Below are 56,512 nucleotides of genomic sequence, written 5' to 3'. Positions count from 1 at the left end.
GCCAGCGCCTGCGTGTGGCCCACTCGGTGCCCGCCATCCGGGACAACGTGCCGCGCACGGTGGTGGGGGTGGTGAAGGACGTGCGGGAGAACGGGCTCGCCGAGGACACCCCCGTGGTCCTCTACGTCAGCCTGGGGCAGGTGTCGCCGAACCTGAATGCCATGCTGGTGCGCATGCTGCCGCAGAACCTCCTGGTGCGCGCCGCCAGCCCGCACGCGTCGCTGGTCAGCTCCGTGCAGCGCGAGCTGTGGGCGGTGGACGCGCAGCAGCCGGTGATGGAGACGTTGAAGCTGGAGGACCACGTGGAGCGCTCGCTGGGCTCGGACCGCTTCAACATGGTGCTGCTGGGGCTGATGGCGGCGCTCGCCCTGGTGCTGGCGGCGGTGGGCATCTACGGCGTGCTGTCCTACCTGGTGAGCCAGCGCACGCGGGAGATGGGCGTGCGGCTGGCGCTGGGGGCCCCGCGCGGCGAGGTGGTGCGGTTGGTGCTGCTCCAGGGCCTGGGCTCGGTGGGGCTCGGCGTGGCGCTGGGCGTGATGGGGGCGTGGGGGCTGACGCGGGTGGTGGAGGGCATGGTGCACGGGGTGAGCGCGCTGGACCCGCTGGCCTTCTGTGCCGCGCCGCTGCTGCTGCTGGGCGTGGGCCTGGTGGCCACGTGGGTGCCGGCGCTGCGCGCCTCGCGCGTGGACCCCATCATCGCCCTCAAGTACGACTGAAGGCGCGGGCGGGGCGGGGGGCCGCCGCGCCTACGCCGCGCCGCCCGCCGCCAGGTCCTGCAGCTCCTGCCACCGGGCGTACAGCCGGTCCACCTCCGCGGCGGTGGCCTCCAGCTCCTTGTTGACCTCCGCCACCTTGGGGCCGTTGCTGTACACCGCCGGGTCGGCGAGCTGGGCCTCCAGCGCCGCCTTCTTCGTCTCGGCCGCTTCAATCGCGGCCTCCATGCCGTCCAGCTCGCGCTGCTCCTTGTAGGAGAGCTTCCCCGGCTTGCGTGCCGCCTTCGGGGCGGCAGGCGGCTCCTCCTTCTTCGGCGCGGGCTTCGCGGCCGGGGCCGCCGCGGCCGCCTGCGCCTCTGCCTGCTCCTTCAGCCGCCGGTACATCGCGTAGTTGCCCTCGTACCGGACGACACGGCCGTTGCCCTCGAAGGTGAGGATGCTGGTGGCCACCTTGTCCAGGAAGTACCGGTCGTGCGTGACGAGCAGCGTGCTGCCGCCGAAGTCCAGCAGCAGCCGCTCCAGGATGTTGAGCGTGACGATGTCCAGGTCGTTGGTGGGCTCGTCCAGCACCAGCACGTTGGCGCCCTCCAGGAACAGGCGCGCCAGCAGCAGCCGGTTGCGCTCTCCGCCCGACAGCGCCTTCACCTTCATGCGCTGCATGGGCACGGGGAAGAGCAGGTCGTCCAGGTAGTCGCGCAGGGCCACCTTCTGGTCGCCCAGGATGACCTGGTCCTCGCCCTGTGAGGCCGCGTCGTACACCGTGGACTCCAGGTCCAGCTGCGCGCGCTGCTGGTCGTAGTACGCCACCTTCGTGTTCTTCCCGATGACGAGCTTGCCGCCGTCCGGGGGCGTCTCGCCCAGCAGCACGCGCAGGAAGGTCGTCTTGCCCACGCCGTTGGGCCCCACCAGGCCCACGCGCTCGCCGCGCTGGAGCCGGAAGTCCACGCCGTCCAGTACCTTCCTGTCTCCGAAGGACTTCTGGAGCCCCTCCGCCTCGATGACGGTGTGCCCCAGCCGGGGCGCCGCCGCCACGCGCAGGTCCGCCACCTTGGGCCGCTGGAAGCCCTTCTCCGCCATCAGCTTCTGCGCCCGGTCGATTCGCGCCTTGCTCTTGGTGCGGCGTGCCTCGGGGCCCCTGCGCAGCCAGGCCACCTCCTGCGCAATCCAGCGCTCGCGCTTGTGCTGCGCCAGCGCCGCGTTCTCCTGGGCCACCAGCTTCTGCTCCAGGTAGGCCTGGTAGTTGCCGGGGTACGACGTCAGGCCCTCGCCGGGCTGGATTTCGACGATGCGGTCCACCAGCCCGTCCAGGAAGTACCGGTCGTGCGTGACGAGCAGCAGCGCCCCGGGCAGCTTGTCCAGCTCCTCCTCCAGCCAGTCCACCGTGTCCGCGTCCAGGTGGTTGGTGGGCTCGTCCAGGAGCAGCAGGTCCGGCCGCGTCAGCAGCGCCCGGGCAATGGCCACCCGCTTGCGGAGGCCGCCGGACAGCTGCGCCACCGGCCGGTCCCAGTCCTTCACGCCCAGCCTGTCCAGCAGCGTCTTGGCGTGGTGCTCGGTGTCCCAGCCGCCCATCTGTTCAATCCGGTCGCTCAGCGCGGCCATCTGCTCCAGCAGCTTGTCGTGCGCGTCCGGGGGGGCGGACTCCAGCCGCTTCGCCAGCTCGGCGTGCGCGGCCAGCGCCTCCTTCAGCGGGCCCTGGGACACGGACAGCTCCGAGGCCACGGTGGCGCCCTCGGGGAACTCCGGCTCCTGGGGCAGGTAGGTGACGCGGGCGCCACGGCGGAGCTGCAGCTCACCCGTGTCCGCCCTGGCGGCGCCGGCGAGAATCTTCATCAGCGACGACTTGCCGGAGCCGTTGACGCCCACCAGGCCCACGCGCTCGCCCTCTTCGATGGTGAAGGTGAGGCCCTGGAAGACAGTCCTGCTGCCGAAGCTGAGCTGGACGTTGGCGGCACGAAGCAGCGTCACGGTGTGGACTCCCGAAAAGGCGAAAGGCGCCCCTCACTGAAGAGGAGCGCCTTCCTTACCGCCAGAGTGCGGCGGATGCGTGGACTACTTGCGGGCCGCCTGCTCCGCGGCCTGCTTCTCCTTGTACGCGGCCATCAGGGCCTCGGACTCGTTGCGCGGCACCGGCGAGTACTTCGCGAACTCCATCGTGTACTCACCCTTGCCCTGGGTGGCGGAGCGCAGGTCCGTGGAGTAGCCGAACATGGTGTTCAGCGGCACCTCGGCCACCGCCGTCACGTAGCCCTCGGCGGTCTCCGTGGAGAGGATGGTGCCGCGGCGCTGGTTGAGCTGACCCACCACGGAGCCCTGGAACTCCTCGGGCGCCTGGACCTCCACCTTCATGATGGGCTCGAGGATGACCGGCTTGGCGGCGGCGTAGCCCTCGCGGAAGCCCATGATGGCGGCCGTCTTGAACGCCATTTCGGACGAGTCCACCGCGTGGAAGGCGCCGTCGTTGATGACCACGCGCACGCCCACGACGGGGAAGCCGATGAGGCTGCCCTTCTTGATGGCCTCCTGGAAGCCCTTGTCGCAGGCCGGGATGAACTCGCGGGGGATGGAGCCGCCGACGATGTCATCCACGAACTCGTACTGCTGCACCGCGTCCGACGGCAGCGGCTCGAGGTAGCCGCACACGCGCGCGAACTGACCGGAACCACCGGTCTGCTTCTTGTGCGTGTAGGCGAACTCGCCCTTCTGGCTGATGGTCTCGCGGTACGCCACCTGCGGCTTGCCCGCCACGACCTCGCAGTTGTACTCGCGCTTCATGCGCTCGATGTAGATCTCCAGGTGCAGCTCACCCATGCCGCGGATGATGGTCTGCCCGGACTCCTCGTCACGCTGCACGCGGAAGGTGGGGTCCTCCTTCGTGAAGCGGTTGAGGGCCTTGGAGAAGTTGGCCAGCGCGGAGCGGTCCTTCGGGGCCACGGCGAGCGCGATCACCGCGTCCGGCACGTGCATGGACGTCATCGTGTAGTTCACGGTGCCGTCGGTGAACGTGTCGCCGGAGGCGCACTCGATGCCGAACAGCGCGACGATGTCGCCGGCGGTGGCATCGTTGATGTCGTGCATCTCGCTGGCGTGCATGCGCACGATGCGAGGAACCTTGACCTTCTTCTGGTTCGACTGGTTGACGATGAAGTCACCCTTCGTCACGCGGCCCTGGTAGACGCGCATGTAGGTGAGCTGGCCGTAGCGGCCGTCCTCCAGCTTGAACGCCAGACCGACGAAGGGCTTGTTCGGGTCGGACTCGAGGACGACCTTCGCCTCGTTGTTCTTCTGGTCCAGCGCCTCGTTCACCGCCTCCTTGGGGTTGGGGAGGAAGTTGCAGACGGCGTTGAGGAGCAGCTGCACGCCCTTGTTCTTGTAGGCGGAGCCGCACATCACCGGCGTCATCTTCAGGGCGATGGTGGCCCGGCGGATGGCGGCGAGGATGACGTCGTTCGGGATGGGAGCGTCGGACAGGAACAGCTCGCCCAGCTCGTCGTCCACCTCGGCCACGAGCTCGATCATCTGCTGGCGGCGCGACTTGGCCTCATCGACCAGCTCCGCGGGAATCTCCTCCTCGCGGACGGTCTCTCCGCTCTCACCGTCGAAGTAGTACGCCTTCATGGTGATGAGGTCGACCAGGCCCTTGAAGCGGTCCTCGGCGCCAATGGGCAGCTGCATCTTCACCGGGTGGTGGTTCAGCTTCTCCTTCAGCTGGGCGGCCACGCGGTCATAGTTCGCGCCGGCGCGGTCCATCTTGTTGACGAACGCGATGCGCGGAACGCGGTAGCGCTTCATCTGCCGGTCCACGGTGATGGACTGGGACTGCACGCCGGACACGGAGCAGAGCACCAGGATGGCGCCGTCGAGGACGCGCAGGGAGCGCTCCACCTCGATGGTGAAGTCCACGTGTCCCGGGGTGTCGATGAGGTTGATGTTGTGGTCGCCCCACATCGCGTACGTGGCGGCGGACTGGATGGTGATGCCCTTCTCACGCTCCAGGTCCATCGAGTCCATCACCGCGCCCACGCCGTCCTTGCCGCGGACCTCGTGGATCTCGTGGATCTTGCCCGTATAGAAGAGGATGCGCTCAGAGAGCGTCGTCTTGCCCGAGTCGATATGGGCGGAGATACCAATGTTACGAATCTTCTCGATGGGTGCGTTGGCGGCCACGATCCGGTCCTTCTTGATTGAAAAGTGCCTGAGGGAACAGAGCAGGCGGGGCCCTTACTTCCCACGGGACTGAGTTTCCAGCCAAATCCACATGACGGTGGGCTGCCTGCTCCCACCTATGCCTACAAAAACGGCGTCCTACCCTTTCGGGGGTCTCCTAACCATGAGTGCGAGCGAAAACTTCTCCTTGGCCCGAGCCTGGCTGCACGCTTTCAACACCCACGACGTGGACGCCCTGGTGGCACTCTATGCCGAGGATTGCACCCACACCTCCCCGAAGATTCGGGTGCTCCACCCGGAGACGGGGGGGCGGCTGATCGGCCGGCCGGCGCTGGCGAAGTGGTGGCGGGAGGCCATCGCCCGGCTGCCGGGCCTGCGCTACGAGGAGACGGCCCTCACGGCGGACGACACCCGCGTCTTCATGGAGTACCTGCGCCACGCGCCCGGTGAGGCCCCCATGCCGGTGGCGGAGGTGCTGGAGGTGCGCGGCGGGCGGATTGTCGCCTCGCGCGTGTACCACGGCTGAAATGGGCTAGGGTGCCGCCGTCCCGCGGCGCCCCCATGAGGAGGACGGACATGGCGAAGAAACCTGGCTCCCCCGCCGACGCCGGCGCCTTCGAGAGGGACTTCGGCTACCTGCTGCCGTTCCTCGACAAGGTGGCGGCCGCCGCCTCCGGGCTGCAGGACGCCGCGGCCCGCGAGGAGCTGACGCGGCTGATGGCGGAGGAGAAGGTCCGCTGGCAGCGCATCCGGGAGCTCCTGGGGGGCGCCGGGGCCCGCGCGGCGGCTCCGGCCCCGGCGCAGCCCACGGATGGGGCACCGTCCCTGGCGCGGGCCTCGGCGGACAACATCCACCGCGTGGCGCCGACGGCGGCGGGCCTCACGGTGGGGAGCCTCAAAGGCGCGCGTTGAGCTGAGCCAGCGCGTCGAAGGTGGCCGTCTTGTAGGCCTCCGACAGCGTGGGGTAGTTGAAGCACGTCTCCACGAAGAGGTGCGCGGTGGCGCTGGTGAGCATCGCCGTGAGGCCCACGTGCACCAGCTCCGAGGCCTGCTCGCCCAGGACGTGGACGCCGAGCACCTTGAGGCTCTCCCGGTGGAAGAGCAGCTTCAGCAGGCCGTGCGTGTCACCGATGATTTGACCGCGCGGGTTGCTGGCGAAGGTGGCGCGGCCGGCGACGTAGGGCACCTGCTGCTTGCGCAGGGACTCCTCCGTCTCGCCGGCCATGGAGACCTCGGGGATGGTGTAGATGCCGTACGGCAGCACCGGCGCCAGGGTGCGCGTGGTGCCCAGGCCGAAGGCGTGCTCCACGGCGATGCGGGCCTGGTCCATGGAGGTGGAGGCCAGCGCGGGGAAGCCGATGACGTCTCCCACCGCGTAGAGGTGGGGCACCGCCGTCTGGAACGTGGGGCCCACCTCCACCTGGCCGCGCGAGCCCACCTTCACGCCGAGCGCCTCCAGCCCCAGGCCCTTCGTATTGGCCGAGCGGCCGGAGGCCACCAGCACCTGGTCCGTCTCCAGCACCTCGCCGGAGGAGAGCGTCATCCGCACGGGCGCATCCGGGGCCGGGGGCGCGTCCACCTTCTCCACCGTCTGGCCGAAGCGGAGCTGGACACCGAGCGCCTCCATGCGCCGGCCGAGCAGCGCGGACATCTCGTCGTCGAGGAAGGGCAGCAGCTCCGGCTTCACCTCCACCAGCGTCACGGGGATGCCCAGCGCGGCGAACATGCACGCGTACTCGCAGCCGATGACGCCGCCACCCACCACCACCAGCGAGCGCGGGAGCTGGCCGAGGTCCAGCACCTCGTCCGAGTCGTGCACGCGCGGGTCGCCGAAGGGGTACAGCGGCGGCCGGTAGGGGGACGAGCCGGTGGCCACCAGGATGACGGAGCCGGTGAGCCGCCGCTCCGGCGCGCCCTCCCGGCGCACCGCCACCGTGTGGGCGTCCACCAGCGAGCCGGTGCCCTGGACGATTTCCACGCCGTGGCGGGCGAGGTTGCGGAGGATGCGCTCGCGCTCGATGCCCTTCACGCGGCGCTCGCGGTAGAGGAAGTCGGACACGGTGGCCTCGTGGCGCAGCGTGGTCTCCACGCTGTAGAGGCCACGGGCCTTGAAGCCGGACAGGTGGAGCGCCGTCTCGCGCAGCGTCTTGGAGGGAATGGTGCCGGTGTTGGCCGCCGTGCCGCCGGGGACCGGCTCACGCTCCACCACCACCACGCGCTTGCCCGCCAGCGCCGCCCGCACCGCGCCCCACTCTCCGGCGGGGCCGGAGCCAATCACCACCAGGTCGAAGTCCGCCATGGGGGCGACGCTAGACGAGCCCGCGAGGGCTTTGAAGTCACTCCGGGTGGCCCGGTGTCGCGGCGCCGCGTCCCTCGTACCGCAGCCCCTCGCGGACCTCCTCGTCGCCGAGGAGCCGGAAGGTGCCCTCGGGGATGTCCAGCTCGATGCCGCCCACGGCCTCGCGGTGGAGCGCGCGCACGGGCAGGCCCACGGCGCCGAGCATCCGCTTCACCTGGTGGTGGCGGCCCTCGGTGAGCGTCACCTCCACGGTGTGCTCGTCGCGGACCACGACCTTCGCGGGGCGCGCCGGCCCGTCGTCCAGCGTCATGCCCCTGCGCAGGGGCTCCACGCGCGCGTCGTCCGCGGTGCTGAACACCCTGGCCACGTAGCGCTTGGGCAGGCGCGTGTCCGGGGACGTGGCGTGGGCCACCAGCTTGTCGTCATTGGTGAAGAGCAGCAGGCCGGTGGAGTCCACGTCCAGGCGGCCCACGGCATGCCATGAGTAGCCGGCCAGCTCCGGCGGGAGCTGGGGCAGCAGCACCTCGAAGACGGTGCCGGTGCGGTGCTGGCGCTCGGTGGAGGTCAGCACGCCCGCGGGCTTGTGGAAGGCCAGCACGCGCGTGGGCGGCGCGCCCACCGGCACGGGCTTTCCGTCCACCTTCACGACGGCGCCCGGGGGCACCGGGGCGAGCGGCATCTTCGCCACGCGGCCGTTGATGGTGACGCGGCCGGCGCGGATGGCCGTCTCCGCCTCTTCCTGGGGGAACACGCCCGCGCGGGCCAGCGCGCGCGACAGCCAGTCCGGCTTCTCCTTGCCCTCCCAGCGCTTGTGCTGCGGTGTCTTCGGCTTCTCGGGCTTGTGGGACATGGCGCGGCACTGTACCCGTCCGGGCCGGGCGGGACAGCGCTTGTGACAGGAGGGGGCTACTTGCGCGGAGGCCGGCTCGGGTCCTCGCCCTCGGCGGAGCCGGGCGTCTTCCCGGGCTCGCCCTGGGGCACCCGGCGCTCCTTGTCCAGCCCTCCGCCCTCGGCCGTCTTCGGCGTGCGCTTCGGCTCGTTCTCCGGAGGCGCCTCGCGCTTCGTGCCGCGGCCGGGCTCCTCGCCGCCAATCTCCATCGACTCGTAGGGCATGTGGTCCATGCGCGTCCTCCTCAAAGGGGGTGCCGGCCTCCGGCTACCCGGGGAAGGTAGGGACACTTCCGGCCCGTGACGCCCCGGGCCTTGCGGCCGCACGCCGGGTCGCTCACCCTCCAGGCCCCTCGCTGGGAGGTCTCATCCTCATGCTGCGTCTTGCCGCCTGCCTCGTCCTGCTCGCGCTCCCCGCCCTGGCCGCCGAGCCGGCTCCGGTTCCCCGCCGCCCCGTGCACACCTACTCCATCGTCGCCCGTGACCCGGCGACGGGGGAGATGGGCGTGGCCGTGCAGTCCCACTGGTTCTCCGTGGGCTCCACCGTCCCGTGGGCCGAGGCCGGCGTGGGCGCCGTCGCCACCCAGTCCTTCGTGGACCCGTCCTACGGGAAGCTGGGCCTCGAATTGATGCGCGCGGGCCGCGCCGCCCCGGACGCGCTGAAGGGGTTGCTCGCGGCGGACCACGCCAGCGGCGTGCGGCAGGTGGCGATGATTGATGCCCAGGGCCGCGCCGCCGCCCACACGGGGGAGAACTGCATCGCCGCCGCCGGCCACGCCGCCGGTGAGGGCTTCTCCGTCCAGGCCAACATGATGGAGCGCGACACCGTGTGGCCCGCCATGGCGAAGGCCTTCCGCGAGTCGAAGGGCGACCTGGCCGAGCGAATGCTCGCCGCGCTCGAGGCCGCCGAGGCGCAGGGGGGCGACATCCGCGGAAAGCAATCCGCCGCCCTCATCGTCGTGGCCGCGAAGCCCTCGGGCCGCCCGTGGCAGGACCGCCGGTTCGACCTGCGCGTGGACGATGCTCCGGAGCCCCTCAAGGAACTGCGCCGGCTCGTCACCCTCCAGCGCGCCTACAACTTCATGAACGAGGGTGACCTCGCCATCGAGCGCAAGGACACGGACGGCGCCCTCGAGGCGTACTCGGCGGCGGAGAAGCTCGCGCCCGGGAACGCGGAGATGGTGTTCTGGCACGCCATCTCCCTGGTGGGAGTGGGCCGCGTGGACGAGGCCCTGCCGCTCCTCCAGCGCACGTACAAGGCGGACCCTCGCTGGCGGGAGCTGGTCACCCGGCTGCCGAAGGCGGGCCTGCTCCCGGACGACCCGAAGCTCCTGTCCCGGTTGACGGGCGCGAAGCCCGCGAAGTAGCGCGGGGCGGGGCGCCGGGCGGGCGCACGCTCCATGCCCGGCCCAGAGGGTAGTGCGCTTGTGGACATCTCCCGGGATGACGACGTTCCCAGGGAGAGGTGACCATGCGCACGACACTGGCTCCGTTGCTCACGCCGGTACTGGCCTTCGCCCAGACGCCCATGCAGGGCCCCATCGAGCAGGAGCCCTCCCGCAGCCCGCTGTTCTGGTACTGGGTGGTGCTGCTCGTGGCGGCGGCGCTCGTCTTCGCATGGAGCGCGGTGCGGATTTCCCGCCGACGCCGCGGACCGCCTTCCGGCCCTGGCACGCCGGGGACGGGCGGTCAGGGGCCGCGGACTCCGCGCACTGTCTAGGGGCGCTGGTAGGTCGGCCGGGAGGAATCCACCAAGGGGCCATTCGTCAGCCCAGGGCCGCTCCCAGGGCGGGGAGGTGGACACTTGAAGGAGGGCTTGGTGGAGGTTTCACTTCCCCAGCCAGTAGAGGCTGCGGCGGGTGCGCAGCACCTGCTCCAGGAACTCCGAGAAGGAACTGGCGACCTGCTTGCAGTAGGCCGGGTCCGGCCACGCCTCGTGGTCACCATCGAACAGGGGGTAGCGACCATTCTCCTGTCGGGCCACGTCCACAAGCACGTAGTTGCCGTCCTGCACGTCGCAGAGCGCGTACACCGAAGCCGGACCCCACTTGTTGTCGTCCTCGCTGTAGATAGCTACCCGTGCCCGAACGATCTTCGATAGCGGGAGGATACGGTAGGGGGTATCCGGCAGCCGCTCAATCAGCTCCGCCCCATTGCAGTGCAGGTAGAACGCGCGCAGGTCCGGGTCCAGCTTCCAGCCCATCCGGTGCTCGAACGCATTGATTTCTTCGGGGGTGGCGGGCGGATGCGGAAAGTGCTCGCGGGAGACCTCTTCGAGCAGGCTGCTTACGGGCGTGGCCATCGTCAGTTGTCCGAGTAGGGCAGGTTGGGCCCTACTGTATTCCAGGGAGCCTGACCGCCGTAGCAGGCGGGGTACGCCTTGTTGAAGACGGTATGCACCCTCGGCTCAACGGGGATGATGTTGCTGGGGTCCACTGGATCGCCACCGTGATGAAGGTCCCGGATGTGGTGCCCGGGCCAGGCCACGCCCTCTTCTTCAGGCCAGTCGCCGAACCTCTTGCTCCAGTCCCTCCGGAAGGATGTCCGGAAGTTCTCCCATCTCCTACGCTCATCCTCCTTCTTGTCCGGCGACAGCTTGGGATAATCGCAGCAGCAGTGAAAGATGCCGTAGCGGCTACCGGCTTTAACGGGGAGCGGTGGGACGACGAGGCGCCCTTCCCAATCCAGCTTGATGTCGGCCAGCCACATGCAGCCCATGACCCGGGCGCACTCCCGCTGGCACGTTCGCATGAACTCCTACCTGCACTGCCAGGGGTCGTAGAAGAGGGTCGTCTTCATTCGTCCGCCGAGCACTGGAATCCAGGGCAGCTCTTTCTTCGTCGCGGGGTTGACCCCTGGTGATGGCTCGAAACCAGACCCGCCCGTCCCGTGAGTTGTAGAGCACCCAGCGAGAATCGCGACCAGCACAGTCGTCGAGCGCAGATTCAATGGAGATTCCTCCTGGCGTTGGCTTGCTTCAGCAGGGCCATCCCGAAGTTACTTGAAGGGCCTGACAGCTCATGAACTCGGGCTGATGGGAACGTCATGTTGCTGGGGCGGAACGAGGTGGCTCCCTTCGGAGGAGAGGTGCTCGGCGTCGAAGGTGGCCATCAACTTGCGCTTGCCGACCCTCTCGAAGGGGTTCTCCAGGCCGTTGTTGGTCCACCCAGGCTGGCTAACCCGAAGTCAGCTTCTTGCGGACGGTGTGGAGCGCGGCCAGCCACAGCCGCGCTTCCTTCCGGGTCAGCCGTGAGCGGCGCAGCGGCGCGAACAAGTCCCTCAGCGCTGTACGCCCCGGCTGCTCATCCACCAGGAACCCGCCGGCACCCAGCATGGTGTCGAGCGCGGACTCCACCTGCGCCAGCTCCGCGTCCGTGGCCGCGGCGGGCAGGGGACCCGGTGGCGGCGCGCTGGCCGCCAGCGTCGCCACGCGCACCTCGTAGGCGTACAGCAGCACGGCCTGGGCCAGGTTGATGGAGGGCTGCTCGGGCGCGGTGGGCACTGCGGACAGGTCATGGCAGCGCTCCACCTCCGCGTTGGTGAGCCCGCTGCGCTCGTCTCCGAACACCAGCGCCACGGGCCCCTGCGGCGCGCGGGCGACCAGCTCCTCGCCCACGGCGCGTGGGGAGAGCCGGCGCTTGCCCTCCACCTTCCGCGAGCTGGTGCCCACCACCCAGACGCAGTCGGCCACGGCCTCCTCGAGCGTGCTCGCGCGCCGGGCCGCGTCCAGCACATCCTCTGCGTGGACGGCCAGCCTTCGCGCCGGGCCCAGGTCCTCCACCTCCGGCGTCACCCAGACCCAGTCGGACAGGCCGCAGTTCTTCAGTGCCCGGGCCGCGGCACCGAGGTTCTCCGCGTTGCGCGGGCGCATGAGGACGAAACGGACGGGCAGCACCATGGGCCGCGCACATTAACGCCTTCCCGTCTCCCCGCGCCCCCTATAGCCTGCCGCCATCGACGTCTTCGCGGGGAGCCCGGTGCCACGAGGGGTGTGGCCTCCCGGACACCCTGTGGGCCCGGTGACGCATGGGGGGCGCGTCCAAGCCGCGGGCAGTCGACCACGGTCCTCCCTCACGCGGCATGCGCAGCCCCGGCACGCCGCATGAAATACAGCTGGCACCTTCCGGAGGAACCATGGGTTCGCAGTCCGTCGTCACGCACAGGGCACCTCGCGCCAGCCGCGCGCGCTGGCTCCTCGCGGCGCTGTGGGTGGGCGCCACGCTCGCGGGTTGCAAGCAGGAGCCAAAGCCCGCGACGCCCCCCGCTCCCTCGCAGCCGGTCGCCACGACGGCCCCCTCCGCCGTCACGGATGCGGGCACCACCACGGCCTCCGCACCGCCCACGCCCGAGGCGCTGACGCCCGTCATCCACGAGCTCGCCGCCGAGGGCACCGTCCCCGAGGGCATCGTCATCGAGTTCCCCCGCCCGGTGGTCCCCCCGGACGGCGAGGTGAAGAAGGGCACCGTCCTCACCATCACCCCGCACGTGCCCGGAAGCCTGTCCTGGCGCTCCCAGTCCACGCTCGCCTTCACCCCGTCGGCCCAGGGCTTCGACTTCGGCACGCAGTACACCGTCATCCTGGAGTCGCTGGAGACGGAGGCGGGCGTGGTGAGGCCGGCCTCCGCGGGGGCGTGGACGCACCGCTTCACCACCCCGGCCTTCCGCTTCGTCCGCCTCGCGCCCCGGCAGTTGGACCTGCTCAAGGGGCGCGTGGAGGTGGACGCCGTCTTCTCCGGCCCGGTGGACCTCAATGCCGTGCGCTCGCGGGGCACCTTCCAGGTGGAGGGCCAGCCCATCTCCGACGTGAAGTGGCGCACCGTCCCCAGCGCGCGCAACGTCCTCACCGCGCAGCTCGCCCACCCGCGCCTCAAGCCCGCCGCCACCGTGCGCTTCGCCCTCCAGGCGGGGCTGACCGCCGCGGGCCGCACGGAGGCCACGGCTCCCGCCGGAGAGGCTTCCTTCGAGCTGCGCGCCGGCAAGCGGCTGGACATCACCCATGTCTCCCTGCGGGAGGGCTCCACCGGCCACTACCTGGAGGTGAACTGCCGTGACGTGGAGGCCGGCGCTCCCGCCAGCCCGCACGACGCCGGGGAGTACGACGAGTACTACTGGGATGACCGCAACAAGGGCTGTGTGTTGGATGACAGCGTGGCGGCGGACGCCATCCACCTGACGCCGCCGGTGAAGTTCTCCATCGCGCCGTCCCGCCGGGGCTTCCGCATCTTCGGTGACTTCAAGCGCGGGCCCGCCTCGCTGCGCATCGACGCCGGCACGCCCTCGGTGGGTGGCGGCACGCTGCTGTCTCCCTACGTGCACGCCTTCTCCGTGCCCGCGCGCCAGCCGCAGGTCTCCTTCGCCACCTCCGGCCGCTACCTGCCGCGCAGCGCGTGGCGCAACCTGCCCTTGCAGCACCTCAACCTGGACTCGGTGGAGCTCACCGTCCGCCACGTGCCGCCGGAGAACCTCGTCTTCTGGATGAGTGACGACCGCACGGAGACCGCCGACGAGCGCACCTCCAACGTGATTGCGAAGCGCGTGCTGCCCCTGAAGTCCCCGCCGGACACCCTCACCACCACCTACGTGGACGTGGCCAGCCTCGTGCCCGCCACCACCAAGGGCCTGGTGGAGCTCTCCGCGCGGAAGGACCGCTGGCAGGCCGCCTCCCGCATCCTCCTCACCAACCTGAGCCTCGTGGCCAAGCGCGGCGGGCCGGAGCGCGGCTCCAACGACAGGGGTGAGGTGTGGGTCTGGGCGCTGGGCATGGAGAGCACCGAGCCGCTGTCCGGCGTGGAGGTGACGCTGGTGAAGAAGAGCGGCCAGGCGGTGGCCCGCTGCACCACGGTGGGGACGGACGGCTGCCGGCTGAAGGTGCCTCCGGCCGACGTGGACCCCAGCGAGCCCTTCGCCCTCATCGCCCGTGACGGCGAGGAATTGACGTACCTCAAGTACAGCGAGCTGAAGACGGAGATCGCCAACTCGGACGTGCAGGGCGAGCCGTACCGCGCGGAGAAGCCGTACCGCGCCTCCCTCTGGTCGGACCGTGGCGTGTACCGCCCCGGCGACACCGCGCACGTGGCCGCGGTGCTGCGCGGGCAGGACGACAAGGCACCGCCCGCGGGCATGCCGGTGGAGCTGGTGGTGATGGACCCGCGTGAGCGCGAGCTGCGCAAGGTGCCGCTGAAGACGAACGAGGCGGGCGCGGTGGCGCTGGACGTGCCCTTCGAGGCCTTCCAGGACACCGGCAGCTACCGCGTGACGCTGAAGGTGGCGGACCGCGACGTGGCCACCTACAGCCTCAGCGTGGAGGAGTTCGTCCCCGAGCGCATGAAGGTGACGGCGCGCGCGGAGAAGGAAGGCTACGTGCAGGGCGAGGAGGTGCCCGTCGCGGTGGAGGCGGCCTACCTCTTCGGCGGCTCGGCCGAGGGCAGCCCGGTGGAGCTGACGTGCCGGCTGGTGCCCTCCGAGTTCAAGCCGAAGGAGAACGCGCAGTACGCCTACGGCGTGTGGCGCCAGGACGGCAAGGAGCCCCGGCCCGTCACGCTGGGACAGGTGAAGGGCACGCTGGACGAGAAGGGCCAGGCGCTGCTGCGCTGCCCGGCGCAGGCGTCCACGGGCGGCTTCCGGGGCGCGGCGAAGCTGACGGCGCTGGCCAGCGTCTTCGAGTCCGGCAGCGGCCGCTCCACGGTGGGCGACGCCACCGCGCTGGTGCACCCCGAGCCGTACTACGTGGGCCTCCAGGCCACCACGCGCAAGGTGAAGGCCGGCAAGCCCTTCACGGTGAATGGCGTGGTGGTGGACTGGGACGGGAAGCTGCTCGCGGCCGGAGGCAAGGCTCCGAAGTCCGTGGACGTGGAGTACGTCCGCCTGGAGGAGGAGTACGGCTACTACTACGACGAGTCGGAGGGCTACGAGCGCTACCAGCGCTACCTGCGCCCGCTGCGCGAGGGGCGCACCACGGTGGCGGTGAAGGACGGCCGCTTCACGGTGGAGGTGACGCCGGGCGCGGACGCCGCGGGCTACCTGGTGCGGGTGAGGGCGGGCGCGACGCAGACCGACCTCGAGCTGGAGGGCGAGGGCCGCTACTACTGGTGGGGCGAGGACTCGCGCGTGGACCAGACGCCGCGCCCGCTCAAGCCGACGTCGCTGGACGTGGCGCTGCCGGCGAAGGCGCGCGTGGGCCAGGCCGTCGCGGTGAAGCTGAAGGCCCCGTACAAGGGCCGGATGCTGCTCACCGCGGAGACGGACCGCGTGCTCGCCGCCGAGTGGAAGGCCGTGGAGCCCGGTGAGGTGACGTGGAGCTTCACGCCGTCGGGCTTCGCGCCCAACGTCTACGTGAGCGCCTTCCTGGTGAAGGACCCGCACCTGGAGTCGGCCGAGGCCTTCATGCCGGACCGCGCCTTCGGCGTGGCCAGCGTGCCGCTGGAGCCGGTGGACTACACGCAGGCGGTGACGATGAACGTGCCCAAGGAGGTGCGCTCCAACGACACCCTCACGGTGGACCTGGAGCTGGGCGCGCTGGAGGGGCCCACCTTCGCCACGGTGGCGGTGGTGGACGAGGGCATCCTCTCCCTCACGCGCTTCCAGAGCCCTGACCCGCTGAAGCAGCTCTTCACCAAGCGCGCGCTGGGCGTGGACACGTATGAGACCATCGGCTGGACGCTGCTGGTGCCTCCGGGGGGCAACTCGCGCTCCACGGGTGGTGACGGCGAGGGGAGCGCCGCCGGCCGCGTGCAGCCCGTCAAGCCCGTGGCGCTGTGGAGCGGGCTGGTGCCGGTGCCGGCCAACGGCAAGCTGCGCGTGCCCTTCAAGCTGCCCCAGTACCGTGGCGCGGTGCGGGTGATGGCGGTGACGGTGGGGCCTCAGCGCGTGGGCCGCGCCAGCGCGCAGGTGCTGGTCCGCGACCCGCTGGTGCTCCAGGCCACGCTGCCGCGCTTCCTCACGCAGAACGATGAAATCCAGGTGCCCGTCTTCGTCACCAACCTGTCCGGCAAGGCGCAGGACGTGAAGGTGACGCTGGCCACCGAGTCGCTCCCGGTTCCCGGGCTGGCGCAGCCCGCGGCGGCCGGCTCGCCCGTGCAGTTGCTGGGGAAGAACGAGGGCCGCGTCCGGCTGGAGGACGGGAAGTCCTCCACCTTCGTCTTCCAGGCGAAGGCGGTGCAGGCGGTGGGGGCGGCGCGGATGACGGTGACGGTGGAGGGCGGCGGGTACACCTCGTTCGAGTCGCTGGACGTACCGCTGTCGCCCGCCGGCCCGCGCGAGCGGCGCGTGCAGCGCATCGAGCTGGCGCAGGGGACGACGGACGTCTCGAAGTACCTCCAGGGCTGGGTGCCCACCACGGAGCGCTCCACGTTCTGGGTGACGGCCAACCCGTATGCGCAGTCGCTCCAGCACCTCTCGTACCTCGTGCAGTACCCGTACGGGTGCGTGGAGCAGACGACGTCCTCCACCCGGCCGCTGCTGTTCGTGTCGGAGCTGCTGGACGACGTGGACCCCACCCTCACGAAGGGCAGGGACGTGGGGGACATGGTGCTGGCGGGCATCAACCGCGTCCTCTCCATGCAGACGCCGTCGGGCGGTTTCGCCTACTGGCCGGGCCAGACGACGCCGGTGGATTGGGGCACGGCCTACGCCACGCACCTGCTGCTGGACGCGCAGAAGCTGAAGTACCCCGTGCCGCAGGACCGGCTGGACGACGCCCTCACGTGGATGGGCAACGAGCTGAACAACGCCGAGGGCCGCACCCAGCGCCACGGCGGCTACAGCGAGAGCTCCGAGGCGTACATGCACTACGTGCTCGCGCTGGGCGGCAAGGGGCGCAAGGCACGCGTGCAGAAGATGGTGGACACCCTGGCCGAGCGCGCGAAGCGGGGCACGCTCTCGGGAGAGGAGCGCGAGCAGGACTACATGCTCAAGGCCGCGCTGTGGCTGGCTGGTGACCGCCGCTACGAGAAGGAGCTGCGCAGCCCGGACCTGTCGCCCGTCACCGACGAGCGGAAGAACAACTGGTCCTTCTACTCGGACCGGCGGCGCCGGGGCTTCATGCTGAGCACCTTCCAGGACCTGTTCGGCAATGACCCCGCGGGCGAGCCGCTGGCGCGCATGGTGGCCGAGGCGCTCCAGGCGCAGCCCAGCGGCTGGTACACGACGCAGGAGCTGGTGTGGGGCATCACCGGCCTGGGCAAGCGGCTCCAGGGCGCGTCCTCCAACTTCTCGCCGCCGGTGCTGACGGCGGACGGCAAGGTGGTGGCGCCCACGCAGGAGAAGGAGGCGCGCGCGTCGGACCGCACGTGGGCGCTGGCCCGCGCCAGTGAGCGCAAGGGGCTCCAACTGGAGGTGAAGTCCAAGGACGAGGGGAAGCTGTACCTCATCCTCAGCAGCGAGGGCGTGCGCTCGGACGGGCAGGCGAGGACGGGCGGCCAGGGCCTCACGGTGTCCCGCACATGGCGGAAGCTGGACGGCACGTCGCTGGACGTGCGTGGAGCGCCGCTGGCGCTCGCGGACCTGGTCTACGTGGAGCTGGAAATCACCAACACCACCTCCGAGCGCGTGCAGAACATCGCCCTGGTGGACCGGCTGCCGGCGGGCTGGGAAATCGAGAACGCGCGGCTGGGCCGGGGCGGCGGCGCATCCTGGGTGGAGGCCGACGCGCTGTGGGCGGCGGACTACGTGAACATCCGCGATGACCGCATGGAGGTCTTCGGCAGCCTGAACGCGCGCGAGTCGAAGAAGGTGGTCTACGCGGTGCGCGCGGTGACGGCGGGCTCCTTCACGCTGCCGACGGCGGAGGCGGAGGCCATGTACGACCCGCGCATGTGGGCTCGCGAGGCGGGCGGCACGGTGCAGGTGTCCGGCCCGTGGAAGGACAACCTGCTCTAGCCGGGCGCGCCCCAGGACCTGGAGCCACCAGCCCATGAGCCGTGTCCGCCGCATCGTCCGCAGGCTGGCCCTTGTCACCGTGGGACTCCTCGTCCTTGGGGCAGCGGGTGTGGCGGCGGCGTGGTGGTTGCCGCTGCCGGCCCGTCTCTCCGCACCGGCCTCGGTGGTGATGGAGTACCGGGACGGCACGCCCGCCCACGTCTTCCTCGCGCCGGACGAGCGGTGGCGCATCCCCACGGCGCCGGAGCGCGTGGACCCTGCCTATTTGCGGGCGCTGCTGGCGTTGGAGGACAAGCGCTTCTTCCTCCACCCGGGCGTGGACCCGCTCGCCGTGGCGCGGGCCGCCGTGCGCAACGTGGCGCGGGGGCGACGGGTGTCGGGCGCATCCACGCTCACCATGCAGTTGGTGCGCGTGCTGGAGCCCCGGCCGCGCACCTTCACGTCGAAGCTCATCGAGTCCTTCCGCGCGGTGCAGTTGGAGCTGCGGTTGACCAAACAGGAGGTGCTCTCGGCGTACCTCCAGTTCGTCCCCTATGGGCGCAACGTGGAGGGCGTGGAGGCGGCGGCACTGGCGTACTTCGGCCACACGGCGTCACACCTGAGCCCGGCGGAAATCTCCACGCTGCTGGCCGTGCCGCAGAACCCCAACCGTCGCTTTCCCTCGCCTGAGAATGCAGCGCGGCTGAAGGCGGCGCGGGATGGGGTGGCGCGGCGGTTGCTGGAGGACGACGCCCTGCCACGGGGCCCGGCGGAGGCCACGGTGTCGCCGGAGGCGGTGCTGGCCGAGGTGCGCGCCACGCCGGTGCCCGTGGGGCTGAGGTCCTTCCCCCGCGAAGCGCCACACGCCGCGGTGTGGCTGCGGACGCAGCACCCGGCACTGTCGAGGCTTCGCACCACGCTGGACGCGGGCACGCAGCGGATGGTGGAGCGGCTGATGCGCGACGCGGCGGGCGGGCTGGCCTCTCGCGGCATCCACAACGGGACGGCGGTGGTGGTGGAGCGTGACAGCGCGGCGGTGCTCGCGCTGGTGGGCAACTTCGACTTCTTCGACGCGGCGCACGGCGGGCAGATTGTCGGCTTCGCCACGCCGCGCTCGCCGGGCTCGGCGCTCAAGCCGCTGCTGTACGCCATGGGTATCGACCTGGGCATGGTGGGGCCGGAGCAGCTCGTGGCGGACGTACCCACGGCGTACGGCGGCTATGCGCCGCGCAACTTCGACGGCCGCTTCCAGGGGCTGGTGCGCTTGGAGTACGCGCTGTCACAGTCTCTCAACATGCCCTTCGTGCGGCTGCTGGAGCGCGTGGGCGTGGAGCGCTTCCTGGGCACGCTGCGCGCGGCGGGTGTCACCAGCCTGGTGAACGAGCCGGGCTACTACGGCCTGTCCGCGGCGGTGGGCGGCATCGAGCTGACGCCGCTGGAACTGGCGGGTGTGTACCTGGCGCTGGCGGAGGATGGCCGTGCGCCGTCGCTCCGGCTGCTGGAGGACGGCAAGCCGGCGGGGAAGCCGGCGGAGGTGCTGTCCCCGGGGGCGGCGTGGCTGACTCGCAAGGCGCTGGCGCTGAGAGACCGGCCGGACTTCCCGGAGCGCCGGCGGCTGACGGGGATGCCGGCGCGGGTGCACTGGAAGACGGGGACGAGCTTCGGGCACCGTGACGCGTGGGCCGCGGGCTCGGGGCCCCGGCACACGGCGGTGGTGTGGCTGGGGAACTTCGACCACTCGCCCAGCGTGCACCTGGTGGGGGCGGACGCGGCCGGGCCGCTGCTGTTCGACATCCTCGAAGGCGTGGGGCCGCGAGGACGCGCGCTTCCGGCGGAGGAGGATGCGCCGCCGGAGGACCTGATGCGCGTGGAGGTGTGCGCGTACTCGGGGCACCTGCCGACGGACGCGTGCGAGCAGCGCAAGTGGGTGTATGCGCGGCGCGCGGCGGTGCCCACGGGGCGCTGCCCGTATCACCAGCGTGTGGAGGTGGACGTGGCCTCGGGGCTGGCGGTGGGGCCCACGTGCCGGGCGGGGCGGAAGACGGAGTCGCGGGTGTACCTCTCGTGGCCCGCCACCATCCGCCGCTGGCTGGAGGAGCAGCACCGCCGCCTGCCGGAGCCGCCCTCGGCCGCGCCCGGCTGCGAGCCCGGTGGTGAGCGTGCGGCGCCGATGATTGTCTCTCCGGCGGACGGGCAGGTGTCCATGCTGATTCCGGGCGTACCCGCGGAGCAGCAGGAGATACCGCTGGAGGCGGAGGCGTCACACGAGCGGGCGCTGACGTGGTTCGTGGACGGGGCGCTGCTGGGCACGGCGCGCGCGGACGAGCGCGTGTGGTGGACGCCTTCGGTAGGGGCTCACGAAATCCTCGTCACCGACGACCGGGGCCTCACCGCGAAGCGGACGCTGGTGGTGCGCGAGCGGCGGTGAATCAGAGGAACCGCGCGCGCAGCTCCGGCGTGGGCATGCGGCACGCTTCCGCCTTGCCGAACCAGCGGTAGCGGTTGCGCGCGATGAAGCGGTAGACGGCGTCGCGGATGGGCGAGGGGATGACGACGAAGGCGTAGAGCAGCTTCCACGCGCCGGGCAGCTTCCGGGCCACGCGCAGGGCCGCGCTGGAGCGCTCATATACGCGCCCGTTCTCGACGAGGATGAAGCTCTGGGGCTCGGCTTCCGGCACGCGGCCCAGGGGGGCGAGCAGCGCCGCGGCCTGGGTGGACTGGAGCGCCGCGAAGCGGAAGCGCGCCGAGGGGTCCCGGTCGATGATGAAGTTCACGGCCCCATTGCAGAGGTTGCAGACGCCGTCGAAGAGCACCACCGCCGTATCCTGCTCCGCCTCACTCATCCTGGGTCTCCCCCTCGACAGTTAACATGCCACCCGCCGTGTCGCATGGTCCGCAGTCTACCCGGCCCCGCGCCGCGGGAGGCCCGGCTTCACTTCACCTCCCACCCCTTCGTCCCGCGCTCGTAGCGCTTGCCCGCGGGCAGCTCGCCGTAGAAGAGCAGGTCCTTCACGCCCACCACGGACTTGCCGTCGAACAGGCCAAGCTCCCCCCTGGCGGGGAGCTGGATGCCCAGCTCCGCGGCGCGCAGGCGCACCCGCTCGCCCGGGGCCACCGTCACGTCCGGCAGCACCGCGCCCACGGGGTTGCTCACCTGCGTTGGCGCATGGTCGCTGTGCGCCAGGCTCACCCGCAGGTTGGTGGTCAGCACCATGCCCTTCAGCGACACCGCCGCCGACGTCCGGTTGCCCACCTCCACCCAGCCCTCGCGCGGGTCGAACGCCTCGAACACGAGCGCCGGCTTCTTCGCCGCGTGACGCTCCAGCTCCGCCAGGATGAAGGCGCGGCGCTCCTTCACGAACCGCTTCATGTAGTCGCGGCCCGCCTTGAAGCGCTCGTAGCTCATGTACGGGTCAGCGCGCATGTGCGGGTCGATGAGCGCGTGCAATTTGTCGATGTACGCGTCCATCTCCGTGCTCTTGAAGAGCTCGTCCAGCGCCTTGTCCAGCCGCGCCTCCAGCCGCTCGCGCAGCACGGGGTTCATCAGCACGCGCGTGCCGAGGTTGGAGAACACCGGCAGGTAGCCCGGGTAGGCCGGCTCGCTCTTGCGCTGCAGGTACATCTTCTCCACCCACGCATCCGTCAGGGTGAAGTTGAACAGCGGGTGCCGCATGTTGCTGCTGCTCGTCCGCATGTCCTCCACGGCGATGGGGTACCACCAGCGTGCGTCCACGTTGTTCAGGTCCCACGCGACATAGGACCACTTCGCCGCCGCCCGGTCGTAGATGAAGTAGCTCTCCGAGTCCTCCACGAAGTTGTTGGACATCAGCACGTCCAGCACCATGGAGCGCAGGTAGTGCTCGAGCTGGAGGTTCTTCTCCAGCGCGGCGGCGAGCTGCGGCTCGGGCGTGTGGTTGATGATGCCCAGCATCTCCCAGAGCTTGTCGTCCGGCTGCGTCTCGTTGGTCTTCTTCAGCCACCGGCCCTGGTAGGGCACCTTCCACGTCTTGAACTCGCAGTCCTTCCAGCCGCAGCGGTAGATGGTCGCGTCGCCGTCCGCGAAGTCGTGCGCCTTGAGGAAGGACTTGTTCACCTGCTCGATGTCCAGGAACACGCCCTGGTAGGCGCCATTCACCTGGAGCCGCACGAACTTCGCCTTCGACGCCGGCACGCGCATGGCCTCCAGCAGGTCATAGGAGAGCTTCTCCGCCAGCATCGTGGCGTCCGCGTACTCGGCCACGAGGTTGAGCGAGGTGCGGCCCTCGAAGCGCACTCCGTCCTCGAAGCTCACGTTCCAGCTCTTCTTCGGGAAGGAGCGCGCGGAGGCGCCGCGCAGCCGGACCTTCACCCGGTAGGTCATCCCGTTCGCCTTGAAGAGCGCGTCCTGCTCGGGCGTCCACACGTCCGCCTCGAACCTCCTCATCGCCTCCTCGGGGATGACGAGCGCGTATTCCTGCACGGAGGTCTGCACGGGCGGCAGCTTGAAGGCCAGCAGCGGCTCCGGTACCGGCGGCGGAGGAGGTGGCGGAGGAGGAGGTGGCGGCGGTTCCTCCGTGCCCCCGTCGGGCCGGGAACCCGAGTCGGGCAGCGGGTTCGTTTCGTCCGGCGGCACCCCGCTATCGGGCGTCGTCTGCGGAGCCTCGTTGCCCGGGGGGCCCGGCACACCGGTGGGCGGGCCCTCCGTCCCGGCCCCACAGGCCGTCAGACACAGCAGGGAAAGGCAGAGCAGCAGTCGTGTGTGATTCATCCCGCCCGCGGTGAGCAAGGGGCATGCCCCACGGGTTGGAGGGCCCACGCGGGTGGAGAGTGGACACCCCGGGCCCCGGCGCGGCCGCCGCCGTACCCGCGAAGGGAAACGGATTACCCAGGGTGGGGCCGCCTGCTCGCCCCGGACGGCAGGGCAGGGTGCCCGTGCTCGCCTTGAATGGAGCAGGCGTCCGGGCGGGGCGGCCCTGGCTTCTTCCCCTCGCGCGGTGCACGGCCCGGAGCGTCAGTCCTAGCTTCACGGGGAAGCAGGGAGTGCCGTGTCAGGGGAGACAGCCGCATGGAGACCTGGAACCAGACGTCCTCGGATTCCGTTCGCAGCCATACGCCGCTGCTGGTGAACCGGCGCATCGACGAGCACGTGGAGGCCTGCGTGCGGTGCATGGCGGAGAGGGCCGACCGGGCGGAGATGAGCCGCTACCTCCAGCGTCTGGAGCGAGAGTGGGACATCAACCGGGCCCTCTCCGTGGGGGCCTCGGTGGCCTCGGCGCTCGGCCTGCTGCTGGGCCGGCGGGACGGCGGCGGCTGGCGCGTGCTCAGCGCGGTGGCCACCGGCCTGCTCCTCCAGCAGGGGCTGTTCGGCTATGGGCCCATGGCCGAGCTGCTGCGCGTGCTGGGCGTGCGCACGCGCCGGGAAATCGACCTGGAGAAGTTCGCCATCAAGGCGCTGCGCGGCGACTTTGAGCGCATCCCCAATGACGGGGGGCCGCTGGCCAGGGCCAACGCCGCCCTCGTCGCCGCGCAGTCCTGAAGGCGGGCGCACCTCGCGTCCCGCCTCCCGGTGTCTCCTCAGTGCCGCGGCCCGGTGTATCCGCCGCCGAGCGCCGGCATCAGCGCCGGTGACTGGGGCGTGGGCGCGGCGCCGCTCTTCTTCCCGGTGTTGGCCTGGTCGAAGAAGCCGTTGAGGCCGGCGATGCCCAGCGAGAAGTTCGTCACCCAGCCCGGGTCCGGCTTGCCGGCCTCCGCGCCGATGTCGATGGGCCTCGCGAAGTGCAGCCGCATCAGCAGGGGCCCCAGCGCCACGTTGACGCCGAAGGCGGCGTCCAGCACGCGGTGGTCCCAGAAGTCCTGACTGTTCTCTCCCACGGCGCCCAGGTCCAGGCCCGCCACCGCCTCCAGGTCGCTGAGGAAGGCCACCCGGACGATGTCGTTGAGCGGAAGCTGCAGCTCCAGCGTGGAGTAGGCGAAGTGGCGGCCCAGCAGCCACCGCTCGTCTCCGAAATTCACTCCGCGCAGCGTGTCGAACGAGGACAGGAAGTAGGAGCGCGCGTACCGGCCCCCCAGCGTGGTGCCCGTGCCGCCGCGCAGGAAGATGTGAGAGCGGCCGTAGATGGGGAAGTAGCGCTCGGCGTCCAGGCGGATGTTGCTGTACGTCTCGCCCTCGAACGGCTGCACGCCCACCGTCATCTCCAGCAGCGCGGAGCTGCCCGCCAGCGGGCCGGTGGCGTAGTGGTACTTCAGGCTGTCGTAGCCAACCTGCCCGCTGACCTCCGTCTGGAAGCGGATGTCCCCGTTCTGCGCGTTCCACACGGACAGGAGCTCCGCGCCGGCCTCGTTGCGCTCCGGGAAGAACAGGTAGAACTCGGTGGGGTCGTCCAGGAAGTACTTCGTCCCGCCGAGGCTGAGGTCACCTTGCAGGTAGAAGAAGGTGCTCAGCGGGTAGCGCACGCTGCCCAGCACGCCGAAGTACCGCTCGCCCGACGTGAAGAACGTGTTCGAGCCCACCTCCAGGTCCTCGAAGGTGCGGTCCACCCGGAAGCGCAGCGACTGGAAGGGACCGCCGCCCCACGTCACCCGGCTCTGGTCGTTGATGTACAGCAGGTAGCCGTCCGTCAGGTCGAAGCTGCCGTACACCGACAGGGTGAGCAGGAACTGGTGGTCCCTCATGCGGTCGCTGGCCGCCGCGAAGAGCTGGCCCACGAAGCCGCCGCCGCCCGCGCCCGCGAAGCCGAAGATGGGACCGAGCTCGATGTTCTGCTTCGTGAAGGGCTCGTAGACCTGCGCGTCCGTCAGCGGCCGCACCGCCAGCGGGCCCGGCGGCTCGGGCGCGGGCTCCGTCGGCACGTCCACCGCCAGCATGCGCGGCGGCCGCAGCACCGCGGGCCTCCGCTCGCCGGACGTGTGGAACAGCATCCACAGGCTGCCCTCGGGGCCGGGGCCCGGCTCGAAGACGCCCGTCGTCAGGTCCGTGCGCCGGACGATGCGGCCGTCCGTCAGCAGCTCGTGCAGGTCCGAGCTGCTGTTGTTGAAGGCCGTGAAGAACACCCGGCCGTCCGGCAGTGCCACCGGGTCCGCGTGGTCCCGGTCCTCGCTGGTGATGCGCTCCACCTGGCGGGGCGCGTCCAGCCGCACCCGGAAGAGGTTGTACTTGCGGTGCGACGTGGCGTCCGACGAGAAGACGATGCCGGCCGGCCCCCACGTCACGTGCCGCTCGGCGAACACGTCGTCGGTGAGCCGCAGGGGCTGGGTGTCCGGGCCCGCCTGCGTGTCGATGGCGTACACGTCCCGCAGGCCCGCGTCGTTGATGCCGATGAAGGCCACCCACCGTCCGTCCGGAGAGAAGGCCGGCGAGTACGCCGCCAGCAGGTCGTGCTTGTCGACGCGGTACGCCACGCGGCGGCCCAGGCCCAGCCTCACCGTGGTGCCCACCTCCCGGTCGATGCCGGTGCGGATGGGCGTGCGGCGCACCAGCACGTCCGTCGCGCGCTTCTCCACCACGTGCTCGTAGTCCTGGACGTAGATGACGTCGCGCCCGACCGTCTCCGCGATGAAGGCCAGCTTGTTCCCCGTCAACGCGAAGCTGCGCCCGGAGATGGGGTGCAGCGACTCCACGCCCGGCACGCCGTCACCCGCCACCCGCACCGTCTTTTCCGGCGCCCGCGGGTCCATCATGTACAGCCGGCTCTCGCCCGTCTCCGGGACAATCGTGCGCAGCGCCAGCACGTGCCCGTCCGGCGAGCTGGTCATGGCGGTGACGTAGCCGGGTCCCTTGTCCAGTAAATCCATCACCGGCTCCGCCTGCTCCGAGCCCAGGTACGTCTTGTAGGCCCGGCGCTTCAGCCAGTTCTCGAACCGCTCCGCCAGCCGCTTCGGGTCGTCCCCCGTCAGCCGCTCCAGCAGTTCCTCGAACTTCAGCGACGGCGAGTCGCGAGAGCCGCCCACCAGCCGGGGCGACTCCTCCAGCACGCGCTGGGTGAAGCCCTTGCCGTACTCCTCCTCCAGGAACGTCACGCGCACCTGGCCCACCTTGTAGATCCACAGGTAGCCGTATGGCCCGGGCGAGAAGAAGTCGAGGAACGCATAGCCCCGGTACAGGTCCGGGTTCACCAGCAGGTCCCTCACCAGCATCTCCGCCTCGGGGTCCATGCCGCGCTTGGCGTAGAACTCGGCCGCGCCTTCGATGAACCACAGGGGAATGGCCTGGAGCGGATCTCCGAACACCTTCGCCTGCTCGGCCACGGTGCGCACCTTCTGGATGGTGAACTGGTGCGCCAGTTCGTGGGTGCTGATCTCCTCGAAGAGCCGGTGGTCACCCAGGTACGGCAGCGTCAGCTTCAGGTCCTCTCCCGTGCTGGTGAGGCCCAGCGTGCCCTCGGACACCTGGAAGAGGTTGGTTTGCAGGAACTCCTGGTAGCTGCTGTAGAGGATGTACGGGAACGTCTGCGTGGGGACGTAGTGGAACTGGTCCACGAGGTAGCGGTACGCCTCTTCGATGAGGGGCGCGGCCCGCTCGGCCACCACGCGCTCACGCTCGTAGAAGTAGAAGCGCACGCCGCCCGTCTTCGCCCCCAGCGTCTTCGCGTAGGTGTAGTTGAAGCCGCCGTCGGGTCCGCCCGGGCCCGAAATCGCCAGCGCGCCGCCGTCGGCCAGGCCGCCGTCCGCCGCGCCCGTGGCGACCCCGGTGCCGCCGTCCTCGCCTCCCGGGGTGCCCGCCAGTCCGCTGGGAGGTACGCCGCCGTCCGCCGCCTCCACCACCAGCGGGGGCGGAGGGTTGCTGGTGGGCGGAATTCCCACCAGGGCTTCGGGGGCGGCAGGGCCTTCCGTCTCCTCGCTGGGGCCGGAGGGCTGCTGGTTCGTATCACCCGTCTCCGGGGACGTGGTGGGGGCATCCGGATTGGCGCCTCCCTGCGTCCCAGGCGGCTGGTCGTGCGCCGTCCTGTCCGGCGGCGGGGCCAGGCCCTCCGCGGCCGGGCCCACGAGGATGTCCACGTGCCGCCACTGGAACTCGTAGCTGTTCACCGGTGATTTTCCGGGACGTCTCGGCACGACGTAGAACTGGGCGAGCGCCAGCCCGGGCACGAGCAGGGCCAGGATGGCGGCTGCGATGGGGCGGAGGTTCACAGGGGGGCACCTCTTCGAGAGGGAAACAGGCGGGGTGGCGGCAACCTGAGAGGCTCCCTCTCAGGGGCTTGGGTATACAAGGGCCTGGATTATTTCTTTCCGTTTACTTGCCCGACGTCGGGAGTCTCACCCGCGCCGGCCCGGGCGGGAAATGGGGGGTTCATCGGGTGCTGGCGCCCAATGATATGGATGGGGGCATGAGACGCCTTCTTGCACTCTCCTCCACCCTGTTCCTCACCCTGGGCTGCGGCAAGGATGATACCTCCGGACCCAAGGCCGAGTGTCAGCTCGAAGCCATCGACCTGTCAGCCTGTCAGCGTTCCACCCTCGCCGCCGTGCAACCCGAGGGGGTGTGGCACCTCAACGTTCTGCTGAACGACAACAGCGGCTCCGCCAGCTCCATGAAGCTGTCGTCGAGCGAGGCCAGCGGGGCGACGTTGCTCGGCTTCAGCGTGACGGAGCGCCAGGTCTCGGCGGACACCTTCTTCATGGCCAGCGACCTGACGGACGCGGATGGATACCCCTTGCGCTTCGTCGTCGCGGGGTGCTCGGCCAAGAGCCCGACGGAGATGGCGGGGGTCTTCCGTCGCTGCCGTGACGGGGCCATGGACCTGCGGGGCACCTTCGAGGCGGTGCGGGTAACGCGCCGGGCCGGTGAGGAGGAGTCCTCCAAGGTGGAGCTCGCCGGAGAGGTGGCGCTGCCTCGCGGCTCCGCCACGGAGCTGGCGGTGGCGGGGGGCCGGGCCTATGTCACCGCCGGCAGCGAGGGCCTCTTCATCTTCGACGTGAGCAACCCCACCCAGCCGAAGAGAGCGGGAGAGGGAGTCAAGCCCTCCAACGACTTCTTCTCGGACGTGCTGGTCCACGGCCAGACGCTCTACGTGGCCACCCGAAACAGCGGCATCGCGGTGTTCGACCTGACGGACCCGCTGGTGCCCGCGCGCGTCCGCTCCATCCCGGAGCAGGCCGTGGAGGTCACCGGGCTGGCCATCGACGGCAACCTGCTGCTCGCGGCGTCGCCGTCCCCGAACGCGGAGGTGCTCATCTACGACATCACCCAGCCCACCGCGCCGAAGCTCGTCACTCGCTACACCATCAAGAGCAGCGCTCCCGCGCTGGGCGAGCGTCCCCTGGACGTGACGGCCCTGAACGGGCGGATGTACATCAGCCACTGGACCTTCGGGCTGGCGGTGGTGGACCTCGCCAAGCCGTCGGCGCCCGAGTTCCTGGGGCGGTTCGGGAGCGCCACCTCTCGCAGCACGGCGGTGGGCGTGGTGGGCAACCGGACGCTGGCCTTCGACGCGGGCGAGGACTGGGGCGCGCACCTGAGCGTGCTGAACGTGACGGCGCCCAACGTCGGCGTGGACCAGGTGGGCGAGTTCCGGATGCGGCCGGAGGTGTCCATCCGCTCGGTGGCGCTGTCGGGCACGAAGCTGTACGTGGCCTACTACCAGGACGGCCTGCGGGTGCTGGACGTCTCCGTGCCCGGCGCGCCCCAGCAGGTGGGCTACTTCAACACGTGGCGTGAGTTGGACCCGGGACGCGGCCTCACCTTCTTCGACGGGCTGAACAACGTCCGCGTGCCGGGCGACGGCTACATCTACGCGACGGACACGTATCGCGGGCTGATGGTCTTCCGCGAGACGGAGTAGACCGCCGGGCGACGCGGGGGCGACGCCGTTCTTCACGGGTTGAGGAGGACGTTGCCGGTGCCCTCGCGCGCCAGGTTGGCCTCGCGGGTGAGCCTCAGCTCCAGCCCCGCATCCTGGAGGGCGACACGGGCGCCGTAGATGTCGCGGTTGTTGGCGGCATCCCGGGCGTAGCCGATGAGGGCGCGGGCGCGCTCCGCGTGGACGACGACGCTGCCCTGGCCGTCCCGGGCGGCGCTGGCGCGCACGTTGGAGAAGGCGCGGTCCGCGAGGCTGAGCGCGTTGTCCACGTCCAGCTCGCCGGTTTCGAGGGCCGTGTCCGCCGCGAGCATCCACTGTCCGGCGGTCTGGATCTGGGTGAGGCGCTGCTGGCGGCCCCGCTCCACGTCGACGGCGCGCTGCCCGAAGGTGTCCACGTGCTGCTCCACGGCCCGGTCGTGCAGGGCGCGCTCCTTGTCGCGCGCCTCGAGCTCGGCCTCGAGTCCCTGCACGCGCTCACGGAGCTCGGCCAGCTCCTGCTGGGTGGGAGCGGGCTGCGTGGCTCCGGTGCCGGCTTCGCCCGTGGCATCCTGCTCTGGCGCTCCGCCCAGGCCCGGTTCCGCGCCCGCTGCGCCCGCGCCACCAGTCGCATCCTGGCCCGGAGCTCCAGCCGCACCTGTGGCTCCCGCGCCGCCAGCCGTACCTGCGTCCCCGGTCGCGCCCTGGCCCGTTGCCCCAGTCGTACCCGCGTCCCCTGCGCCCCCGGTCGCGCCCTGTCCCGTTGCCCCAGTCGTACCTGCGTCCCCTGCGCCCCCGGTTGCGTCCTGGCCTGTTGCCCCAGTTGTAGCCGCTGCGCCCGTGCCATCAGTCGCATCCTGGCCTGTTGCCCCAGTTGTACCCGCTGCGCCCGTGCCCCCGGTTGCGTTCTGGCCCGATGCTCCAGTCGCACCCGCTGCGCCCGTGCCCCCGGTTGCGTCCTGGCCCGATGCTCCAGTCGCACCCGCTGCGCCCGTGCCCCCGGTGATATCCTGGCCCGTTGCCCCAGTCGTACCCGTTGCGCTCGTGCCGCCAGTCGGGGCCTGACCCGGTGCTCCCACCGTACCCGCCGCTCCCGCGCCACCGGTCGCATCCTGGTCCGTCGTGCCCGTGGCCGCTCCGGCCTGGGTGCCTGTCGCCGGGGGCGTCGCGCCAGTTCCGGTGGCGCCGGGCTGTGTTTCCTCCGCACCGGGCGAGGTCTCGGCCGCCGCGGCCTCCTGCGCCGCCTCCTCCTGCCTCAGTTCCTCCAGCGGTGAAGGGATGGGTTGGTACACCTCGGACGCTTGTTGTCTGGAGACCTCTCCCGTGGTGACAGGGGCAGAGCCATCAGGGAGGGCCGGCCCCAGGATGATGGGCGGCGCCCCTCCAGAGAGCGGCTGCTGGAAGACGTAGCCGGGAGGAGGCCGCGCGCCTTCCGCATCCTCGACCGCCTGCTCATAGGCATCTTCCAGCGCTTCCGCGGCGGGGTCGCGGATGGTCGGGTCCTGCGGAGTCGGCACGGGCGTCTCGTCCTGCGTCTGACCCAGGCTCAATCCAGCAACGAGTGCAATCCACAGACGGCGCATGCCTGAAAGGTGCCCACCAGGGAACATCCAGACACCACACCGGGCGGCGCTCCGCCCGTCGGGCCGCCGGCTCACCCGCCCGCCAGGCGCAACCCGAAGGCAACGAGGAGGGCGGACCGTCACTTGAGTGAAGTGCGCGCATCCTCAAGGAGCCGTCCGTGTCCGTCTTCGAGATCGACTTTGAAGGGACGCTGCCCGCCGGAGAGTGCATCTGCCTCCACCTCACGCGCGACGCGGCCTCGCGACCCGCGGAGTTGTTGCACGCCCTGCCCCCCGAGGAGCAGACCATCGCCAGCACCCTGTCGCCCATACGCCTCACCTCATTCGCGAGCGGACGCATCGCGCTGCGCCTCGCCTTGCGACGCCTGGGCGTGGACGCGCCCTGTCTGGCCATCTCCCAGATGGGCGCGCCAGCACTGCCTCCCCACGTCGTGGGGTCCATCAGCCATAAGGGGCTCCATGCCGTGGGGCTCGCCGCAAGGGATGAAGGATTCCACGTGGGAGTGGACCTCGAGCTGCCGCGCCCTCGACGCACCGACATCTCCAGCGTCGTCCTCACCCCCGGGGAGCGCCACCACCTGGAACGGCTCGCGCCCGAGGACCGCTCGCGCTCCGTCCTGCTCCACTTCTCCCTCAAGGAAGCGCTGTACAAGGCGCTCTCTCCCCGGGTGCAACGCTATGTGGACTTCCAGGAAGTCTCCGTGGAGCCCCTGCCCGATGGAACGGCTCGCTTCACGCTGGCGCTGGCGGCGGGGGAGGGCCCCTTCGAGACCATCGGCTGGTGGCGGCTCCAGGCGGGCTTCCTGCTGACCATGGCCAGGGCCGGCGGATGAACGCGGCCACCTTCCGTCACGAGGGCACCATGGCCACGACCCGGCTCCAGCCGGCGCCCGCTCGCCGGAGCTTCACCGGGAAGCACGCGACCTGGAAGCCATGCGTCACCGGAACGGCGCCCAGGTTGGCGAGCCGCTCAATCTGGCAATACTCCCGCTCGCGCCCGTAGACATGCGCGGGCCAGAGCGTCCTGGCATCCCCCGTGCGCTGGTAGTCCTCCAGCATCCGCGCGAACGGCGGGTCGAAGCCAAAGCTGTCGACTCCGATGACCTTGATTCCCTGCTCGACGAGCCAGGACGTCGCTTCGCGGCTGACGCCACGGAAGTCGGTGAAGTACCGGCCGGAGCCCCAGAGCCGGTCTGCCCCGGTCCGCAGCAGGACGATGTCGAGCGGCGCGAGCGTGTAGCCGATGCGGCCGAGCTGCGCCTCCAGCTCCGCGCGGGTGACGGGGCCGTCCTCGACGCCCCCGACGCAGTCCAGGACCACTCCCGGCCCGAAGAACCATTCGAGCGGCAGCTCCTCGATGGTCCTCGCACGGCGGCCCTCGCACAGGGGGCCATAGTGCGCCGGTGCATCCACATGCGTGCCGGAATGGCTCGTCAGCCGGACGTACTCCAGGGACAGGCCCAGCCCATCCGGAAAGGCCCTCCGGTCTATTCCCGCGGGCCTGCCGAGGATGTCCGCTCCCCGCGCATGGTCGACGTAGTCGATTTCCACGGGGGCCGGCTCGGACTCGGTGAACTCCAGGGTGACGCTGAGGTCGATCAGGTCCATCGAAGCACCCGGAGGTTCAGACCTCGGAGAAGGCCTTCCGCGACGCCGCGGAGAGCGCGTCCGTGCGATTCGCCGCGCCCGGCAGCGCGCCCGCGCCCGCCAGCGCTCCCAGCAGCAGCCGCGAGGTACTCCACGGGAGGTGCGGGTCGGCGCCCGCCACGGCCAGCGCAGACAGGGACGAGGCATCGAGCCAGTCCCGAGGCTCCTGCTCACGCCGCCGGACCAGCACCCGCAGCCGCGCTTCGTACTCCGCGTACAGCGACTCGGGGCGCCCCCCGCCCTCCAGGAGCCGCGACACCAGCCCGGCCGCGAGCTCCGCTCCGTCCATGGCCAGGGAGACACCTCCGGAGAAGAAGGGGTCACAGAAGAAGGCGGCCTCGCCGACAAGCACGTAGCCCTCACCGGCCGCGCGTGTGCTCTCGAAGGCCTGGTTCATCACGGGCAGGAAGGGGAGGACCTGCCGCGAACGCTCCACCGCGGCCCTCAGCGCGCCCCACTGGAGCACGGCTCCCAGGAAGACGGACTCATGCGACTCGCCGAACGAAGCCGCCGCCCGCTCCCCCAGCACGGCCACGACGCTCACTCGGCCACCCGGCATCCGGGCCACGAGGATGTAGCCCCCCTCGATGAGGGCGAGGGTCATCGGCGCCGCTTCGGTGAGCGCCTCCATCGCCGCTCCCTGGAAGTGGGAGAAGACGGCCCGGCGGGGGTCCAGCTTCCGGAGCGGCTGTCTCAGTCCGAGCGCATGTCCCAGCAGGGCGCTCTTCCCGCTCGCATCCACCACCACGCGTGCCTGGAGCTTGATGGCACGGCCCTCCGACTCATAGCGCACCCCGACGACCCGGCCCTCCTCCAGCAGCGGAGCCCTCACCTCGGAGCAGGTCCGCAGTGCCGCGCCCCGTGAGCGCGCCGCCTCTCGCAGGAGCGCATCGAAGCCGGTGCGGTTCAGGCTCCTGCCCTGGAGGTCCTCCGTCCGGCCGGGGTCCACCCGCAGCTCGCAGCTCGCTCCGGTCGCGACGGAGAGCAGGCGCACGGGCGGTGGCGGCTCGAGCACCTGCTCCACCTGTGCCTCCACGCCCAGCCGGCACAGCAACTCGCGCCGCAGGCCGTAGCTCGTCTCCGGAAGGTGGGGCGCCTCGCCGTGTGCACGCTCCAGCAGGAGCACGTCCCGCCCTTCCGCCGCCAGCAGGTTGGCCACCGTGGCTCCCGCGGCGCCCGCGCCAATGACAATCACCTCATGGCTCTTTCCGCTCATGCGCCCTCTGCTCGTGTCAGGTGTTGACGGCCGACGCTCTCCAGGAGCGAGCGCAGGCGCGCCTCCAGTGCCTCGTGGAAGGACCGGGTCCGTGACTGGAACTGCTCCTCCGGCTCGCCGTCCCTCCCGGCGAGGACGAACTCCCGCTCGGCGGTGATGAGGCACCTGGCCCTGCCGGCGCTGGCGAACCGCCAGGCGCCCCGGTGCAGCCGCAGCATGGGAGGCGGCACGGGGTTGAAGAACTCGATGTCCGTTCCCCTCCGCAGCCGGATGATTCGGATGCGCTCCAGGCGTCCTTCCCGCTCGACCACCATGTCCGCTTCCTGGAGGACCGTGTCGTCATAGCGGACGGAGACCTCCTGGATGGCGGGCCAGCCCTGGCGAAGGCTGTCGAGCTTCCAGAATCGCTCGCACGCCTCCGCCGCGGTGCCGGCGACGGCGAGCGAGACGCTGAGCTTCATCATGAGTGCCCCTCCAGCGTCTTCCGGAAGAGCTCCAGGTTGGCCTTCAGGTGGCCGCGCAGCCGGGAGGCCAGTGCCTCCCGGGAGGTGGCCGGGTCGCTCGGCTCGAACCACCGCTCCGCCTTCACGCGGGTGGCTCCGGGCTCCTCATCGAATGTCCACACGCCCACCATGCGCTGGAAGCCGGGTGGGGGCTGGGGCTGGAACAGGGCAATCCGATGGGGTGGCTCGCAGAAGCGGATGCCCCGCACGGTCTCCGGCCCCGCCGGCCTGGACACCGTCATGAGGAACTCCTGGTGCCGCCCGTCGTCGTAGAGCACCTGGACGTCGAGCACGTCCGGCAGGATGGCCTTCCATCCGGCGAGGTCGGCGAAGGCCCCGTACACCCGCCGCACGTCCCCCTGAATCCGTATCGACTCTTCCAACATGTTTCCGTCTCTCATGTGGGCACGGCCTCGATGAGGCAGGTCATGGGTTGCAGGGGCCGCACCGAGCTCAGCCGGAAGCCCGCGCGGGCCAGCAGCGCGACGAACTCCGCTTCGGTCCGCTCCTTGCCCCCCGTCAGCGTGAGCATGTTGAGGTCCGTCATCCGCGCGAGGTCGGGCTCGTGCTCCGAGGACAGCATCATCTCCACGAGCAGCAGGCGCCCCGAGGGGACCATGGCGCGCCGGCAGTTGCGGAGGATGTGCTCGGCCCGCGTGTTGTCCCAGTCGTGGAGGATGTTCGACAACACGTACAGGTCGCCCCCGCCGGGGACCGCCGAGAAGAAGTCGCCGCCGACCTTCTCGCAGCGCCCGGCCACGCCCGCCTGGCGGAGGACGTCTCCCGCGGACCCGACGACCTGTGGCTGGTCGAAGAGCACGCCACGGGCCTTGGGGGCCTGCCGCAGGATGCTCGCCAGCAGGTGCCCGTGTCCTCCCCCGACATCGACGATGGTGCCGTACCCGGAGAAGTCATACGCCTGGGGGACCTGGGCGTAGAGGAACCCGGCGAGCCCCGTCATCGCCGAGTCGAAGAGGCGCGCCCGCTCCGGCCGGGTCTGGAGGTACTCGAAGAGTCCCATGCCATGGACCTGGTCGAAGGCGGTCTCCCCGGTGCGCAGCGCCGGCAGCAGGTTGCACCACGAGCGCTGGAACTCCCCGCCCCAGAGCAGGGCCCAGCTCGCCAGCGCTCCCGGCGCGCCGGTGCGCAGGCAGCGCCCCAGCCCGGTCAGCCGGAAGCGCGCCGGGTGAGGCTCCTCCAGCAGCTTCAGCTTCACCAGCGCGCGGAGGACCCTGTTGAGTGGCTCCTCCCGCACCTCGCTCCGGCGCGCCAGCTCGGCTCCGTCGCAGGTGCCTCCCGCGCGCTCCAGGGTGTCGATGACGCCCAGCTTCACCGCCGCGTAGATGGACTGCGAAGCCCACTGCGCCGCCACCACCTTCAGCAATTCCAGCTCAGGCACGGGCATCCACGCCTCCCGAAACCGTCATCCGCACCGAGCGCCGCGAGGGCTTGCCCAGCAGGATGGAGACACCCCGTCCCTCGCTGTCCCGGCCATTGACGAGCACCTTGCGCAGCCGCGCGGGCCAGGCGGTGCCCACCACGGGCTGGAAGGGGTGATAGGCCGACGCCTCTTCCCATGCGGCCGAGGAGGGGAGGAGGGCCTGGCGCTCCAGACACAGGCAGGCGCTCGCCACGTCCATCGCCATGCTCGCGGCGACGGTGTCCCCGTACAGCGTCCTCGGCGAGGTGACGCGGAGGCTGGAGCGGCCTCCGAAGAGTTCCCGGAGCGCCGCCTGCTCCTCCGTCTCCGACGGCGGGCCGGCGACCAGGACGGCATCGACTCCGGCCGGTGCCACGCCGGCTGCATCCAGGCAGGCCCGCATGGACTCGTGGAGGCTGGCGGCCTGGCCCACTCCCAGCACCTCCGCGTACTCCCGCGCTCCCCTCGCTCGCGCCTGCGCCTGCTTCTCCATCACCAGGAACGCGGCGCCCTCGCCGAGGGGCTCACCATCGCCACCGCCGGCCTGGAGGTAGGCATTGAGGACCAGCGGGGTGAGCGGCGCCTCGGCGCCACCCGCGAGCACGGCCTCCAGGCGCCCCGCTTCGAGGCACCGGGCGGCTTGGATGACGGCCACGCCCGCGCTCACTCGGTCCGCCGACACCGTCTTGCTGTAGCCGCGAATCCCGAGCTGGATGGAGACCTCCCCCTGCGCGGCCGCGGGGAACCAGGCGGTGGCGACGTAGGAGTTGATGCTCTCCATCCCTCGCGAGTACAGGCCGTACATCATCGGCTCGACGAAGGCCCACCCACCCAGCGAGTTGCCAATCACCATGCCCAGCGTCTCGCGCGACAGCTCCGCGGCGGACAGCCGCGCATCCCGCAGCGCGCCCCGCACGGCGGCCATCGCGAGCAGGGTGAAGCGGTCCAGCTTCTTCGCCTGACGGCGGGAGACTCCCGGCTCGAAGCCCTGCTCCTCCACCCGCGAGACGGGAAGCCCGGAGTCTCCGGTGCCGAAGACGTCGTGGACCCTGAACAGCGGCTGTCCGTGCGACAGGGTGTTCCAGTAGGACTCGGGGTTGCAGCCGGCGGGCGTGGCCAGCCCCAGCCCCGTGATGACACAGCGGTTCCGCGCGCTCATGGGCTCGCCTCCCCGGAATAGCGTTGGACGACCAGGCTCGAGTGGATTCCGGAGAAGCCACTGCTCGTCTTCAGCACCCGCCGCACGGCGTGCTGCCGCGGCTCGTGGGCCACCACGTCCAGCCGGCAGCGGCTGTCCTTGCGGTGGAGGTTGAGCGTGGGCGGGATGGTGCCCTCCCGGATGGACAGCACCGACGAGATGACCTCGATGCTGTTCGACGCGGAGAGGGGATGGCCGATCTGCGACTTGTTCGAGGTGACCGGGAGCGTCTCCGCCCGTGGGCCGAAGAGGCTCCAGTAGGCGTTGGCCTCGGCCACGTCATTCTGCGGCGTGGAGGAACCGTGGGCGTTGATCATGTCGATGTCCCCTGGCGTCAGCCCCGCGTCCGCGAGGGCCAGTTCGGCGGACCTCGCGATGCGGGCACCGTCCTCGGGGATGTCCGTCATGTGATGGCAGTTGTTGACGCTGCCGTAACCGACGAGCTCGGCGAGGATGGGAGCGCCCCGGCCCACGGCGTGCTCGAGCGACTCCAGCACCAGCACGCCCGCGCCCTCCGCGAGGACGAAGCCGTCGCGCTCGACGTCGAAGGGCCGGCTCGCTCCCGCCGGGTCGTCGTTGCGCAGGGACGTGGCGCCAATCGTCCCGAAGGCCGCCACGACGAGCGGGGTGATGGGGGCCTCGGTCGCTCCGGTGAGGGCGACGTCGGCCTGTCCCGCGCGAATGGCATCCATGGCCATGCCGATGGCGTCCAGCCCACCGGTGCAGCCCGTGGGGACGGTGACGCAGGCCCCCTGGAAGCCGTGCTCCTTCGCCAGGGAGGACGCCACGGTGTTGAAGTGGAAGGTGCGCAGCAGCGCGGAGCTTCTCACCGGCTCCCGGAGCGGCTCGAGTGGCTTCGTGCCTCCCCGGCTCTGCTGGACGAAGGCTCGTTCCATGGAGCCAATCTGGGCAATGGCCGTCGCGAGGAAGACGGCCCGGCGCGAGCCCTCCGCGGGCGTGCGCGCCAGGGGCAGGGCCGCATTCCGCACGGCCTCCCGGGCGGCGGCCCGTGCCAGCATCAGGCCGCGGTCCCCCGGCCCCGGAGGCGTCGGGAAGTCCTGGACGATGCCGGCAATCCGGCTGCGGCCGGCGGGAACGGCGAACTCGGTGATGGGCCTGATGCCCGACCTGCCCGCCAGGCTGTTGCTCCAGTACTCGGGGACGGAGTGTCCCAGGGGATTGAGGGTCCCCATGCCCGTGATGACGACGCGGGTCTGTCTCTTCATCGAACACCTGCCAGGCGTGGCTGGGCTGAAGGTTGATGGGACTCCACGAGCCGCTTGAGGGTGCGCAGCTCGTCGTCGAGCTGCCCGAGCTGCCGGGTCACCCGCTGCGCGTCCCACTTCGACGGCAGCCTCAGGTGGAAGCGGACCATCGTCCCTTCCCCCTGCGCGTAGAGGTCGAGGGTGGCGGTCTCCCGGGCACCGCGGATGATGCTGACAATCTCGAGCTGGTGGGTGTCCTCGGACTGGTACTCGTGAATCCACGTGGTCGCGGGGCCCATCAGCGTCTCGACGGCGTAGCCGTGGCCCTGGAGCTCGCCGACGTGGAGGAAGAAGCGGGTCCAGCGTGGCAGGTTGGACACCTCCCGCAGGAAGCCGGCGACCTCCGCCGGCCCACGCTCGATGCGGATGCCGCGCACGTAGGTGCTGAACCGCCCGGTTCGATGGGACTTCGTGCTCATGCGCACCTCCGCTGGGACTCCAGGTGGCTCTTCCACAGGGAGAGCGCGAGCCGCGCATGCTCCAGGAGCACGTCCCGCACCTGCTCCTCGACGGGCACGCCGGTGTGGGGGAAGAGCTCTCGCGCGACGCCGGGGTTCAGCCGCCAGCGGTGGAAGGTGTGCACCTCGGTGGAGCCGTCGGCGCGCTCCTCGAAGCGCCAGCCCCCCGAGTGGTGGCGGAGGTAGGGCGGGGGCTGGGGCTGGAAGAAGTCGATACGCGCCGCTCCATCGCAGTCGCGCACCGAGCGGACCTCCAGCGGGCTCGTCTTCGAGGCGACGCGCATGGTGAACTCCTGGTAGCGCCCGTCGTCGTAGAGCACGTTGACCCCGAGCACGTGGGGCAGGTGCCGCGGCCAGTCCTCCAGCCGGAAGAGGGCTTCATAGACGTCACCACGAGGGCGCTGGATGACCGCGCGCGCCTCGCAGGAGTACTCCCGCTCCGGGTCATCCTCCTTGGGGGCGAGCTTCTCCAGCCAGCCGATGAGGTCCCGGAGGGTGGAGGTCTTGCGCAGCTCGCGCTCCGGAAGCTGGATGCGATAGCGCTGGTCGAGCGCGGCCCGCAGCTCCACGATTTCCTGCGAGTCGAGCCCGAGGTCCGCTTCGAGCCGGGAGTCCAGCGAGAGAGCGCCCGTGTCGATGTCCAGCTCCCGCAACGCGTTGACGATGTTCTGGTAGTGCATGTGGTTCCCCCTCATTCAGTCGAGCCCCAGCCACTTCCGGCGGTCCGAGGCGGCGATCTGCACCATCACGGTGTTCATGGACCAGTTGCGCTCGGACAGGGCCCCCTCGTCCTTCCAGTACGCGGGGTTCATGAACTCGAGCAGCACGTTGGCGCGCCACTCCTTGCCCAGCCCGGTCAGCTCCATCCGGTCCGGGTGCAGCTCCACCAGTCCCTTGTGCTTCAGCCTGTGCGCGATGTCGGAGAAGTCCTCCATGAACGCGGTGCCGAAGTTCTTCCGGTAGTGGGCGAAGTCGATGTGGAAGAACTCGAGCGAGAAGATGACGTAGCGCTCGCGGCGGCCCCGCTCGCCCATCTTCTCGGAGATGGTGGAGAGGAGGTGCTCGCCCTTCTCCACGGCCTTGATGTAGCCCGCGACGTCCTTGTCGGTGCCGACGCGATAGCCATTGATGTAGCTATAGGCGCCCGGGCCGATGGCGAGCGCATCCTTGTCCGCCTCGCGCCAGGACCAGAGCATGTACTCGCTCTCGAAGCCGGGCTGCGCGAAGTGGTCGAACATGTACTCGCGGTAGCCGAGCTCGGCGGCGACGCGGCTCGCCTCGCGCCGCATCTCCAGCACCTCCGGAGAGTCGGGGTCTCTCACGGGAGGCAGCCGCCCCGACTTGATCATCTGCTCCTGCGCCGTGCCCTCGTGGATGCGGTACAGGTAGACGGTGAAGTGCTTCACATCGAGCTGCTTGAGCGTCTCGAGGTCGCGCTTCCACTCGGTGATGGTGTGGAGCGGCATGTTGTACATGAGGTCCAGCGAGATGTTCTTGAAGCCTCGCTTCTGGAGCCCCTGGATGACGGTGATGCTCTCCTGGGCGGCGTGGGGAGAGCCGACGATGCGCAGCACCTTCTCGTCGAAGGACTGGACGCCGAGGCTCACGCGGTTGATGCGGGAGCTGGCGACGTAGTCCAGCTTGTCCTCGGTGAAGTCGCGCGCGTTCCCCTCCAGGGTGATGCCGCAGCCGGGCGTGAGGGGAAAGCTCTCCGCGATGGCGTCCACCAGCCGCTTCAGGCTGGAGGTCTTCAGGATGGAGCCGGTGCCGCCGCCGATGTAGACGGCGCGCGCGCGGCCGTCGCGCCAGCGCGGGTAGCTGCCCCAGCGCCGGATGTCGGCGATGAGCGCGTTGAGGTAGCGCTCCTCCTCGCCCTCCTTGTCCTCCGGGGAGAGCACGCGGACGAAGTAGGGGCAGGCCTTGCAGCGCACCCGGCAGAACGGCACCGAGACGTAGACGACGTAGTCGCCCGCGGACTCATCGAGCGCCAGCCGCTCGCAGAACGCGGAGCCCTCCGGGTTGCTCCACATGGCGGGCGGGTAGAGGAAGAAGGGCAGACGGCACTTGTTGGGATACGGAGGTCCCTGGATGGTGTCTTGCATGAATGTCCTGAAGGGGTGTGGGAGGCGGAGGTCCGCGGCTACGGCTGCTCGGCGAGACGGGCGAGCGCCTTGACGCTCAGCGGGAGTCCCGTGGCGACCTTCTTGCCGAAGCCGTCCACGTAGAGCTCCGCGAGGGGCCCATCGATGACGACCCGGTGGGTGATGCGCGTCTTGCCACCGCGGCCCCGGGTCAGCGTGTGCTCGAACCGCATCACGGCCTGGGGCAGGGTGGTCTCGTCGCTGAAGCGCTCGTTCTCGACGGCCTCGGTCAGATGGATGCCGACAGGCTCGCCGCCGAGGGGCTTCATCCGTCCCCGGGTGCCCTGGGTGAAGGGGCCCTCCAGCTTCACCCACTCGACGCCATGGTCCCAGCGGGGCCAGGTGGAGACATCGCTGTACAGCCGCCACACGTCACTGCTCTTCGCCTTCGTCTCCTCGGAGTGCTCAAAGGACCACATCGTTCGTCGTTTCCTTTCGCGGTTGGGCGCGACGGAGGTGCTCCGTGGCGCCCAGAGGCAGGGCCCGCGAATGGCCGATGTGAAGAGCGGGATGACGGCGGGGAGGGACGCTCCGCCGGGGGACACGCGGGCAGCCGGGCCCACGCGCCCGAAACGCGAAGGGCCGCGTCCCCGTGAAGGAGACGCGGCCCTTGGACGCGGAGACCCGTGCCTGTGTCAGAGGCTGATGCGCAGGCCGGCACCCAGCTCGAAGGTGGGTGCGGCCACGGTCATCGCGGGGATTCTCTCCGTCGGGCTGAGGGGGATTTCCGGTGTCGAGAAGCCGAGCCGGAACTCTCCGCCCATGCGGCCATAGTGAACGGCGCCGTACGCCTCCACGGTGAGGTACGTGAGTGCCCGGTGCGTCATGTTGAGCCGGCTCACGAAGGACCGGTCGGACAGGTTGCCCAGCGTGAAGAGGTTGAAGGACGTGCGCTCCAGCGAGCCGGGCCGGTCCAGGAAGACGTACGCGGCGCCGTAGTGGCGGCCCGTGTAGAGCGGTTGGAGGGCGCCCTGGCTGAGCAGGTACGGGTAGCCGAAGGAGCTCGTGTAGCCCGTGGAGTTGTAGAAGTACTCCACGCCCACGATGGCGATGTCGTTCTCGCCGTACCCGAAGCTGTAGTTCGCGCCGGCCGTCGCCTGGGGCGTGAGGCCCGCGGGGATGTACGACTCCACCGGGATGCCGTTCTGGATGTTCTGGAGGATTTCCTCGAACGTGATGCCCTCGGGCAGCCGGTACAGGGGCCGGTCCGTGCCCTCCTTCAAGGCCACCTCGCCATAGACGTCGATGGGGCCCAGGGCGGAGGACAGGTCCAGGCCGAAGCGGGGCTTCCGGCCACGCTGCGCCACGGCGCTGGCGCCGATTTCCGCGGGGCCCACCACCACCTCGCCGCGCAGCGCGCCGCCAATGCGGCTGATGCGGTTGACGGGCTCGCTGCCTCCGGCGCGGGTGTTGCCCCCGTTCGGGTCCGTGATGGCGCCCGCGTCGGTGCCCAGGTCGTCCATCACGGCGATGGCGTAGAAGTTCCAGTTCCGGGCCTCCCAGGGCACGTGCACCTTCAGCATGGACACGCCGGTGCGCAGGTCCACGAAGGCCAGCGGGTCGCGCCGCTGGGGGGACAGGAAGTCGGTGGGGTTCCAGATCTGCCCCGTGCCCCACTTCACGTGCTGCTTGCCCACGGTGAAGAACACCGTGCGCTCGAGGTCGAAGCGCAGCCACGCCTGGTCCAGCAGGACGCGCGGGTTCGCCGGCGCGCCCTCGGCGGGCTCGGAGGTGAGGGTGGGGTCGTAGCTCAGCCGCCCCACCACGTAGCCGCGTATCCGGTCCGTGGGGCGCGCGTCGAAGTAGCCGTCCACCAGCGTGGGCGCGGCGAACGAGGTGTTGCCGAAGGACACCCCCTCGTTCGCCGCCACGCTGGCGCGAAGGTAGAACTGGCCACCAATCTTCAGCGGGTCATCCACGGCCTCGTCGGAGTCGAACGCGCTGCGCGTCGCCGGGCCGGACAGCGCCTCCGAGTCGCGGTCGCTCCCGTCCTTGGAGGCCTCGGTCAACGGAGGCTGCCGCTCCGCGGCTCCAGAGGCGCCGGACGACTCCGTCCCGGGGGCATCACCGCCGAAGAGGGCATCCTCGCTCGGACGGTCCGCCTGCGGCTGGCTCTCGGAGGAGGGCGGAGGAGCCGCCTCGGCGGGCTTCTCCGGCTCACCGCCGAAGAGGGCGTTCTCGTCGGGCCGGTCACCTGACGGGGCGGACTGGCCGAGGGCGGGCGCCCCGGCGAGGGCCGCGGACAGCGCCGCGGCCAGGGTGAGGTTGCGCGGAGTCATCGGCTCTTGCTCTCGAGCCACGCCTTGGTGAAGAGGTTGGCTTCCAGGGCGCGCAGGTCGATGGACTTGATGAGCACGGTGGTGGAGTTCGCCTTCTCCACCTCGTCGTAGAAGCGGATCTCCTCGGGGTACCAGACGTCGGCGCCCTTGGACTCGCTGAAGAGCTTCTTCCAGCGCGGGTAGAGCGCCGTGCGCATCTTCCGGCCGGACAGCGCGTACTCCTCGCGCTTGAGGACGTTGGTCGTGTCCTTGTCCACCCAGAGCTTGATGACGGGGAAGGCCACGTCCATGCCCGGCTTCGCCTTGAGGGTCAGCATGAATGTCGTGTACTTGCCCAGCTTGCCTTCACCCTCGAAGGAGGGGTCGTACTCCTCGGCCAGGCGGGACTCGTCGAAGTCGGCGCGGCGGCTGTCGGTGCCGGCGATGCGCTCGCGCTCCGTGCGCCGCTCCCACTTGCCCACGTTGGGGTCGTAGCTCCAGAGGTTCTTGTCCAGCCGGAGGTAACCCTTGCCGGCCTCCGCCTTCGGACGGCTGAAGAGAATCATCAGCTTGTCGTCCGCGTCGCGCCGGTAGACGAACGCCTCGCGCACGGTGTCCGTCTTGTCCTTCTCCTTCTGCTCCAGATAGACGAGCGCCTTGTAGTCACCGCCGTTGCGCTGCCGGTCGTCGATGGTGGCCAGCAGCTTCACCATCTCGGCCGTTTCCATCGCCAGGGCGGCCGGGGCGGACAGCATGGCCACGGCGAGCACCGCGGCGGACAGCACGTTCTTGAGACCCATGGAGAATCACCCGATGTGGTGCATCGCCGTGACGGGCTTCATCCGCGCGGCGAGGAAGGAGGGAATCAGCGAAATCGCCGTGGTGCAGGCGGTGATGAACAGCATGGCGCCCACCACGGAGCCGGGGTTGACCGCCAGGTTCAGCTTCTCCGACATGATGAACACCGCCACCACCTCCGGGACGGCCACGTCCGCGGCGTTGATGGACAGGCACACCACCAGCCCGAAGAGGGCGCCCGCCAGGGTTCCCAGCAGGCCCAGCGTCAGCGCCTCGAAGACGAACATCGCCAGCACCCGCGTGCGCTGCATGCCGATGGCGCGCAGCGTGCCAATCTCCCGCGTGCGCTCCCGGATGGCGATCCACAGCGTGTTCATGATGCCCACGCAGATGATGACCAGCAGGACGAAGATGAGGACGCCGGTGAGGCCGTTGAGCGCGGTGAGCGTCCAGTTGATGAACGAGATTTCGTCCTCCCAGTTGGTGATGTCCAGCTTCTGGCCCGTCCACCCCTCGCGGTTGACCACCTCGAACTTCATCCAGAACGCGCGGGGGTCGTTGTCCATGACCTCGTGGCCGGCCGCCGCCAGCGTCTGGCGCAGCCGCGCCTGCACCGCCGGCACCTGGGACACGTCCTTCAGGTACAGGTAGATGGCGCCGGTGGTGTCGTCCTTGAGCTGGTAGAGCGAGCGCAGGGTGGAGTTGGGGACGAAGATGTTGAAGTCGCTCATCAGTCCCACGTTGGCGGCGATGGCGGCCACCCGCACGTCCACCGTGTTGTTGGTGCCGCGCATGGTGGGCGCGGAGAGCGTCACGGTGTCACCCACCTTGACCTCCAGCCGCTTCGCCTGCTTCTCGAAGAGCAGCACCGTGTCGGGCTCCTTCAGCCCGTCCAGTGAGCCCTCCTTCATCTGGAGCACCTTGCGGATGCCGGGCTCGGCCTCCACGTCGATGCCGCCCAGGCCCACCTGCGCGGAGGCCACCTCGCTGACCACCTTCACCCAGCCGCGCCCGCGCTGGACGACGTAGTCCAGCTCCGGCACGTCCTTGCGGACCTGCTCGATGATTTTCGGGTAGCCCGTCACCACCGGCGCGGACTGGCCCGCGGTGACCTTGTAGAAGCCGCCCACGTTGACGTGGCCGGTGGCCAGCGTGGTGGCCGAGCGCAGCATCGTGTCCTTCATCCCGGTGGACAGCCCCATCAGGACGACGAGCAGCGCGGTGACGCCGGCAATGGCCCCGCCGAGCAGCAGCGTGCGGCGGCGGTGGGTGCCGAGGTTGCGGAATGCGATGAGGAAGAGCTGGAGCATGACCTTACTCGTCCGTCTGCATCGCCTTGAGGGGCGAGACCCGCGTCGCGAGGAACGCCGGGTAGAGGGTGGAAATGGAGGACACCACGAGCACGATGACGAACGCGGCAATCAGATTTCCCGCGCTCAGGGTGGGGTAGAGCCGGGGGCCGGAGAAGAAGAAGTACAGCGCCTCGTTGCCCGCGGGGATGCCCGCGCTGCCCAGGGCCGCCATGATGCCGCTGCCCACCAGCGCGCCGCCCGCGCCGAAGACGAGGCCCAGGAGCAGCGTCTCCACCAGCACCATGCCCAGCACGAAGGAGCGCTGCGCTCCAATGGCCCGCATGGTGCCCACCTCGCGCACCCGCTGCAGCGTGGCCATCATCATCGCGTTGTTGATGATGACCAGCGCCACCACGAAGATGATGAAGACCGCGAAGTAGAGGACCAGCTTCGCCATCAGCACGAACTGGCCGATGATGCCCGCCGCCTGCTGCCAGGACACCACCCGCAGCTTCAGCCCGGCGTCCTGCGCCGACTGCCGCAGTTCCGCCAGGGTCTGCTGGAGTTGCTCCGGGTCCTTCAGCATCACCGCCGCGCTGAGCACCACGCCCTGCTCGATTTCGGACTGCGAGTAGACGCGCTTCGCCAGGTCGTCCCGGCGCAGTGAGTCCATGGCCCCGTTGAAGGCCTCCTGCTCGTTGATGAGGCCCGGGGTGGCCTCGGCCACCAGCGAGTTGCCGCTGTCCTCGCCGAAGAGCGCGTCCTCCGCGTTCTCCCGCGCCACCGCCTTCACGCCGCTCTGCTTCTGCAGGTCGGCGATCTCCGCCTTCTTGTCCGCGGTGAGGTAGCCGTACAAGTCCCGGAAGGACATCAGGTCCATCAGGTTGAGGGCGCCGGCCAGCGCGGACTTCTCCAGGCCCTTGAACTGGTAGGTGCCGTAGATCTTCACGTTGACGCTCTGCACGTAGCCGCTGCGCGTGAAGGCGGTGATGGTGAGGCTGTCACCCAGGCGGATGCGGTAGAGCTCCAGGAGCGGCGCCAGCTCCGCGTAGAACTGCGCGTAGCGGGTGTCGAAGTTGGCGTCATCCGTGGCGAGGAAGTCGGACAGCAGCTTCTCCAGCTTCGGCTCCTGGCTGCCCAGCACCTTCTGGAGGCGCTCCACCGCCAGGCGCGTCTTGATGGGGTCCAGCTGGAAGAGCAGCTCGCGCGTCTGCGTCTGGTTCTCCTTCACCCAGCGCTGCATCTGCGGGTCCGTGGCGATGGTCTTCTTGTTGACGTCGCGCTCCTGCTTGATGAGGTCCAGCCGCCGCGCCGTCTTCAGCTTGAGGTACTCCTCGTAGAAGAACTTGGACAGCAGCATGCCGCGCTGGCCGGACGGCACCGGCTGCCCGTCCACCACCTCCATGCGGTCGAAGGTGCGCTGGAAGGCGTCCAGGTCCGTGCCCGCGTAGCGGATGTAGAGCATGTCCCCGTCCGGAATCTGCGGGGCGATGCGGTTCTCCAGGAACTCCAGCGAGTCGAACGGGTCCGCCTCGAAGCCGTTCCAGAACTCCTCCGAGCGGGCGCGGGCAATGGCCTCCTTCTCCTCCGGCGTGCGGGCCGTCTCGCTGAGGAGGGCCTGGCTCCTGGCCATCTCCTCCTCCATGAGCGCCACCATCTGCCGCACGTGGGACTTGAGGCTGTCGATGTTCTCCCGGAGGCCGGGCGTCTCGCCGCCCTCCGCGCGCTTCTTGTAGAGGTCCCTCAGGCGGGCCAGCGTCAGGTCCACCGTGTTGCCGGAGGTGATGAGCGCGCCGTTGGTGCCCATGGGCACCAACGTCTTCACGTTGGGGTGCTTCTCCAGCACCGGCTTGATGCGGCTGAAGTCATCCACCGCCGCCAGGTCCGGCTCGCCACCCATCTGTCCGAAGAGGCCCAGCTCGTCCTTGGACTCGTCCGAGTAGACCTGCAGGTGCCCGGCCACGCTGCCGATGATGCTGCGGCTCATGGCGCTGTCCATGCTGTCCAGCAGCGCGCCGCCCACCACCACCAGCAGGGTGCCGAAGAAGATGATGCCGCCGATGAGCAGGTTGATCTTGCTGGTGAACAGGTTGCGGAACGCCACCTGCATCAGCAGACGGAAATGTCCCCCCATGTCAGTGACTCCCCGAGGCCATGGCCCGCTGCGCCTCGGAGGCGCTCAGGCGGTCCAGAATCTTCCCGTCGGCCAGGCGCCACACGGCATTCGCGTGGTTCATCACCTTGGCGTCGTGGGTGGAGAAGATGAAGGTGGTGCCCTCCTTCTGGTTGAGCTCCTTCATCAGGTCGATGATGTGCTGGCCCGTGACGGAATCGAGGTTCGCGGTGGGCTCGTCCGCCAGCACCAGCTGGGGCCGGGTGACGAGCGCGCGGGCCACCGCCACGCGCTGGCGCTGGCCGCCGGACAGCTCGTTGGGCCGGTGCTTCGCGTGGTTCGCCAGGCCCACCTGCTCCAGCAGCTGCATCACCCGCTCCCGGCGCTGGGCCTTGTCCAGCTTGCGCTGGAGCAGCAGCGGGAACTCCACGTTCTGGAAGACGGTGAGCACCGACACCAGGTTGAAGCTCTGGAAGATGAAGCCGATGGTGTGCAGGCGCAGGTGGGTGAGCTGGCGCTCGCTGAGCAGCTTGGTGTCCTGGCCGGCCACGCTCACCACGCCGGTGGTGGCGGTGTCCACGCAGCCGATGAGGTTGAGCAGCGTCGTCTTGCCGCTGCCGGACGGCCCGGCGATGGAGATGAACTCACCGGGGTGCACCTGGAGGTCAACGCCTCGAAGCGCGGGGACGACCACCTTTCCCAGGGTGTAGTCCTTGGTCACGTTCGTGATGGAGACGATGGGGGACTTCGCTGCGGGGTTCATGCGGAGCGTCCTTTCGAAGCTTTCGAGCGTCGCGCCACCGCTCGGCGATGCCGGCCATCTCGGCCAGGTAGAAGTCACAGAAGTCCGCGGCCTCGCGCAGGTGGGCCTTGTCGGCGAGCCGCGGAGAGGCGAGGGCGCCGCGGCACAGCCGGACGAAGGCCTTCATCGCCTCCTCCGCGGTGCGCAGCCGGCTCTCCCAGCCCTCGGTGCTGATGACGTAGTAGTGCTGCCGGTCGCCGGGCACGCTGACCGGCTCCACCAGCCCCATGGAGGTGCAGGCGCGGATGTTGGTGGACACGGAGGCGGCGCTCACCTTGAGCAGCTCGGCGATGCGTTTGAGCGACAGCGGCTCGTCCGCCAGCATCAGCAGCGCGTGGATGCGCCCGCCGATGCGCGTGCCGCCCTGCCGCTCGAAGTGCAGAGCCATCGCCTCGATGAAGCGATGCTCCGCGTCGCCCAGCTCCGTCATGCCGGCCTCCGTCTCCTCCGCCGGGGCCTCGCGCACGCGGGCCCGGGCCTGGAGGGTGCGGCGGCATGTAGTGTGTTCAGTTCATTCAGTCAAGACTGAATGAACTGAACACGGAGAAAGGGAAGGGGCCCGCGGCCGGAAGTGGCCGTGGGCCCTGGGGTTCCCCTCTGGAGTGGCACTTCAGGGCGAGGGGCTGGAGCTGGTGTCCGGGTTCATGGTGCCCGTGTCGCCGGAGCCGCCGGTGTCGTCCATGCTCTTGTCCTCCTCGAGGCCGGTGCCGCCCTGGTTGATGGAGGAGTCGGGCGTCATCACGTCACCGGTGCCCCCGGTGCCGGACATGGAGATGCTCTTGGCGACGTTGTCCGTCTCCTTCACCTCGTAGCTGGCGCGGATCTCCTGGCCCGGCTGCAGGTCCTTGGCGCGCTTGAGGGCCGGGTCGGTGAACTGGGTGCTCTTGTCGACCTTGAGCGGCACCACCACGCCCATGTGGTCCACGTAGACCATCTTGTTGTCGGCCTTGACCACCTTGCCTGTCAGCTCCTTCTGGCCCATGGCGCTCTGGCCGCCCATGGTGGAGCCGGAGCCGCCCATGGCGGGCTCGTTCTGCATGCTTCCGCTACCCGCGGTGCCGGCGCCACCCTGCGCGGAGGACGGCTCCTGCTGCTGCTGCTTGCTCTTGTCGTCCTCCGCGAAGGCGGCGCCCGAGCCGAGCAGCGCGATGGTCGCGAAAACTCCAACCAGCTTCTTCATGGGATTCTCCTGTGTGAGTGCGGCGGAGGGCGTGCGGCGCCGCTCCGTTGCGGAAAAGCTAGGTGCGCTCGTGGAAGCGAACAGGGCTTGCTGGGCAGTCCTCTGGAGCGCCCGTTCCCTCCTCGGCCGGTGGGACGTGGGGTGCCGTCCCCAGCGGAAGAAGCGGGTGGCTTGAAGGCGGTGGGGCTTTTCCCCTACCGTCACGAGTCCAGCGCCCACCGGCCGTCCGGCCGGTGGCCCGACAGGAGACCTTCGCCGCAATGCCCCCGTCCGCCAAGCCGTCCACGTCCGCCCCGGCCCAGGAGCTGCCCGCGCCCTCCTATCCCGCCGTCGAGTCCCTCCTCGAGGCGACCCCGGCGGAAGAGGTGCGCGCCCTCTTCGCCCCGGTGAAGGCGGGCCTCGCCGACCTCAAGGGCCCCAAGGTGGAGCAGGGCAAGAAGGCCCAGGCGGCGATCAGCCGCGCCGAGGAGCTGCTGGAGCTGCTGGTGGAGACCCGCGAGCGGCTCGTCGCCGAGGCGAAGGGCGCCAAGGGCCGGAAATAACAGGGGTTTTGGGGGCGGTCCGGCTTTTTTGCCTGGATCAGGCAACCCCGGGCCCCAACGGCCGATAATACGAAGGAGAGCATCCGGAACATCGGGGATCTCTGACCTTTTCGCTGGCAGCAGCGCCTGGAGGAAGCAATGGCGAAGATCGACAACATGATGGGCCCGACGACGCGTCTCTCGACGAACCTGACGACGGCTCGGCAGACTCCGAACACCGGCTTTGGCGCGCGGCTGCAGAGCGGCCTGAACAACGCCGCGGGCGCGGTGGGCGCGGGCGTGGGCGCGGTGGCGGGCATGATTCCGGGCGGGCAGATCGTCTCCGCCGCGGTCTCCTCGATGCACACCTTCTCCAGCACCAGCGGCTCCGGCATGGCCGGCGCGCCGTACGCCGGTGTCATGGGCACGGCGGTGGCGCCGATGGGCGGCGGCACGGGTTCGATGGTGTCCGGCTCGGTCGGCGTCTCCGTGGGCGGCGGCGTGGGCGGCAGCATCGTGGGCACGCCGACGGCGGGCACCGGCGCCAACGCCAGCCCGACGGACACCGTCAACGGCAGCTTCTCGCTGACCAAGATGGCCGAGGAGAACTCCAAGCTGCTCAACCTGCAGGCGGCCATCCAGCAGGAGTCGCAGACCTTCACCGCGATTTCCAACGTGATGAAGTCGCGGCACGATACGATCAAGAACTCCATCAGCAACGTCCGCTAATCGCGGGCGGCACCAGGCCGAAGGGGAGGTGGGCGGCGCCGCCCGCCTTCTCGGCGGACGCGGAAAGGAAGAGCGAAGTCCATGGCGGAGACCTCGGAGATCTCGAACAGCCTCGTCCCCCTCGGGCGCCAGCAGGCCATGGTGCTGCTGGAGGCCGGCTACCTGTGGCTGGACATGGGGCACTTCGACAAGGCGAAGGAGATCTTCACCGGAGCCGCGGCGCTGATGCCCAAGAGCGAGGTGCCGCAGCTCGGACTGGGCGCGGTGGAGTTCGCCCAGGGCCGTCACGACAAGGCGCTGCAGGCCTACCGCTCCGCGCAGCGGCTGGCGCCCCAGTCCGCGCTGCCTCGTGCCCACGCGGGCGAGGCGCTGCTCTTCATGGGCAAGGTGGTGGAGGCGCTCAAGGAGCTGAAGGCCGCGATGGACCTGGAGCCGGACAGCGACGCGGCCCGGCTGGCCCAGGCGCTCCTGCAGGCGAAGGAGGCGGGTGTCCTGCCTCCGGCGAAGAAGTAGGACGGAGGAGAAGGCGATGGCTGTCGGTGGTGTGGGACGAGGGGGTGGAAAGGGCCGCGCCGGTGGCGCGAAAGGTGCGTCCGGCTCCGCGCCGGCCGCGGGTGCGAGCTTTGGCGGCAAGGTGGACAAGGCGGAGTCTCTCGTCGGGCCCTCGGGTCTGGTAGGCTCCAGCAACGTCCAGGGCCCCCAGGCTGCGGACCCGGTCGCCGCCCAGGCGGTGGCCATTGCCCGGCAGCTCAAGAACGGGGGCTTCAAGAGCAAGGAGGAGGCGACCAAGGCGCTGGTCGCCGAAATCCTGAAGGAGAAGCTCCGCATGAAGTCCACCTCCCTCACCAGCAAGATCTCCGACGCGCTGCAGGATGATCCGCGGCTGAACCAGGTTCTCGAGCGGCTTTGGTCGAAGGCCGAGTGAGCGGCGCTTGGCTCTGGGCGACGACAGGAAGGTCATCCTCGAGAAGTACGGCCCCTACGTGCGGTCGCTGGCGGCGACCGTGCGCAAGCAGTTCAACGCCCAGCTCGAGCTGGATGAGCTGGTCGCGTACGGACAGATAGGCCTGCTGGAGGCCGCCGAGCGGTTCGACCCGAAGGTCGGGGCCAACTTCCTCACCTTCGCCCACTACCGCATCAAGGGCGCCATCTTCGACGGGCTGAGGAAGATGGGGGTGTTGCGGGGCTCGGATGCCCGCACCGCCTTCGCGGGGGAGCGGGCGGCGGCGTACCTGGGCAATCTCTCCGACAGGGAGTCGGGGACAAGCAACCGGGGCAGCTCATTCGACGATGATGTCAATGACATCTCGGATGCGGTGGCCGGGCTCGCCATGGTGTTCGCCACGAGCCTGGAAGGGGCGGACGCGCAGGGCTACACCGACGAGTCCCTGCCGGTGGACGTCCGGCTGGAGCTGGAGCAGTTGAAGACGCGGGTGCGGGCGGCGATAGAGAAGCTCCCGGAGAAGGAGAAGAAGCTCCTTCAGGGCTACTACTTCCAGGGCAGGACGCTGGAGGAGGCGGGGGCGGAAATAGGGCAGTCGAAGAGCTGGGCGTCGCGGCTGCATGCGCGCGCAATCGACCGGCTCAAGGAACTCTTGAACGAGGAGGAGGCACTGCCTCCGACTCCGACGGATGCAAGGAGGGTCTCACATGGCGGGTCCGATGACCGGGGTCTCCGCGGCGCAGGTGGCGCAGCAAAAACTCCAGGAGCAGGGCGCTCAGCAGACGAACAAGCAGGGCGCGTCGAAGTTCGACGGAGTTCTCGCTGACAAGGCGCAGGGCGCGGGCCAGGTGGACGCCACCCAGGGCGTGAACAAGGCCCAGGCCACCCAGCGCACGGAGGCCGTGCGCCAGGTGGAGACCGTCAACAAGACGGAGAAGGCCGCCCTCAACAAGGTGAGCGCCGCCGGCCAGGAGCCGCTGACGGCGAAGGGCGCCGAGCCCGTGGCCGCCAAGGCCGAGACGGCGAAGTCGTCCAAGGCCGGCGACATGATGACGCAGGTGATTGGCGACCTGGAGAAGGGCCAGGGCAACCTGGAGAAGATCATCGCCCAGGCCTCCAGCGGGAAGCAGTTCTCCAACGCGGAGCTGCTGTCGCTCCAGGCGTCCATGTACCAGTACACGCAGCAGCTGGACCTGACGAGCAAGGTGGTGGAGAAGGCCACCACCGGCCTCAAGGACGTCGTCAAGACGCAGGTCTAGGCATTCCCACCGCACCCCGGTGGCGCCGGTGAAGGGCGGTCCCTCCCTCTTGGGGGAGGGGGCGCCCTTCCGCGTTTTCCGGGGGCCTAGTAAGCTCGCCCCGCCCATGATTCGCCGACCGCACGCGTTTGTCGCCCCGCTCCTCGCCCTCGTCCTCGTGACGGGCTGCCACATCGAGCTCCAGCACGAGCTGACCGAAGCGGACGCCAACGAAATCTACGTCCTGCTCAGCAAGAACGGCATCAACGCCAAGAAGGAGAAGGAGGAGGGCGGCAACGAGGTGCGGTTCATGATTACCGTGCCCAAGGCGGACGCCGCCCAGGCCGCGGAGCTGCTCAAGCGCAACTCGCTGCCGCGCCCGGTGGAGAAGGGCCTGGCCCACTTCGCCAAGGGCAGCATGGTGCCCACCGCCACCGAGGAGCGCGCGATGCTCCTCAAGGCGCTGGGCGGCGAGGTGTCCAACGCGCTCAATCAGATCGACGGCGTGCTGGAGGCGCGCGCCATCGTGATGATTCCGGAGAACAACGACCTGACGCAGCCGGAGAACAAGCCGATGCCGTCCGCGTCGGTGTTCATCAAGTACCGGCCGCTCGAGGGCAACAAGCCGCCCATCACGGAAGAGATGGTGAAGCGCTTCGCCGCCACCTCGGTGCCGGAGTTGAAGCCGGACGCGGTGACGGTGCTGATGACGCAGGCGATGCTGCCCACGGCGGAGACGGACTCGGAGAGCCGGCTGCAGGACGTGCTGGGGCTGCGGATGACGGCGTCCAGCGCGGGCCAGTTCAAGGTGATGCTCGGCGGCGCCTTCGCGCTGGTGCTGGTGATGATGGGCCTGACGGTGTGGACGTTCATGCGCGGGGGCTCCAGCAGCGCTCCCGCGGCCCGCGCCGGGGGCCGTCCCCGCGCCCGGCCTCCGGAGGCCTGACGCCGTTGCCCCTTGCGGCGGGGCTTCCTTCCTCCTCCCAGCGCGGGCGGCCGTGAGCCCGCGAGGTGACGTTTGGACTCGTTCTTCACCTCGCTCAACAAGCGCCAGAGCATGATGCTCCTGACGGCCGTCACCTTCGGCGGTCAGGACAGCCTCGCGGCGCTGGAGCACCTCCCGGAAGAGGAGGGCGCGCTGCTGCGCCACCGCGCGCAGGAAATCCTCCAGATTCCGCGGGAGAAGCGCATCCCCGCGGTGGTGCAGGAAATCAAGCGCTTCCTCAAGGACCGGCGTGGGCAGCTCTGGAGCGCGGAGCCGGAGCGGCTGGCCGCGCTGCTGCAGCGCGAGCGCGGGGCGCTGGTGGAGGTGGTGCTGCGCGCGCTGCCGGGCACGCTGGCGGACGCGGTGCGCGCCCACCTGCCGCCCCCGCGCGTGAAGCTGACGCGCGAGGTCCGTCCGCAGGTGCTGGACATCGTCCGGTGGAAGCTGGAGGAGGCGCTGGCGCGCGAGGCCGGGCAGCAGGCCGCGGGCTTCAAGTTCTCCGACGTGCTCCAGCTCCAGCAGCGCGAAATCCTCACCGTGTGTGATCGGCTGGGCGCGCGCGTGCTGGGGCCGGCGATGGCGGGCCTGCCGGACGGGGAGCGCGACGCGCTCATCGAGCCGCTGCCGCCGGACCTGAAGCTGCTGGCCACCAAGTCGGTGGCGGCCAATGCCCCGCGCAAGCTGCCCGAGGAAGACGCGCGCGCGGCGCTGACGGTGCATGAGGGACTGACGAGCCTGGCGGCCGCCATCCGGAGCGCGGGCGTCCAGCGGCTGGCGCGCGCGTGCGTGGCGCAGTCGCCGGAGTTCGCCGCGCGCATGCTGGAGAAGTACCGCGGCGAGTTCGGCAGCCTGCTGGCGAAGTGGGTCCGGGAGGAGCGCATCCGCCCCACCGCCCGGGGCGACGGCGGCCGCACCGACATCGTCATGGACCTGGAGCGCCTGGCCACGCGGGGCCTCATCGAGCGCCCGGTGCGTCTTGCGTCCCAGCCCCCGCCGCGTCAGTCCGCGGTGCTCCCGCCGCCGCCGGGGGCGCGCAAGGCGGCCGGCGCGCCTTCCCGGGACGCGCCCTCGTCCCAGGCGCCTCGCGCGTCCATGCAGGGCCCCGCCGTGTCCGGGCCGAAGCCGCGTCCGTCCATGCAGGGCCCGGCCCCCTCCCGCCAGGTGCCCGCGGTGTCCGGCGCCGCGCGGAGGGACCCCATGGCCGAGCGCGCGGCCCGGAACGCGGGGGCGATGTCCAGCCGCGGGCCCGCGGCGAGGACCCCGGCAGACCCGGGCGGCTCCGCCGTGCACCGGGTGCCGCCCCGCCGCGAATCCTCCATTGCCACCCCTGCCGGCGCCCGCCGCGAGCCCGGAGCGCCCGAGCCCCGGCCGTCACGGCCCGTGCGGGCGGATCCGGACGGGGCCCGGATCGGCCCGCCGCCCTCGCGCCTGGGCCAGCGCGGTGCCCCCCGCCAGGAGCCGGAGACGAACCCGGAGCCCGGCCGGGAGCGCTCCCGCGTCGCGCCGGGAGAGCCGTCCCGGGTGCGGCGGCCGCCCGAGGAGCCTCCTCGTGTCTCCCGGAGGCGCCCTGGCGTGGAGCCCGGTGCCGAGTCCAGCGGGGACCCGGACGGCTCCCGGGTGTTCCGCTCCCGGGGCTCAGGCGCCCCTCGGGGTGGGAGCCGGGGCGCGCCGGAGGAGCCGGCGCCGGAGCGGCCTCCCCGGGTGCTGCCCGGGCGGGCGACCACGTCCCCCGGTCAGGCGGCCCTGACCGAGGGCACGTCGGTGCAGCGCCGGCCCCGGTCCACGTCCGGAATCGACCGCCCGGTGGTGCCTCCGGGCTCGGGCGGACGTGGACCCAGGGGCGGAACGCGCTAGCATCGGGGACCCAAGGAGCACCCCATGGCTATCGGCAAGGTGATCAAAGGCGACGGGAGCGCGGAGCCGGGCTTCGCGGCGGAGCGGCCCGTGCTGCGCCCGCCCCGCGCCGGCGTGATGAACGCCGAGGTCTTCGAGGCCCGCCAGGGCGCCCAGTCCATCCTCGAGGACGCGCATCGCGAGAAGGAGCGCATCCTCGCCGACGCCCAGCGCGAGCGTGAGGAGCTGCTGGCGAAGGCGCGGGAGCAGGGCCGGCAGGAGGGCCTCGCGCAGGCCACCGAAATCATCCTCCGCGCGAAGATGCAGGCGGGAGAGCTGCTCGGCAACCACGAGCGGGACGTCATCGAGCTGTCGCTGCGGATGGCGGAGAAGATCATCGGCCGGAGCCTGGAGAAGGACCCGGACCTGATGGTGGAGCTGTGCGCGTCCGCCATTGAAAACCTGCGCAGCGCCCGGTCCATGGTGCTGCGGGTGCACCCGAAGACGGCGGCGGTGCTGCGCGCCAAGAAGCCGGTCCTCATGGAGCTCATCGGCCGGGCGGTGGACCTGGCCATCCGGGAGGACCCGGACGTGGCGCCGGTGGGCTGCATCGTCCAGACGGAGTTCGGCACGGTGGACGCGCAGCTCCCCACCCAGCTCGAGATGCTCCAGAACGTCCTCCTTCCGGACCCGAACGGCCGGAAGGAAGGGCCGGCCTGAGGCGCCAGGGAGGCACACATGGCCATCGACCTGTCGCGCTACTACGACCTCATCAAGGAAGCGCAGCTCGTGCGCGTCCGCGGCCGCGTCACCGAGCTGACCGGCCTCATCATCAAGGCGAGCGTGCCCAACGTGCGCGTGGGCGAGCTGGTCTACATCAAGAGCCGCAACCGCGGCGCCGTGAAGGCCGAGGTGGTGGGCTTCCAGGGCGATGACGTCATGCTCATGCCCCTGGGCGAGCTCGTCGGCATCGGCCCGGACAGCGAGGTCGTCCCCGCCGGCAAGCCGTTGACCATCAAGTGCGGGGACGCGCTGCTGGGCCGGGTGCTCAACGGCATCGGCGAGCCGATGGACGGCAGCCCGCTGCCGGAGGACGCGGGCCTCGTCGACTGGTCCGTGGACCGCGACTGCCCGGACCCCTTCACCCGCCAGCGCATCGAGCGGCCGCTGCCCCTGGGCGTGCGCTGCATCGACGGGCTGCTCACCGTGGGCGAGGGCCAGCGCGTGGGCCTCTTCGCCGGCTCGGGCGTGGGCAAGTCCACGCTGATGGGACAGATAGCGCGCAACACCCAGGCCGACCTGTGCGTGGTGGCCCTCATCGGCGAGCGTGGCCGCGAGGTGCGCGAGTTCATCGAGGACGCCATGGGCGAGGAGGGCATGAAGCGCTCCGTGCTGGTGTGCGCCACCTCGGACCAGCCCAGCCTCGTGCGCCTGCGCGCCGCCTACGTGGCCACGGCCATCGCCGAGTACTTCCGGGAGCGCGGCGGCAACGTGCTCTTCATGCTGGACACGGTGACGCGCTTGGCCCGCGCCCAGCGTGAGATTGGCCTCGCCGTCGGTGAGCCTCCGGCCCGCCAGGGCTACCCGCCGAGCGTGTTCTCCATGCTGCCCCGCATCCTGGAGCGCACGGGCAACTCGGCGAAGGGCAAGTGCACCGCCATCTACACCTGCCTCGTGGCCGGCGGTGACATGGAGGAGCCCATCGCGGACGAGGTCCGC

At 70.3% G+C, this 56,512-nt stretch carries 50 protein-coding genes (2 of these 50 cut by a window edge); 20 read left to right on the top strand and 30 right to left on the bottom strand.

The window, feature by feature from the left end; translation table 11 throughout:
- Positions 1–716: the 3' end of an ABC transporter permease gene (locus K8638_RS12135; protein ID WP_223754644.1), read on the top strand. Its footprint begins 1,762 nt before the window's first position; the window shows 716 of its 2,478 coding nt (coding positions 1,763–2,478); its start codon lies beyond the left edge, outside the window; it ends in the stop codon at positions 714–716.
- Positions 717–746: 30 nt separating this feature from the next.
- Here K8638_RS12135 and K8638_RS12130 read toward each other — a convergent pair whose 3' ends face one another.
- Positions 747–2,678 (bottom strand): ABC-F family ATP-binding cassette domain-containing protein, encoded by a 1,932-nt coding sequence (locus K8638_RS12130; RefSeq protein WP_223754643.1) that lies wholly within the window; start codon positions 2,676–2,678, stop codon positions 747–749.
- Between the two features lie 84 nt (positions 2,679–2,762).
- The gene (fusA, locus tag K8638_RS12125) at positions 2,763–4,877 is read right to left on the bottom strand and encodes an elongation factor G (protein WP_223754642.1); all 2,115 of its coding nucleotides are present in this window, start codon (positions 4,875–4,877) and stop codon (positions 2,763–2,765) included.
- A 163-nt stretch (positions 4,878–5,040) separates the two neighbouring features.
- Between fusA and K8638_RS12120 the strand changes: the two genes are divergently transcribed.
- Both K8638_RS12120 and K8638_RS12115 read left to right on the top strand, forming a co-directional pair.
- Positions 5,041–5,403 (top strand): nuclear transport factor 2 family protein, encoded by a 363-nt coding sequence (locus tag K8638_RS12120; protein ID WP_223754641.1) that lies wholly within the window; start codon positions 5,041–5,043, stop codon positions 5,401–5,403.
- 50 nt (positions 5,404–5,453) lie between these two features.
- Positions 5,454–5,789 (top strand): hypothetical protein, encoded by a 336-nt coding sequence (locus tag K8638_RS12115; RefSeq protein ID WP_223754640.1) that lies wholly within the window; start codon positions 5,454–5,456, stop codon positions 5,787–5,789.
- Here the strand turns inward: K8638_RS12115 and sthA are convergent.
- From sthA to K8638_RS12100, 3 genes are read right to left on the bottom strand one after another with little or no spacing between them, the layout of a single operon-like run.
- A complete protein-coding gene (gene sthA / locus K8638_RS12110; RefSeq protein WP_223754639.1) occupies positions 5,773–7,176 on the bottom strand; it encodes a Si-specific NAD(P)(+) transhydrogenase in 1,404 nt (467 codons plus the stop codon). The genes K8638_RS12115 and sthA overlap by 17 nt on opposite strands.
- A gap of 37 nt (positions 7,177–7,213) precedes the next feature.
- A complete protein-coding gene (locus tag K8638_RS12105) occupies positions 7,214–8,026 on the bottom strand; it encodes a pseudouridine synthase (protein ID WP_223754638.1) in 813 nt (270 codons plus the stop codon).
- A gap of 56 nt (positions 8,027–8,082) precedes the next feature.
- Positions 8,083–8,298, bottom strand: coding sequence for a hypothetical protein (locus K8638_RS12100; protein ID WP_223754637.1), 216 nt, complete (start codon positions 8,296–8,298; stop codon positions 8,083–8,085).
- Positions 8,299–8,438: 140 nt separating this feature from the next.
- Between K8638_RS12100 and K8638_RS12095 the strand changes: the two genes are divergently transcribed.
- Both K8638_RS12095 and K8638_RS12090 read left to right on the top strand, forming a co-directional pair.
- Positions 8,439–9,431 (top strand): DUF1028 domain-containing protein, encoded by a 993-nt coding sequence (locus tag K8638_RS12095; protein ID WP_223754636.1) that lies wholly within the window; start codon positions 8,439–8,441, stop codon positions 9,429–9,431.
- A gap of 104 nt (positions 9,432–9,535) precedes the next feature.
- Positions 9,536–9,784 (top strand): hypothetical protein, encoded by a 249-nt coding sequence (locus K8638_RS12090; protein ID WP_223754635.1) that lies wholly within the window; start codon positions 9,536–9,538, stop codon positions 9,782–9,784.
- 108 nt (positions 9,785–9,892) lie between these two features.
- On the opposite strand, the gene K8638_RS12085 is transcribed toward K8638_RS12090, so the two are convergent.
- From K8638_RS12085 to K8638_RS12075, 3 genes are all read right to left on the bottom strand, one after another.
- On the bottom strand, positions 9,893–10,366 hold the full coding sequence (locus K8638_RS12085; protein WP_223754634.1) for an SMI1/KNR4 family protein: 474 nt from the start codon (positions 10,364–10,366) through the stop codon (positions 9,893–9,895).
- Between the two features lie 2 nt (positions 10,367–10,368).
- On the bottom strand, positions 10,369–10,782 hold the full coding sequence (locus K8638_RS12080) for a hypothetical protein (protein ID WP_223754633.1): 414 nt from the start codon (positions 10,780–10,782) through the stop codon (positions 10,369–10,371).
- 457 nt (positions 10,783–11,239) lie between these two features.
- Positions 11,240–11,962: an RNA methyltransferase gene (locus K8638_RS12075; protein ID WP_223754632.1), complete on the bottom strand. Its 723-nt coding sequence runs from the start codon at positions 11,960–11,962 to the stop codon at positions 11,240–11,242.
- 236 nt (positions 11,963–12,198) lie between these two features.
- Between K8638_RS12075 and K8638_RS12070 the strand changes: the two genes are divergently transcribed.
- Positions 12,199–17,940 carry an alpha-2-macroglobulin gene (locus K8638_RS12070; RefSeq protein ID WP_223754631.1) on the top strand — a complete coding sequence of 1,914 codons (5,742 nt, stop codon included), beginning with the start codon at positions 12,199–12,201 and terminating at the stop codon, positions 17,938–17,940.
- Between the two features lie 34 nt (positions 17,941–17,974).
- Positions 17,975–20,347, top strand: a complete 2,373-nt coding sequence (gene pbpC / locus K8638_RS12065) for a penicillin-binding protein 1C (RefSeq protein WP_223754630.1) — start codon at positions 17,975–17,977, stop codon at positions 20,345–20,347.
- A gap of 1 nt (position 20,348) precedes the next feature.
- Here the strand turns inward: pbpC and K8638_RS12060 are convergent, their stop codons facing one another.
- Positions 20,349–20,762, bottom strand: a complete 414-nt coding sequence (locus K8638_RS12060) for a thiol-disulfide oxidoreductase DCC family protein (protein ID WP_223754629.1) — start codon at positions 20,760–20,762, stop codon at positions 20,349–20,351.
- 89 nt (positions 20,763–20,851) lie between these two features.
- A complete protein-coding gene (locus K8638_RS12055; protein ID WP_223754628.1) occupies positions 20,852–22,666 on the bottom strand; it encodes a CotH kinase family protein in 1,815 nt (604 codons plus the stop codon).
- Positions 22,667–22,963: 297 nt separating this feature from the next.
- On the opposite strand from K8638_RS12055, the gene K8638_RS12050 reads away from it, so the two are divergent.
- Positions 22,964–23,434 (top strand): DUF2892 domain-containing protein, encoded by a 471-nt coding sequence (locus K8638_RS12050; RefSeq protein WP_223754627.1) that lies wholly within the window; start codon positions 22,964–22,966, stop codon positions 23,432–23,434.
- A 38-nt stretch (positions 23,435–23,472) separates the two neighbouring features.
- Here K8638_RS12050 and K8638_RS12045 read toward each other — a convergent pair whose 3' ends face one another.
- Positions 23,473–27,024 carry a tolB protein precursor protein gene (locus K8638_RS12045; protein WP_223754626.1) on the bottom strand — a complete coding sequence of 1,184 codons (3,552 nt, stop codon included), beginning with the start codon at positions 27,022–27,024 and terminating at the stop codon, positions 23,473–23,475.
- 197 nt (positions 27,025–27,221) lie between these two features.
- On the opposite strand from K8638_RS12045, the gene K8638_RS12040 reads away from it, so the two are divergent.
- On the top strand, positions 27,222–28,676 hold the full coding sequence (locus tag K8638_RS12040; protein WP_223754625.1) for an LVIVD repeat-containing protein: 1,455 nt from the start codon (positions 27,222–27,224) through the stop codon (positions 28,674–28,676).
- Positions 28,677–28,708: 32 nt separating this feature from the next.
- Here K8638_RS12040 and K8638_RS12035 read toward each other — a convergent pair whose 3' ends face one another.
- Complete coding sequence (locus K8638_RS12035) at positions 28,709–29,164, bottom strand: hypothetical protein (RefSeq protein ID WP_223754624.1); 456 nt, start codon at positions 29,162–29,164, stop codon at positions 28,709–28,711.
- A 1,247-nt stretch (positions 29,165–30,411) separates the two neighbouring features.
- Here K8638_RS12035 and K8638_RS12030 point away from each other — a divergent pair.
- Entirely contained in the window at positions 30,412–31,086 is a 675-nt protein-coding gene (locus K8638_RS12030; protein WP_223754623.1) for a 4'-phosphopantetheinyl transferase superfamily protein, read from the top strand.
- A 16-nt stretch (positions 31,087–31,102) separates the two neighbouring features.
- Here K8638_RS12030 and K8638_RS12025 read toward each other — a convergent pair whose 3' ends face one another.
- From K8638_RS12025 to K8638_RS11940, 18 genes are all read right to left on the bottom strand, one after another.
- Positions 31,103–31,861, bottom strand: coding sequence for a cyclase family protein (locus tag K8638_RS12025; protein WP_223754622.1), 759 nt, complete (start codon positions 31,859–31,861; stop codon positions 31,103–31,105).
- 16 nt (positions 31,862–31,877) lie between these two features.
- The gene (locus tag K8638_RS12020; RefSeq protein WP_223754621.1) at positions 31,878–33,116 is read right to left on the bottom strand and encodes an NAD(P)/FAD-dependent oxidoreductase; all 1,239 of its coding nucleotides are present in this window, start codon (positions 33,114–33,116) and stop codon (positions 31,878–31,880) included.
- Positions 33,113–33,580, bottom strand: a complete 468-nt coding sequence (locus K8638_RS12015; RefSeq protein WP_223754620.1) for a hypothetical protein — start codon at positions 33,578–33,580, stop codon at positions 33,113–33,115. Before K8638_RS12015 ends, K8638_RS12020 begins: the two co-directional genes overlap by 4 nt.
- Entirely contained in the window at positions 33,577–34,005 is a 429-nt protein-coding gene (locus tag K8638_RS12010; protein ID WP_223754619.1) for an SRPBCC family protein, read from the bottom strand. Before K8638_RS12010 ends, K8638_RS12015 begins: the two co-directional genes overlap by 4 nt.
- 11 nt (positions 34,006–34,016) lie before the next feature.
- On the bottom strand, positions 34,017–35,024 hold the full coding sequence (locus K8638_RS12005) for an acetylserotonin O-methyltransferase (RefSeq protein WP_223754618.1): 1,008 nt from the start codon (positions 35,022–35,024) through the stop codon (positions 34,017–34,019).
- Positions 35,011–36,198 (bottom strand): beta-ketoacyl synthase N-terminal-like domain-containing protein, encoded by a 1,188-nt coding sequence (locus K8638_RS12000; protein WP_223754617.1) that lies wholly within the window; start codon positions 36,196–36,198, stop codon positions 35,011–35,013. The genes K8638_RS12005 and K8638_RS12000 overlap by 14 nt, the downstream gene beginning before the upstream one ends.
- Positions 36,195–37,463: a beta-ketoacyl synthase gene (locus K8638_RS11995; RefSeq protein WP_223754616.1), complete on the bottom strand. Its 1,269-nt coding sequence runs from the start codon at positions 37,461–37,463 to the stop codon at positions 36,195–36,197. Before K8638_RS11995 ends, K8638_RS12000 begins: the two co-directional genes overlap by 4 nt.
- A complete protein-coding gene (locus tag K8638_RS11990; protein WP_223754615.1) occupies positions 37,460–37,921 on the bottom strand; it encodes a hypothetical protein in 462 nt (153 codons plus the stop codon). The genes K8638_RS11995 and K8638_RS11990 overlap by 4 nt, the downstream gene beginning before the upstream one ends.
- Entirely contained in the window at positions 37,918–38,640 is a 723-nt protein-coding gene (locus K8638_RS11985) for a phosphopantetheine-binding protein (protein ID WP_223754614.1), read from the bottom strand. The genes K8638_RS11990 and K8638_RS11985 overlap by 4 nt, the downstream gene beginning before the upstream one ends.
- Positions 38,641–38,655: 15 nt before the next feature.
- Entirely contained in the window at positions 38,656–40,062 is a 1,407-nt protein-coding gene (locus K8638_RS11980; protein ID WP_223754613.1) for a coproporphyrinogen-III oxidase family protein, read from the bottom strand.
- A 38-nt stretch (positions 40,063–40,100) separates the two neighbouring features.
- Positions 40,101–40,520 (bottom strand): SRPBCC family protein, encoded by a 420-nt coding sequence (locus tag K8638_RS11975; protein WP_223754612.1) that lies wholly within the window; start codon positions 40,518–40,520, stop codon positions 40,101–40,103.
- Between the two features lie 216 nt (positions 40,521–40,736).
- Complete coding sequence (locus K8638_RS11970; protein ID WP_223754611.1) at positions 40,737–42,380, bottom strand: hypothetical protein; 1,644 nt, start codon at positions 42,378–42,380, stop codon at positions 40,737–40,739.
- Positions 42,377–43,159 carry an outer membrane lipoprotein-sorting protein gene (locus K8638_RS11965; RefSeq protein WP_223754610.1) on the bottom strand — a complete coding sequence of 261 codons (783 nt, stop codon included), beginning with the start codon at positions 43,157–43,159 and terminating at the stop codon, positions 42,377–42,379. The genes K8638_RS11970 and K8638_RS11965 overlap by 4 nt, the downstream gene beginning before the upstream one ends.
- A 6-nt stretch (positions 43,160–43,165) precedes the next feature.
- Positions 43,166–44,467 (bottom strand): FtsX-like permease family protein, encoded by a 1,302-nt coding sequence (locus K8638_RS11960; protein ID WP_223754609.1) that lies wholly within the window; start codon positions 44,465–44,467, stop codon positions 43,166–43,168.
- Positions 44,468–44,471: 4 nt separating this feature from the next.
- On the bottom strand, positions 44,472–46,583 hold the full coding sequence (locus tag K8638_RS11955; RefSeq protein ID WP_223754608.1) for an ABC transporter permease: 2,112 nt from the start codon (positions 46,581–46,583) through the stop codon (positions 44,472–44,474).
- A gap of 1 nt (position 46,584) precedes the next feature.
- Positions 46,585–47,325 carry an ABC transporter ATP-binding protein gene (locus K8638_RS11950; protein ID WP_223754607.1) on the bottom strand — a complete coding sequence of 247 codons (741 nt, stop codon included), beginning with the start codon at positions 47,323–47,325 and terminating at the stop codon, positions 46,585–46,587.
- Positions 47,228–47,794: a GbsR/MarR family transcriptional regulator gene (locus tag K8638_RS11945; protein WP_223754606.1), complete on the bottom strand. Its 567-nt coding sequence runs from the start codon at positions 47,792–47,794 to the stop codon at positions 47,228–47,230. The genes K8638_RS11950 and K8638_RS11945 overlap by 98 nt, the downstream gene beginning before the upstream one ends.
- Positions 47,795–47,974: 180 nt before the next feature.
- Entirely contained in the window at positions 47,975–48,544 is a 570-nt protein-coding gene (locus K8638_RS11940) for an RNA-binding protein (RefSeq protein WP_223754605.1), read from the bottom strand.
- Between the two features lie 260 nt (positions 48,545–48,804).
- On the opposite strand from K8638_RS11940, the gene K8638_RS11935 reads away from it, so the two are divergent.
- The 10 genes from K8638_RS11935 to sctN all read left to right on the top strand — a co-directional run.
- Positions 48,805–49,086, top strand: a complete 282-nt coding sequence (locus K8638_RS11935; protein WP_223754604.1) for a hypothetical protein — start codon at positions 48,805–48,807, stop codon at positions 49,084–49,086.
- 138 nt (positions 49,087–49,224) lie between these two features.
- Entirely contained in the window at positions 49,225–49,794 is a 570-nt protein-coding gene (locus K8638_RS11930; protein ID WP_223754603.1) for a hypothetical protein, read from the top strand.
- Between the two features lie 81 nt (positions 49,795–49,875).
- Positions 49,876–50,307, top strand: a complete 432-nt coding sequence (locus K8638_RS11925; protein ID WP_223754602.1) for a tetratricopeptide repeat protein — start codon at positions 49,876–49,878, stop codon at positions 50,305–50,307.
- A gap of 16 nt (positions 50,308–50,323) precedes the next feature.
- Complete coding sequence (locus K8638_RS11920; protein WP_223754601.1) at positions 50,324–50,719, top strand: hypothetical protein; 396 nt, start codon at positions 50,324–50,326, stop codon at positions 50,717–50,719.
- A 7-nt stretch (positions 50,720–50,726) separates the two neighbouring features.
- Positions 50,727–51,563, top strand: a complete 837-nt coding sequence (locus tag K8638_RS11915) for a sigma-70 family RNA polymerase sigma factor (RefSeq protein ID WP_223754600.1) — start codon at positions 50,727–50,729, stop codon at positions 51,561–51,563.
- Positions 51,445–51,996 (top strand): ATP-dependent helicase HrpB, encoded by a 552-nt coding sequence (locus K8638_RS11910; RefSeq protein WP_223754599.1) that lies wholly within the window; start codon positions 51,445–51,447, stop codon positions 51,994–51,996. The genes K8638_RS11915 and K8638_RS11910 overlap by 119 nt, the downstream gene beginning before the upstream one ends.
- Before the next feature lie 106 nt (positions 51,997–52,102).
- A complete protein-coding gene (locus tag K8638_RS11905) occupies positions 52,103–52,921 on the top strand; it encodes a type III secretion protein (protein WP_223754598.1) in 819 nt (272 codons plus the stop codon).
- A 72-nt stretch (positions 52,922–52,993) separates the two neighbouring features.
- Positions 52,994–54,814: a hypothetical protein gene (locus K8638_RS11900; protein ID WP_223754597.1), complete on the top strand. Its 1,821-nt coding sequence runs from the start codon at positions 52,994–52,996 to the stop codon at positions 54,812–54,814.
- A gap of 24 nt (positions 54,815–54,838) precedes the next feature.
- Positions 54,839–55,513, top strand: a complete 675-nt coding sequence (locus K8638_RS11895) for a FliH/SctL family protein (RefSeq protein ID WP_223754596.1) — start codon at positions 54,839–54,841, stop codon at positions 55,511–55,513.
- 18 nt (positions 55,514–55,531) lie between these two features.
- Positions 55,532–56,512 carry the 5' portion of a type III secretion system ATPase SctN gene (gene sctN, locus K8638_RS11890; protein WP_223754595.1) on the top strand. It continues 336 nt past the right edge of the window, so 981 of the gene's 1,317 nt are visible here — the first part of the coding sequence; its start codon is at positions 55,532–55,534; its stop codon lies beyond the right edge, outside the window.

The organism is Myxococcus sp. RHSTA-1-4 (assembly GCF_020037125.1).
Classification (GTDB): Bacteria; Myxococcota; Myxococcia; order Myxococcales; family Myxococcaceae; genus Myxococcus.
Note: the sequence above shows the minus strand (reverse complement) of the source record. Positions and strands in the feature narration are given on the sequence as shown.

Bases quoted from the DNA above. Each gene is read 5' to 3' on its own strand.
- K8638_RS11955 (WP_223754608.1), bottom strand. From the start codon at position 46,583: ATGGGGGGACATTTCCGTCTGCTGATGCAGGTGGCGTTCCGCAACCTG.
- K8638_RS12105 (WP_223754638.1), bottom strand. From the start codon at position 8,026: ATGTCCCACAAGCCCGAGAAGCCGAAGACACCGCAGCACAAGCGCTGG.
- K8638_RS11945 (WP_223754606.1), bottom strand. From the start codon at position 47,794: ATGACGGAGCTGGGCGACGCGGAGCATCGCTTCATCGAGGCGATGGCT.
- K8638_RS12080 (WP_223754633.1), bottom strand. From the start codon at position 10,782: ATGGGCTGCATGTGGCTGGCCGACATCAAGCTGGATTGGGAAGGGCGC.
- K8638_RS12120 (WP_223754641.1), top strand. From the start codon at position 5,041: ATGAGTGCGAGCGAAAACTTCTCCTTGGCCCGAGCCTGGCTGCACGCT.
- K8638_RS11995 (WP_223754616.1), bottom strand. From the start codon at position 37,463: ATGAAGAGACAGACCCGCGTCGTCATCACGGGCATGGGGACCCTCAAT.
- K8638_RS12025 (WP_223754622.1), bottom strand. From the start codon at position 31,861: ATGGACCTGATCGACCTCAGCGTCACCCTGGAGTTCACCGAGTCCGAG.
- K8638_RS11970 (WP_223754611.1), bottom strand. From the start codon at position 42,380: ATGACTCCGCGCAACCTCACCCTGGCCGCGGCGCTGTCCGCGGCCCTC.
- K8638_RS11985 (WP_223754614.1), bottom strand. From the start codon at position 38,640: ATGCACTACCAGAACATCGTCAACGCGTTGCGGGAGCTGGACATCGAC.
- K8638_RS12060 (WP_223754629.1), bottom strand. From the start codon at position 20,762: ATGAGTGAGGCGGAGCAGGATACGGCGGTGGTGCTCTTCGACGGCGTC.
- K8638_RS11920 (WP_223754601.1), top strand. From the start codon at position 50,324: ATGGCTGTCGGTGGTGTGGGACGAGGGGGTGGAAAGGGCCGCGCCGGT.
- K8638_RS11980 (WP_223754613.1), bottom strand. From the start codon at position 40,062: ATGCAAGACACCATCCAGGGACCTCCGTATCCCAACAAGTGCCGTCTG.
- K8638_RS12010 (WP_223754619.1), bottom strand. From the start codon at position 34,005: ATGTTGGAAGAGTCGATACGGATTCAGGGGGACGTGCGGCGGGTGTAC.
- K8638_RS11935 (WP_223754604.1), top strand. From the start codon at position 48,805: ATGCCCCCGTCCGCCAAGCCGTCCACGTCCGCCCCGGCCCAGGAGCTG.
- K8638_RS12070 (WP_223754631.1), top strand. From the start codon at position 12,199: ATGGGTTCGCAGTCCGTCGTCACGCACAGGGCACCTCGCGCCAGCCGC.
- K8638_RS11910 (WP_223754599.1), top strand. From the start codon at position 51,445: ATGGCGGGTCCGATGACCGGGGTCTCCGCGGCGCAGGTGGCGCAGCAA.
- K8638_RS12115 (WP_223754640.1), top strand. From the start codon at position 5,454: ATGGCGAAGAAACCTGGCTCCCCCGCCGACGCCGGCGCCTTCGAGAGG.
- K8638_RS12055 (WP_223754628.1), bottom strand. From the start codon at position 22,666: ATGAATCACACACGACTGCTGCTCTGCCTTTCCCTGCTGTGTCTGACG.
- K8638_RS11905 (WP_223754598.1), top strand. From the start codon at position 52,103: ATGATTCGCCGACCGCACGCGTTTGTCGCCCCGCTCCTCGCCCTCGTC.
- K8638_RS12075 (WP_223754632.1), bottom strand. From the start codon at position 11,962: ATGGTGCTGCCCGTCCGTTTCGTCCTCATGCGCCCGCGCAACGCGGAG.
- K8638_RS12085 (WP_223754634.1), bottom strand. From the start codon at position 10,366: ATGGCCACGCCCGTAAGCAGCCTGCTCGAAGAGGTCTCCCGCGAGCAC.
- K8638_RS12020 (WP_223754621.1), bottom strand. From the start codon at position 33,116: ATGAGCGGAAAGAGCCATGAGGTGATTGTCATTGGCGCGGGCGCCGCG.
- K8638_RS11990 (WP_223754615.1), bottom strand. From the start codon at position 37,921: ATGAGCACGAAGTCCCATCGAACCGGGCGGTTCAGCACCTACGTGCGC.
- K8638_RS12000 (WP_223754617.1), bottom strand. From the start codon at position 36,198: ATGAGCGCGCGGAACCGCTGTGTCATCACGGGGCTGGGGCTGGCCACG.
- K8638_RS12100 (WP_223754637.1), bottom strand. From the start codon at position 8,298: ATGGACCACATGCCCTACGAGTCGATGGAGATTGGCGGCGAGGAGCCC.
- K8638_RS12005 (WP_223754618.1), bottom strand. From the start codon at position 35,024: ATGCCCGTGCCTGAGCTGGAATTGCTGAAGGTGGTGGCGGCGCAGTGG.
- K8638_RS11940 (WP_223754605.1), bottom strand. From the start codon at position 48,544: ATGAAGAAGCTGGTTGGAGTTTTCGCGACCATCGCGCTGCTCGGCTCG.
- K8638_RS12050 (WP_223754627.1), top strand. From the start codon at position 22,964: ATGGAGACCTGGAACCAGACGTCCTCGGATTCCGTTCGCAGCCATACG.
- K8638_RS11960 (WP_223754609.1), bottom strand. From the start codon at position 44,467: ATGCTCCAGCTCTTCCTCATCGCATTCCGCAACCTCGGCACCCACCGC.
- K8638_RS12040 (WP_223754625.1), top strand. From the start codon at position 27,222: ATGAGACGCCTTCTTGCACTCTCCTCCACCCTGTTCCTCACCCTGGGC.
- K8638_RS12015 (WP_223754620.1), bottom strand. From the start codon at position 33,580: ATGATGAAGCTCAGCGTCTCGCTCGCCGTCGCCGGCACCGCGGCGGAG.
- K8638_RS11965 (WP_223754610.1), bottom strand. From the start codon at position 43,159: ATGGGTCTCAAGAACGTGCTGTCCGCCGCGGTGCTCGCCGTGGCCATG.
- K8638_RS11975 (WP_223754612.1), bottom strand. From the start codon at position 40,520: ATGTGGTCCTTTGAGCACTCCGAGGAGACGAAGGCGAAGAGCAGTGAC.
- K8638_RS11895 (WP_223754596.1), top strand. From the start codon at position 54,839: ATGGCTATCGGCAAGGTGATCAAAGGCGACGGGAGCGCGGAGCCGGGC.
- K8638_RS12090 (WP_223754635.1), top strand. From the start codon at position 9,536: ATGCGCACGACACTGGCTCCGTTGCTCACGCCGGTACTGGCCTTCGCC.
- K8638_RS11925 (WP_223754602.1), top strand. From the start codon at position 49,876: ATGGCGGAGACCTCGGAGATCTCGAACAGCCTCGTCCCCCTCGGGCGC.
- sthA (WP_223754639.1), bottom strand. From the start codon at position 7,176: ATGGCGGACTTCGACCTGGTGGTGATTGGCTCCGGCCCCGCCGGAGAG.
- pbpC (WP_223754630.1), top strand. From the start codon at position 17,975: ATGAGCCGTGTCCGCCGCATCGTCCGCAGGCTGGCCCTTGTCACCGTG.
- K8638_RS11930 (WP_223754603.1), top strand. From the start codon at position 49,225: ATGGCGAAGATCGACAACATGATGGGCCCGACGACGCGTCTCTCGACG.
- K8638_RS11950 (WP_223754607.1), bottom strand. From the start codon at position 47,325: ATGAACCCCGCAGCGAAGTCCCCCATCGTCTCCATCACGAACGTGACC.
- K8638_RS12095 (WP_223754636.1), top strand. From the start codon at position 8,439: ATGCTGCGTCTTGCCGCCTGCCTCGTCCTGCTCGCGCTCCCCGCCCTG.